Source organism: Actinomycetospora sp. 2LY8.5 (assembly GCF_057180585.1).
In genome coordinates this window covers 1-52,664 of sequence record NZ_JBXUHE010000031.1, presented here as the reverse complement: position 1 = coordinate 52,664, position 52,664 = coordinate 1, and the positions used below count along the sequence as shown (strand labels likewise).

Sequence of the window (52,664 nt, the reverse complement as noted above, 5' to 3'; positions counted from 1 at the left end):
AGCCCGGTCGTGCGCTGCGTGACCGCGCCGAGGAGGACCGGGCCCACGACGAGCGCCGCCGTCCCCACCGCGCTCACGGGCACGGCGGGGACGGCGGCGTCATGCGGTCATGATGACCGTGGGTCAGCGCCTGTGCGCAGGACGTGTGTCACTGCGGGGTGATGTCGAACGACACCGTGTCGCCTCGACGCTGGTGACCTGCACCAGGAGCGTCGTGGTCCGGCCGGCGCCGGTACCGGTACTGCGTGCTCCCCGGCGGGGCGAAGCGAACGTGAACACGGAGAGCGACGGGCAGGGGTCTTCACTGCTCCATCAGAGCCACCTCATGATCTCGCCAGAGTCCTCACCCTGTTCACAGGCGGGGAACAGGGTCGGCACCGACCCTGGAGAGCAGGACGCCGAGGGACGTCCGCCCGAGCGAGGAGGACGCCGTGAACGCCGCCGCCACCGTCGACCGCCCCGTTCCGCACGACGATCGTCCCGACGGGTGGGCCTCTCGGCAGGGCCCGCGCCGCCACCAGGCGGACGCGGCCGCGTCCTACCGGTCGGCGCCCGGGCGTCTCGCCGTCGCCGTCGCGGACGGCGTGGGCGACTCCGAGGCCGCCGGTTTCGCGGCCCGGCTGGTCGCCGACCACGCCGTGCGGGTCGCCGCGCTCGAGGGTCGCCCCGACGTCGCCCTGCTCGCCGCCCACGACCTCCTCACGAGCACCCACGACCTCGTGCCCGGCGACGCGGCGGCCGTCGTCGTCCTCGGGCCCGGTGCCGGCGACCCTCGCTGGCGTCTCGCGTGGGTCGGCGACTGCCGGGCGCTGGCCTGGGACGGCCGCACGCTGCGCTCCCTGACCGCCGACCACACCGTCGCCGCGGAGCTGCGCTCCCGCGGCCTGACCGTGCACCCGCGCCTCGAGCACGTGCTCACGGTGAGCACTCGCACGATGCGGCCGCAGGAGGTCGGCGTCGCCGTGGTCGACGACCCGGGCACGCTCCTGCTCCTCAGCGACGGCGTGCACCGCAGCGTCGCCGCGCCCGCCCTGGCCGCGGCGCTCGCCGGGGGCGGGAGCGCCACCGGGTGCGCCGAGCGGATCGTCGGGCTCGCCGAGGCGGCCGGGGCCACCGACAACGCGACGGCCCTGGTGGTCACGGGGTCAGCGCTCACGGGGTCGGCGCTCACGGGGTCGGCGCTCACGGGGTCAGCGCTCACGGGGTCAGCGGGAGCGTGAGCCGGAGGCGGGCGCCGTCTCTGCTGTCCGTGCTGTCTCGGCTGTCCGCGACCTCCAGCTCGCCGCCGTGCGCGCGGGCGAGGGCCCGAGCGATGGGTAGCCCGAGCCCGGCCCCGCCGGCATCCCGCGTGCGGGCGTCGTCGAGGCGCACGAGCCGGTCGAACACGCGCTCGCGGTCCTCGATCGGGATGCCGGACCCCTCGTCGACGACGTCGAGCACGGCGTTCCCGTCATGGGTGGAGACCTCGATCCGCACCGTGCCGTCGGCCGGACCGTGCCGACGGGCGTTCTCGAGGAGGTTGGCGAGGATCTGGGCGATCCGTGACGGGTCGGCTCGCACCGGGGTCGGTGGGCCCTCGACCCGCACGGTCAGCGCCGGCGCGAGCAGCGCCGTGCGCTCGGCTTCGGCGGCGGCGAGCTCGGCGAGGTCGACCTCGCGACGCTCCAGCGCGGCGCCGTCCTCGATGCGGGCGAGCTCGAGCATGTCGGCGACGAGCGCGCCGGCCCGCCGGGTCTCACGCACGAGCGTGGTGGCGATCCGCTCGCGGCGGGCGAGGTCGGCGTCGGGGTGGCGCACGAGCGACTCCGCCAGTGTCTGCACGCCGGTCACGGGGGTGCGCAGCTCGTGGGCGGCGTCGGACAGGAAGCGCCGGGTGCGCGCCTCGGACCGCTGGGCCTCGGTCGCTGCGTCCTCGGCGCGGACCTGCGCGGTCTCGAGGGCGTCCAGCATCGAGTCGAAGGCGGTGGCGGTGCGGCCCAGCTCGGTGTCGGTGCGCTCGGGATGCAGGCGGCGACCCCGGTCTCCGGCGGCGATGTCGTTGGCGAGTGCGGTCATGTCGTCGAGGGGTCGCAGCGCCACCCGCACCACGGCGAGCAGCGCGACCGCGACGACGCCGAGCCCGATCGCCCCGACACCGGTCATGACGACGCGCAGCCGGGCCAGCACCGCGTCGTTCTCGCCGGGCGCGACCTCGAGAAGGAGCTGCGTGCCGTCGGGGACGGCCACCGTCCGCGCGAGGTCCGCGCCGCCCGGGCGTCCGTGGCCGGGTCCCCCTCGTGGTGGGCGCCCGGGCGGGCCGGGGTCGTCGTCGGTCGGCGCCACCACCCGCCGGCCCGCGGCGCCGAGCAGGACCGCCCGGATGCCCTGCCCGTCGACGGCGTCCACGAGCGCCGTCCCGGTCGTCCCGGACGCGACGAGCAGACCCGCGCGGGCGGCGCGGTCGTCGAGGCGGCTCTGCTGGTCGCGACGCAGCTGAGCGTCGAGGGAGAGGTCGACGGCGACGCCGATGACGACCAGCGCCAGCGCCACGACGAGCAGCACGAGCGCGGTGACGCGGAACCGCAGCGAGCGCCCGGAGGTCCAGCGCTCGCGCAGGCTCGCGGTCACGCCCCGTCCCCCGGCTTCAGCGCGTAGCCCAGGCCGCGCACGGTGTGAACGATCCGGGGCCCGTGCGCCTCGAGCTTGCGGCGCAGCGCGGACACGTGGACCTCGACGAGGTTGGGGTCGTAGGCGTCGTAGCCCCAGACCTGGGTGAGGATCTGGTTCTTGGTGACGGTCCGCCCGCGCTGCTCGGCGAGGTAGCGCAGCAGGCGCAGCTCGGTGGCGGTGAGGTCGAGGACGGCGCCGGCCCGCGTGGCCGTGCCCGCCTCGTCGTCGACGACGAGGTCGCCGATCGTCATGGCCGTCGGCACCCGCCCGCGCCGCCGCAGCACGGCGCGCACCCGCGACACGAGCTCGGCGAGCAGGAACGGTTTGACGACGTAGTCGTCGGCGCCGCCGTCGAGGCCGTGCAGGCGGTCGGCGAGGGCGTCGCGTGCGGTGAGGAGCACGAGGCCGGCGTCGCTGCGGGCCCGCACCACGTCGAGCAGGGCGAAGCCGTCGCGGCCGGGCAGCATCACGTCGAGGACGACGAGGTCGGGTCGGAACCCGTCGAGCAGCTCCTCGAGCCCCGAGCCGTCGCCGCGACCGACCGCGCGGAAGCCCGCGTCGCCGAGCGCGTCGACGACCGAATCGCGGATCGCCGCCTCGTCCTCGACGACGACCACGCGCGCCGCCGTATCCCAGGTCCCGGTCACGTCGGGGATCCTGGCCCGCCGGTCCTGAACCGTCGCTGAAGACCCGGCCCGTTTCAGGAGCGGTTCAGGCGTCGTGCCCATCGTCGGTGGTCCCCGAACAGGAGTGGAGACACCGACGATGAGCGACCAGGACCCCCAGCCCGGCAGCGCCGGCACGCCGGACCAGGACCCGCCGACCCGGCCGACGTCCGAGAACCCGTCAGGGCCGCCCACCCGATGGCAGCGGACCACCCGTCCGTCAGGCTGGACCCGGCGCACCGCCGTCGTGGTGTCCGGCGTCGTCGGTGTCCTGATCGGTGTCCTGCTCTCCGGCGCGGTGCTGGCGACCACGGTCGGCGGCGGGACCCGGGGCGACGGGCCCCGGGGAGACGGGCCGCGAGGCGGTCCGGGGACGAGTGCCGAGGGGCGCGGGCCGCACGGCCCCGGTGCTCCCGGCGGGCCCAATCGGGGTGAGCGGAGCGCGTCCGGCCCGATCGTCGTGCAGGTCCAGCCCGGCGCGACGGTGCAGGTGGCGCCGGGGGCGACGGTCCAGACCGTGCCCGGGGCGACACAGCCGACCCAGCCCGGGCAGCCCGCCCAGCCCGCCCAGCCCGCCCAGCCCGCGCCGGCCCCGCCCGCGCCTGCTCAGCCCGCCCAGCCCGGCGTGCCGGGCTGACCACCCCGTCGGTGTGGCGACCGTCACTGCGGTGAGTACGATCGCTGTCGGTTGTCACGCCGACGTGTGACGATGAGCCCCATGTCCGATGCGGGGGTCCTTCTGGTGCGCCGTGCGCACGTGGATCTCCTCCGCGTCTCCTCGGCCGGGTGTCGCACGCCCCGCCGCTGACCGTCCACCTCTCGTCCGGTCGCGGGTCCGCACCCCGGCCGGGTCCTGACGTGCCCCGGAACGAGGGCGCGCGGGCCCGCGCCCCGCCACCTCCCGAGGAATCCCTGTGCGCGCGTTCCTGCTCTTCGCCCTCGCGGGCCTGATCGCCCAGCTGGTCGACGGCTCGCTGGGTATGGCCTACGGCGTCACGTCGACGTCGGTCCTGCTCGCGGTGGGCACGGCGCCTGCCATCGCCTCCGCCTCGGTCCACCTCGCCGAGGTCGGCACCACGCTGGCGTCCGGCGCCTCGCACTGGCGCTTCGGCAACGTCGACTGGCGCGTCGTCGGCATCCTCGCGCTGCCCGGCGCGATCGGCGCCGTCCTCGGCGCCTACGTCCTGGTCAACCTCACCGAGAGCGCCGAGCCCTACATGGCGCTCGTCCTGCTCCTGCTCGGCGTCTACGTGCTGCTGCGCTTCAGCTCCCGCGCGATCGCCAAGCGCGTCGTGTCGGGCCCGCGTCCCGGCGGGAAGTTCCTCGGCCCGCTCGGGCTGGTCGCCGGCTTCCTCGACGCGTCCGGTGGCGGCGGCTGGGGCCCGGTGGCCACGTCGAGCCTGCTCGCCTCGGGTCGACTCGAGCCGCGCAAGGTCGTCGGGTCGGTCGACACCTCCGAGTTCGTCGTCGCCCTCGCCGCCAGCATCGGCTTCCTGTTCGCGCTGGGGCAGGAGGAGATCGACTTCACGGTCGTGCTGGCCCTGATGATCGGCGGTGTCATCGCGGCACCGTTCGCGGCCTACATCGTCCGGCTGCTGCCCGCCCGGGTGCTGGGCACCGCCGCCGGCGGCCTGATCATCATCACCAACACGCGCACGTTCCTGAACGGGATCGACGTGTCGTCGAGCATCGTGACCCCGGTCCTCATCGTGCTGGCCGTGCTCTGGATCGCGGCCATCGTCGTCGCGGTGCGCACGGCCCGTCGCGAGCGCGCGCTCGCCGAGCCCGCGGTGGTCGAGGAGGACGGCACCCCGGCCTCCACCGGCTGACCGTTCCGACCGAAGGGCCCCATCGCTCGCGTCGATGAGCGAGGGTCACCCTTCGCCGGAACCGTGGGCGTGGAGATGCGCTTTCCCGAACTGAGCGACACCCGCCCGGCCCGTCGCCCCGCTGGGCAATCATGGGGGGCGTGCGCGCGCTGTTCGACCTCCCCGCCGCCTACCGCCCGTCCGCCGAGGACCGGGCCGCGCCGATGCCACCACTCGAGGCCGTGCTGTGCGACTTCAGCAACACGCTCTTCCGCATGATCCCCACCGACGAGTGGCTGCGTCGCCGACGACACCGGCCGCAGCCTCGACGACCCGGAGGCCGTGCTCGCCGCCCTCGACGCGGCGGCCGCCGAGCCCGAGGTGATCGCCGCGCAGGAGGGGCGCGACCTCGACGCCGACGCCCACCACCGCGCGATGCTGGCGTGGTTCTCGCGCGTGGCGTACCTGCAGGGCATCGAGGCCGCCGCCCAGGCGCGCGTCATCGCCGAGGACTCGTGGCTGCCCTACCCCGACACCGGCCCCTTCCTGCAGTCCCTGGCCGACCGCGGCGTCCCGGTCGGCGTGGTCAGCGACATCGGCTGGGACATCCGCGGCCACGCCCGGGTCGCCGGGCTCGACGGCCTCGTCGGCACCTGGGTGCTCTCCTGCGAGGAAGGGCTCGAGAAACCGGCCCCGGAGCTCTTCCGCACGGCCTGCGCGCGCCTGGGCGTCGACCCGCGCCGGACCCTGATGGTCGGCGACAATCCGCGCCGCGACGGGGGCGCCGCGGCGGCCGGGCTGCGCGCGTTCGTGCTCGCGGGCGAGCAGCGGGAGCGCGAGCGCGGCCTGGGCGACGTGCTCGCGCTGCTCAGCCCACGCGCGTGACGCCCGGCGCGACCAGCTCGCGCGCCACCCGCACCGGCTCCCGCCCGGCACGCCGCACCCAACCCCCGACCACCTGCGCGACCGACCAGCCGTCGGCGGCGAGGAGCGCGGCGATCTCCCGATCGGCGGCGCCGAGCTCCACCTCGGCCTCGGCGAGCACGCCCACGAGCCAGCGCTCGCTACGGCGCACGACCTCGTCGCCCGAGCTCCCGGCGGAGAGCACGCGACCGAGGTCGAACGGCTCGGTCTGGAACGGCCCGGACGGCACCGCATCGCGCTCGATCATGGCGTCTTCCCCTCGTCGTGACCGGGATCGACGCTAGACGGGCCCACCGACAACGCCGCTCGAGAGAACGTGCTGCCGCGCCCGCGGTGGGCGAGCGCTGACGCCGAGTGTCGGAACGCCCCACGGTGGCTCGCCCGACACGCCGGAGCGGGCTCTCAGCCTTCCTCGGCGATCCCGATCTGCCGACGCAGCTTGGCCACGTTCCACCGGTACTGGCCCGACGGCAGGGTGATCTCGGGCGTCACGAGCCCCGCCTTCACGTATCGCTGCAGCGTGCGCGGGCTGACCCCGAGGGCCTTGGCGGCCTCGGGCGTCGACACCAGATCGGACGGCGGCATACCGGTCACCCTATGTCGCCGCTGTCGTCCGAAAGACGGCAACAACGCCGGTGGCGCCACTTTCTTCGATGACTTCTCTGTCGTTGATGTCGCCGATGACGTTACAGTCGGCGACATGAGCGACACCGACGACCGAGACTTACCCGGGCCGGGCGGTCCCCGGCGCTACCGGCTGGACGCCCGGCGGTTCCGCGGGCCGCTGCACACCCCTGCCCGCAACGACCACGCGCAGCACGACTCCGACGACCTGGCGGCGTTGGTGGAGCTCGCGCGCACCCTCGTGGCCGAGGGCTTCACCGCCTGGATCTACGAGCGGGTCCGGCGGTCCGCCCCGTGGCCCGAGGCGTGGGACCTCCGCCTGGTCACCCAGCTCGATCCGGACCGATCGCGAGGCTGACGTGCACTCCCCCGCTCCGTGGAGATCACTCTGCTGATCGGGGATGACGCAGCTCTGTGGCGTCTCTGAGGGAACAGTGAGCCGCTGCGCGACGACGGCGTCGACGACGCGGTCGCGGCGTTCGTGCTGAACCACGTCGACGACCCGACGGCTGCGCTGCGCGAGCTCGCCCGCGTCACACGGCCCGGTGGGGCGATCCTCGCGACGTCACCCGCCGCCGGGACGGCGCATCGCGCCGTGCGTGACCGGATCGACGTCGTCGTCGCCGACGCCGGGTTCACGCCGCCGGGCTGGTACGCCCACCTCACAACGGTGCAGGCGCCGCTGCTCGGCGACGTGGCGGCGATGCGCGACGCCGCCGACACCGCCGGGCTGGCCGACGTCGTCGTCACCGAGCACACCGCCGACGTCGGGGTCGAGCGGGCGGAGGACCTCGTGGACTACCGCCTCGGCCAGGCCCACGTCGCCGCCTGGCTGGCGGCGCGGCCCGAGGCCGAGCGGACGGAGCTGCGACGGGCAGCGATCGCGGCGGTCGCCCCGGTGATGGAGCCCTACCGGCCGCCGGTGATCACGCTGGTCGCCCGCGTGTCCTGATCCGTCGGACGCGCGGCCCAGGCAAGCACCGCGGTCGCCGCGCAGAACGGTGTCCAGACCAGGCGCTCGCCGGGCGAGCGCGAGACCCCGTTGAGCACGGTGCCGACGGCCATGAAGGCGGCCAGGCCGGTCAGCCCGGCGGAGCGGAGCCGCGGCGACCCCGCCTCGGAGGCGACGGCGAGCGCCGAGCACGCGTAGACGGGCGCGGCGACCCCGCTGACCCGCCGCAGGTTCTGCGGGAGCCGCCCGGGGTGGACCCCGCCGTACGCGAAGCGACCCCACGGCACGCCCGCGGCCAGGCAGGTCGGGAAGACGGCCTGAGCGGCCAGAAGCGTGCCGGTGGCCGGCGCAGCGTGTCGAGCGGGGAGCAGGCGCACCCCACCAGTGTCCGCGATGTCCGGTTCAGAGTCCGAGCAGTTCCCTCGCGGAGCGCCACAGATCCTCGGTGATCACACCCGCAGGCTCCGGCCGCGCGAGGCGGGCGGCCTGGCCCGCCCACTGGTTGACGAGGTCGACACCGGCGACCTCACCGCGACGCCACGCCCCGACCAGCGCGCGCTGCACCGGGTAGCGAGCGGGCGGCGGCGCGCCGGCCTCGGTCCACGCCCGGATGTACGGGGTCGGCAGCGCGCGGCCGGGTCGCCCCGAGTAGGCCCGGGTGAGGACCGAGGTCTCGGGGGCCGCGGCGCCGAGGGCCTCCGACCATGCCGCCGCGATCCCGATCTCCGGCGAGCGCAGGAAGGCCGTGCCCACCTGCACCGCGCCGGCCCCGAGCGTCAGGGCGGCCGCGACGCCGCGACCGTCGGTGATCCCGCCGCTGGCGACCACCGGCACCGTCAGCGCGTCCGCGAGCTGCGGGACGAGCGCGAGCAGCCCGACGCCGGTGGACTCGGCGGCCACGGGGTCGAACGTCCCGCGGTGCCCGCCCGCCTCGACGCCCTGGGCGACCACCGCGTCGGCGCCGGCGTCCTGCGCGGCCAGCGCCTCGTCGAGGGTGGTCGCGCACGCGAACCAGGCGATGCCCGTCGCGTGGATGCGCTCGACCGTCGGTGGGTCGAACAGGCCCATGATCGACGAGATCACCGTCGGCGCAGCGTCGATCAGGGCGTCGACCTGCTCGGCGAACACCGGCGACGGTCCGGCGGGCCGACCGGGCGAGCCGTACCGCTCCAGGAAAGCGCGCGCGGCAGCCTCGCCGCCGTCCCCGGCCGGCGGCGCGTCGGGGATCCACAGGTTCATCTGGAACGGACCCGACGAGCCCTCGCGGAACCGCCGGACCCATTCGTCGATCTTCGCGGGGCTGTCGAGCACCGCCCCGGTCGCGCCCATTCCGCCGGCCTCCGCGACCGCCACGGCCAGCTCCGGAGGGCAGGCGCCCGCCATCGGCGCCTGGATGATCGGGACGTCGAGCCCGTAGCGCTCGCAGAACGCGGCGACCCGCCCCGACACTGCTGACACCGTCGTCATGGCCCCACCCTCCCCTGTCCCCGCCGTCGGCGGGCGGGCAGCATGATCCCCACGCCCGGACGAACCGGGGCCGGAGAGGAGTGCGTTCGATGACGAACGACGCGGTCGAGGTGACCCGTGACGACCAGGCGGCCGTGGCGGTCGTGCGGATGAACCGCCCGGACCGTCGCAACGCGCTGACCACCGAGCTCAAGGTGGCGCTGCGCGACGCCCTCGAGGAGGTCGCGCAGGACGACAGCGTGCGCGCCGTCGTCCTCGCCGCCGCCGGGCCCGCGTTCTGCGTCGGACAGGACCTCGGCGAGCACGCCGAGACGCTGCGCTCGGGCGACCCGGACGCCATGCGCACCGTGCCCGAGCACTACAACCGCATCACCTCGGCGCTCGCGACGATGCCGAAGCCGGTGATCGCGGCCATCGGCGGCACCTGCGTCGGCGCCGGCCTCGGGTTCGCGCTGGCCTGCGACCTGCGCCTGGCCGCGGCCGGCGTGCGGTTCGCCACGGCGTTCGCCGGTATCGGTTTCGGCGGCGACTCCGGGCTCTCCGCGACGCTCGCCCACGCCGTCGGCGCCTCCCGGGCCACCGATCTGCTCATGCTCGGCGATACGTTCACCGCCGAGTCGGCGCGCGACTGGGGCGTCGTGCGCGAGGTCGTCGCCGCCGAGGAGCTGGACGACAAGGCGCTCGCCCTGGCGCGCAAGCTCGCCTCGGGTCCGACCGCGGCCTACGCCGAGATCAAGACGGCGATCGCGCTGGGCACCGTCTCGTCGCTGCCGACGGTGCTCGAGCACGAAGGCGCGGCCCAGTCGCGTCTGGCCAAGACCCAGGACCACCGCAACGCGGTCGAGGCGTTCCTCGCGAAGGAGAAGCCGACCTTCACGGGTCACTGAGACCCCGCCGTCAGCGCAGCGGCGCTCTCCGACGGTGGCCGATGCCGGCGAGGTGCAGCGCGATGCCGATGGCTCCCAGCGTGAGCAGCACCGTCGGGGTGAACACGCTGATCACGAAGCCGGACACCTCGAAGATCCGCGCGGTGAGGAACACGACCGCCGCGGCGATGGCGAGCATCGTGTCGGGCCTCCTTCGGTCGGAGCCTGCAGTATCGGGCCTGGAGTGGCACCGCTCACGACCGTGACGGCAAGCGGACCCGCGTGCGGCCGAGCGGACTCGGGCACGCGCGCCCCCCGCTCAACGGGCCGGCGATCGTCTCCGTCCGGACAGCCAGGCGCTGTCTGTCCAGCTCAGGCGCCGGCGGCTTCCGCGGCGGCGAGGATCGCGTCGATCGTCGCCTTGGGGTTCGACACCATCGAGACGTGCGAGCCCGCCACCTCGGTGATCGTCGACCCCGCCCGCTCGGCCATCCGGCGCTGCGCACTCGGCGGAATGACGAGGTCCTCGGTGCCCACCACGGTCCAGCTCGGCAGCGATTTCCACGCCGTTTCCGTTCCAGGTGTCACATTCGCACTCAGCGTGATCGGACGCTGACTCTCGATGATCCGCCACCGATCGTCCTCGGGCAGATCCTGCGCGAAGGCGGTGTGCACCGTGGCGGGCTTGAGGAAGGCCTCGACATCGCCCTCGGGCGCGCCCGGATATCCCGCGAGATCGAGCACGGTGGTCGGATCGGGGACGTCGAGGGCGGAACCCGAACCGCCGAGAATCTGGAAGACCGTCTCCCCCGCGTCGGGGATGAACGCGTCCACGTAGACCAGCGCCCGCACGTCACCGGCCCCGGCGGCGGCGTTCGTGACGACGAAGCCGCCGTACGAGTGGCCCACCAGGACCACGGGACCGCTCGTGCGCTGCTTGGCGAACGAGGTGACGTACGGAGCATCGGTGGTCACCCCGCGCAACAGATTCGGCGGCGTGAGGACCGACAGCCCGCGATTCCGCAACTCGCGCGCCACGGGATTCCAGCTCGATCCGTCCGCCCACGCTCCGTGAACCAGGACAATCGTGATTTCCGGCATTTCCGACCCCCGTCGCGTGTCACCGTTCCTGCGGGTCGAGCCTATTCACGGATGCGGCCCTCCGTCTGCCGCGAATCCCGTTCCGACCGGATCACGGCGCGTAGTTTCGGCTCGAGGATCGTGCCGGTGCCCGACGTCGGCGGGGGACCCGGGCCCGTCCGGGGTGCCGTGTCCGGGGCGCCGTGTCCGGGGCGCCGTGTCCGGGGCGCCGTGTCCGGGGCGCCGTGTCCGGGGCGCGAACGGGGACTTCGGGCGCATAGAAGCAGCGAACCGCCCGTTCGCTGCGAAAACCCCGCGCTACGTCAGCTGCGATTCCCGTTCCGTCCAGAACACCGCGCGTAGTTCCCGCTTGAGAATCTTCCCCGCGCCCGACTTCGGGAGCGGTTCCACGCGAGTCTCGATCCTGCGCGGGACCTTGTAGCCCGCGATCGCCCGGCGGCAGTGGGCCACGAGCTCCTCGGCGAAGGCCTCGGCGTCCTCGGGCTGCGAGCGCAGGACGACGACGGCGTGCACCGACTCCCCGAAGCGCTCGTGCGGCACCCCGAACACGGCCACCTCGACCACCGACGGGTGCGCGAAGAGCGCGTTCTCGACCTCGGCGCTGTACACGTTCTCGCCGCCCGAGACGATCATGTCCTTGGCGCGGTCGACGAGGAACAGATGCCCGCCGTCGTCGAGCAGACCCAGGTCCCCGGACGCGAACCAGCCGTGCCGCAGCGCCGCGGCGGTCTCCTCGGGCTTGTTCCAGTAGCCGGCGGTGACGTTGGCGCCGCGGATCAGCACCTCGCCGACCGTGCCCGGCGGGAGCGGGGTGCGGTCGGTCGGGTCGACGACGATCACCTCGACACCGACCGCCGCGCGCCCGCACGAGCGCGCCTGCGGGGTGTCGAGCAGGTGCTGCTCGCCGGGCAGAAGGGTGACGATCGGCGAGGTCTCGGTCAGCCCGTAGATGTGCAGCATCTCGGCCTGAGGGAACGCGGCATGGGTGCGGCGCAGCAGCTCGACCGCGGCGGGCGACGACCCGTGCGAGAGCCAGCGCAGGCTCGTCACCGTCCGTGGCCGCGCGGCCTGCTCGACGGCGAGCGCGTCCATCATCGTCGGCACCACCAGCGTCGCGGTGACGCCGTGGCGCTCGACGAGGTCGAGGACGCCGTCGGGCGTGAACGCCGGGCACATCACCTGCATCCCGCCGGCCCAGACCGTCGAGAGCGCGGCGATCGTGCCCGCCGCGTGGAACATCGGCGCGACCACGAGCCAGCGGGTGTCCGCGGTGAACGGCCAGCAGGCCATGAAGTGGAAGGCGTTGGCGACGAGGTTGCCGTGCGTGAGCATCACGCCCTTGGCCGCGCCCGTGGTGCCGCCGGTGTAGAAGATGCCCGCGAGGTCGTGCTCACGCGGCTCGCGCAGTGGGGCGGTGGGCTCGGCGTCGGCGAGCAGCGTCTCGTACTCGGTGCTGGTGTCGATCACGCGCAGGCCGGGGTCGAGGCCGTCGAGCGCGCGGTCGGCGAACAGCACGCGCGCCCCGGCGTCGCGCAGCGCATAGCTCCGCTCGGCCGCGGTGTGGCGCACGTTGAGCGGGACGATGACGAGCCCGTGGCTGGGCAGGCCCAGGTAGAGCTCCAGGTAGCGGTGGCAGTTGGCGCCGAGCACGCCGACGCGGTCGCCGGGCCCGAGCCCGAGGCGCGTGAGCAGCCCGCCGAGGCGCGCGATGCGCTCGGCCAGCTCCGCGTAGCTGACCGTCTGCTCGCCGCACACCACCGCCGTGCGCTCGCGGGCGGTGGCGAGGGCGCGGCGCAGCGGCGTACCCATCGTGCGGGTCGCGTTGCCCGCGTCGCCCGCCGGCGCGAGGTCGTGGAGGGTCTCGGGCGTCGTCATCGAACACTCCGGGGAACACGCTGCGTGGTGGCGCAGGCGAACGATCGTTCGGTCGGCTCGACGGTAGCAGTGACCTGCCCCACGCAGCCAGGAACGAGGATGCTGCGTGCGGGGCCTCCGGCGCCAGGACCGTGTTCCGGCGAAAGGCACCCCTCGCCCGTCTATTCGACCGAAGGGGCCCTTCGATCGGAACCTCGGCGCGCCAACCCCGGCACGCGGGACCCCGGCCCGCGAGACCCCCGGCCCGCCTCTGGCCCCCGGGGGCGGTCGGGGACGTAGATTCCCCCGCGTGACCGGCACGCGTCCCCCCGCCCGCGAGGACGAGCGACCGGTGGGGGCCGCCCGGGAGCGGCGGTCCCGGCCGACGTACGACCCGTCGAGTCTCGTCGAGGTCGCCGCGCGGGTGTTCAACGAGCGCGGCTACGACGCCACGAGCATGGAGGACCTCTCCGCGGCCGCCGGCATCACGAAGTCGTCGTTCTACCACCACGTCCGCGGCAAGGAGGCGCTGCTGCGCGCGGCGCTCGAGCGCGCGCTCGACGGGCTGTTCGGCATCCTCGACGAGCCCGCCGCGTCGACGGGCAGCCCGCTGACGCGCCTGCGCCACATCGTGCGCCGCCAGGTCGAGGTGCTGGTCGCCGAGCTGCCGCACGTGACACTGCTGCTGCGCCTGCGCGGCAACACCGAGACCGAGCGCTGGGCGCTGGCGCGGCGCCGGGAGTTCGACGCCGCCATCGCCACGCTGGTGCGCGAGGCGTCGTCCGCCGGGGAGCTGCGCGCCGGCATCGACCCGGCCGTCGCCGCCCGCCTGCTCTCGGGGCTCGTGAACTCGCTCGTCGAGTGGTACCGCCCGGGCCGTGTCGACGTGTCCGAGCTCGTCGCCGAGGTCGACCGCATGGCGTTCGAAGGTCTCCTCGCCCAGCCAGCTGCGCCCGACGGCCGGCCGACGTAGGGCCGGTGCCGTCCCCGGGCGGCGGCTGAATTCGTGCTCCGCGAGAGCCACGCCGGGTCCGTGGCCGCGGCGCCGACGGTGATTGCGAATCCCGACCGAGGTCACGGGCGCGGCGCGTCACACGATCGCAACACGTTGATGAGTCGACTCTTATTGACGTGAATCGATCCAGCTCCCTAGCGTGCGGGCCGTACATCGCCGAGCCGCCATGAAGGAAACCGCATGTCCGCGTCCTCAGCCGAACCCGCCACCGTCGGAGATGCCACCGAAGGTCCGGGCCGCATCGTCCGCTTCCCTACGGGCACCGACGACATCGGTTTCGCTCTGTTCGGCGTCCAGACCCATGACGACGGCCGAACCGAATCCTTTCTCACGAGCATGCGCCAGATGTTCGCCGCCCCCGGCGGTCCCGGAAAGGTCGAACGCTGCCACCGCCACGACCCGGAAACCGGGCACAACACGATTCTCCTAGCCTACTGGTCGGAGGCGCGCGGAGCACATGAGTTTCTTGTTTCCGAGCCGTTCTCGCGGTGGTGGACGTCGCTGCCCGATAATGACCCGGGAACCGGGTACTGGCGCGAGGTGCTGACCCCGCATTCCGGTCGCTTCCACTACTTCGGGGTGGGCCCGCACCAGGTCGGAATCACCTCCATCCTGCCCTCCGAGAGCACGGACAAATTCGGCTACTGGGGTGGCTACCGGGACAGGATGATCAGCTCTCACAGCGACGACTTCACCAGTTCGCTCGTCGAACTGTCTGCCGCGCGACAGCTCCACACCCGAGGCCGCCGGGTCTCGGTCGCCGCCCCGCAGAACCTGTGTTTTGTCCGCGAGGGCGCGGACACCAGCCACATCGACGAACCGAAGGAGCAGGAGCTCTGGGACGAGCTCCTGAAGCCGGCCAGCGATAAATGGATCTCCTACCTGGCCACCAACCCGCGCACCAGCGGCTGCGCTTCGATCACCGACACCATCGAACAAGACGTCGAGACCGGAACGGAGCTGCGCAAGGCGAGCCAGTTCGCCTATTTCCTCACTCTCGGCCACCTCGAGCACGCCGCCCGCACCCAGCCGTCGCACCTCGCGTTGTACAACGCCTTCATGGGCGCGGCGACCGAGCTCGCCGACGCAGGCATCACCATGGGCCTGTTCATCTGGGCGGAAGCGCACATCCTGCAGCCCGACGAGTTCTCGGCCGAGTATGTGAACTGCCACGGCAGCACTGGACTGCTGCCGTTCTTCGCGCAGGTCGACGAACCCGTCGCCGCGACCGACTGAAATGAGACCATGACCCCCTTCGCCCACAAAGCACTGCTCTGTTCCCTCTATGACCAGGTCGTCAACGCAGGCCAGTTGCAACGGATCACCGAATTCCTGGCTCCGGACTTCGTGGGCCACATCAGCGGGGAGCGCCGCCCAGTCCGCGGCCCGACCGAGTTCGCCGGCGTCGTCGATGCCCTGCGCGGGGCGTTCACCGACCTCAACTCTTCGGTGGAAGGAGGCTGGTTGCTGTACGAGCTCGACAGCCACGTCGTGGGCAGAGGTCGCACCGTCGATCGCCTCGCGGCGCGAGTGACCTTCCGCGGGCAGCACGTCGACACCTTCCGCGGGCTCGCGCCCAGCCACGCCGAAGTGACCTGGTCGGAAGGAGTGTTCGGTCGGGTGGTCGACGGCCGCATCGCCGAGTTGGCCACCGTCGCAGACCCGCTCACCGCAGCGAGGCCACCGACATCCAAGGAGGTCGCCGGCTGACTCCGGCCGGCTCTCCTCCGAGAGGCCGGACACGGCAGTGGCGGCCCGACCTGCCGGCACCTGTCCCGCTCTGCTCGCGGGGCCGCTCGGACAGTGCGCGCCGGCAGCCGACCCCGGAGCTCCCGCCGGTAGAGGCCGTGTGAGTCGATGCGGGCCTCGCTGCGGCGCGTCGGCACCACTAGGTTCGACGACGTGCCGCTGGAGTTCTCCGAGCAGCCCGAGACCGGCCTCGTCGCGGTCACCCTGACCGACGGCGACGGCACCGTGCTGCAGACACGGGTGGTCGCGGCCGACGAGATCGGGCGCATCGCAGAGCGGGCGCGCGCGGCGGTCGAGCGCAGCGAGCGAACCGGCGAGCCGGGTCTCTACGTCACGCTCGACGAGCTCATCGACGGGACGTCAGGTCCTGCTTGAAGCCCCATCTTGTCGCCCGGTGCGTCGCGGTGAAGCCGAGGCGCTCGTAGAACCGGTGCGCGTCGGCCCGTGACGCGTCGCTCGTGAGCTGGACGAGCCCGCAACCGCGCCGCCGGGCCTCCTCGACCGCCCAACCGACCAGCAGCCCGCCGTACCCGCGACCTCGGCACCGCGCGTCGACGTGCACCGACTCGAGCTGCCCGCGCCGCGCTCCCCCGCCCGAGGCTCGGCAACACGGTGAGCTGCAGGGTGCCGGCGACGGCGCCGCCGGCCTCGTCGAGGCCGACGAGCAGGTGGGCGGGGTCGGCGTCGATCTCGGCGAACGCCGCCGCGTAGGGCGCGAGGTCGTCGACGGCGTCGCCCCGCCCCGCGCTCACGGGATCGGCGGCGACGAGCCCGACCAACGCGGGCAGGTCGTCGGCCCGCGCCCGGCGCACCGTCCACGACCCGTCGCCCAGCGTCGCGAGCACGTCCGTGCCGGCGATCATGCCCGCCGGGGAGGAGCGAGGGCGTCCCTCGCTGCGTCCCACGCACCCAGGGCGTCCCTCGCTCCGCCGAGCGAGCGCCCCGCCGAGCGAGCGCCCTGCCGAGCGAGCGCCCCGCCGAGCGGTCCACCCCGCCGAGCGCTTGCGGAGTCCGCCCCTCGTGCGCCACCATCACGACCGAACGAACATTCGGTACGGAGGTGGCCACCGATGACGGTGACCGAGGACCGGCGCGTCGACACCGCGGAACTCGAGGCGGAGTTCGACCGCACGGTCGCCGCCGAGGGCCGGATCGAGCCGCGCGACTGGATGCCCGAGGGCTACCGCAAGACGCTCATCCGCCAGATCGCCCAGCACGCGCACTCCGAGATCATCGGGATGCAGCCCGAGGGCAACTGGATCCTGCGCGCCCCCAGCCTGCGGCGGAAGGCCATCCTGCTCGCGAAGGTGCAGGACGAGGCCGGCCACGGGCTCTACCTGTACTCGGCGACCGAGACGCTCGGGGTCGACCGCGGCGAGCTCACCGAGAAGCTGATCGACTCGAAGCAGAAGTACTCGTCGATCTTCAACTACCCGACGCTGACCTTCGCCGACATCGGCGTCATCGGCTGGCTGGTCGACGGCGCCGCGATCGTCAACCAGGTGCCGCTGTGCCGCTCCAGCTACGGGCCCTACGCGCGAGCGATGGTGCGCATCTGCAAGGAGGAGTCGTTCCACCAGCGCCAGGGCTACGAGCTGCTGCGCGCGCTGATGGGCGGTACCGAGGCGCAGCGCGCGATGGTCCAGGACGCGGTCGACCGCTGGTGGTGGCCCTCACTGATGATGTTCGGCCCCGCCGACGGCGACTCGCCGAACACCCGGCAGTCGATGGCCTGGCGGATCAAGCGCCACACCAACGACGAACTGCGCCAGCGCTACGTCGACATGACCGTCCCGCAGGCCGAGGCCCTCGGCGTCACGCTCCCGGACCCGGAGCTGCGCTGGAACGACGAGCGCCGGTCGCACGACTTCGGCGACATCGACTGGGACGAGTTCGTGCAGGTCGTCAAAGGTGCGGGGCCGTGCAACGCCCAGCGCCTGGCCAACCGCCGCGCCGCCCACGAGGGCGGCCAGTGGGTGCGGGACGCGGCCGCGGCCTACGCGGCCAAGCACGCGGCGAAGGAGGCTCCGGCGGCATGAGCCGTGACACGACGCATCAGGGGGAGCACGCCGATAGGGGAGCTGGGTCGTGAGCATGGCCGACGACACCACCGCGCACGTCGAGGGCGACCCCGCCCGCGATCTCGGGCGGGGCACACCGAATGATCGGGTCGAGCTCCGCTCCGCTTCGTCTCCCAAGGCCACCTGGCCGCTCTACGAGGTCTTCGTCCGCGGCAAGCGCGGGCTCAATCACGTGCACGTCGGGTCGCTGCACGCGCCCGACGACACGATGGCCCTGCACAACGCGCGGAACCTCTACACGCGGCGCAACGAGGGCGTGAGCATCTGGGTCGTGCGCGGCGACGCGATCACCGCGTCGAGCCCGGACGAGAAGGACCCGTTCTTCGCGCCGTCGGGCGACAAGGTCTACCGCCACCCGACGTTCTACGACATCCCCGACGACGTCCCCCACCTCTGATTGCCCCGCCGATGATGCACAGCCACCACGACGACACCAACCCCGCCGAGCACGACGGCAACGTGTACGAGGCCCTCGCGACCGCCGACGACGACGGCCGCTGGGCCTTCGGCACCGGGTTCGACGCGGGCACCGCTGCGCTCACGGCGATCACCGCCCCGGTGCCCGACGGCGTCGACCGCGACGACCTCGCCGCCTACTGCCTCATGCTCGCCGACGATGCGCTCGTCGCCTCGCAGCGCCTGGCCGGCTGGACCGCGAAGGCCCCGGAGCTCGAGGAGGACGTCGCGTTGGCGAACATCGCGCTCGACCTGCTCGGACAGGCGCGCGTGTTGCTCTCGCGCGCCGGGCATCTCGGCGCTGCCGAGCCGTTCCGCGTGGGCCCCCAGGACGACGAGGACGTCCTCGCCTACTTCCGCGACGACCGTGCGTTCCGCAACGTCATGCTCGTCGAGACCGACCTCGGCGACTTCGGCCGCACGATCGCCTGGATCCTGGTCCTGTCCTCGTCGCGGCTCGCGCTGATGCAGCGTCTGACCGAGAGCCGCGACCCGGTGCTCGCCGCCGTCGCGGGCAAGGCGGTCAAGGAACTGACCTACCACCGCGATTACGCCGCCCAGTGGACGCTGCGCCTCGGCGACGGCACCGAGCTGTCGCGCGTCCGCATGCAGGCGGGCCTCGACGCGGTGTGGCCGTTCGTCGAGGAGCTGTTCCTCGCTCACGACGTCGAGCGCCGCCTCGCCGACGCGGGCGTCGCCGTCCACCCGGCCGAGCTGCGCGCCGACGTGGACGCCGTGCTCGACCAGGTCCTGCCGGCCGCGACACTGACGCGCCCCGAGCGCCCCGCGGTCGGCCTGGTCGGCGGGAGGGGCGGCCGCGACGGCGTGCACACCGAGTCGCTCGGCACCGTCCTCGCCGTCATGCAGTCGCTGGCCCGCGCGCACCCGGAGGCGACATGGTGACCGCCACAGCACGAGTCGCGGCGGAGAACGTCGTCGACCCCGAGATGCCGATGCTGACCCTCGCCGACCTCGGCGTGCTGCGCGGCGTCGAGGTCATCGAGGACGGTACGGGCAGTGTCGTCCGGGTCACCCTCACCCCGACCTACTCGGGCTGCCCCGCACTCGACGAGATGCGCGCCGACGTCCGGCGGGCGCTGCACGACGCCGGGCACGAGCGGGTCGACGTCCGCACGACCTTCAGCCCGCCGTGGTCCACCGACTGGATCTCCGACGTGGGCCGCCGCAAGCTCGCCGAGGCCGGTGTCGCCCCGCCCGACCGTCTCGGGCCGCGCCCGGCGGGCGGCCCGGTGCCGCTGACGCTGGTCGCCCCGTCACGCACGGTGGCCTGCCCGCAGTGCGGTGCGGCGGACACCGAGGAGACCTCCCGCTTCGGGCCCACCGCCTGCACCGCGCTGCGCCGCTGCCGGTCGTGCGGTGAGCCGTTCGAGCACGTCAAGGAGATCTGATGACGGCCGCTCTGACCGTGACCGTCACGACCGACACCGCGCCGGGCTTCCACCGCCTGCGCGTCGCCGACGTCGAGCGGCTCTGCGACGACGCCGTGGCGGTCAGGTTCGAGGTACCCGACCACCTCGACGACGACTACCGCTTCCGCGCCGGCCAGTACCTCACGCTGCGCCTGGCGACCGAGGACGGCGAGGAGCGCCGCTCGTACTCGATCTGCGCGCCCGAGGGTGCCGCGCCGCGCATCGGCGTGCGCCGGGTCGACGAGGGCCTGTTCTCCACCTGGCTGGTCGACCGCGTCGCCGCCGGTGACGAGCTCGAGGTCGGGCCGCCGCAGGGCCGCTTCAGCCCGGAGGTCGCGCCCGGCGAGCACCACGTGCTCGTCGCCGCGGGTTCCGGGATCACGCCGGTGCTCTCGATCGCCGCCACCGTGCTGGCCTCGTACCGCGACACGCAGGTGACGCTGCTCTACGGCAACCGCCGCAGCGACACCGTGATGTTCGGCGAGGACCTCGCCGACCTCAAGGACCGCTACGGCCCGCGCCTGCAGCTGGTGCACGTGCTCTCCCGCGAGCCCACCGCCGCCGACCTGTTCAACGGGCGTCTCGACGCGGACCGGCTACGCACGCTGGTCGGCGCGCTCGTGCCGGTCGGCGAGGTCGCGCACTGGTGGCTGTGCGGGCCACTCGGCATGGTCGAGGCCGCGACCGAGGTCATCACCGGTTTCGACGTCGAGCGCCGTCGGGTGCACCGCGAGCTCTTCTACGTCTCGACCGACGGAGAGCCCCCGCCCGAGGTGCACCGCGCCGAGGACGAGACCGTCGAGGACGAGGGCACCGGCGCCACCGTGACGGTGATCGTCAACGGGCGCTCCTCGGTGCTCACGCTGCCGCGCACCGAGCCCGTGCTCGACGCCGCCCAGCGCGCCCGCTCCGACCTACCGTTCGCCTGCAAGGGCGGCGTCTGCGGCACCTGCCGCGCGCAGGTCACCGTCGGCGAGGTGACGATGCGCCGCAACTTCGCGCTCGAGCCCGAGGAGGTCGACGCCGGGTTCGTGCTGACCTGCCAGGCCCTCCCCGTCTCCGACGACGTGACCGTCGACTACGACGTGTAGGACGCGCCAGCGGAGCGCAGCCGGACCATCGAAAGGAAGCTCGTTGATGAGCGTCTTCTCCAGCTATGTCCGCGGCGGCTGGGACGCGCCCGACGGCGCCGACGGCCGCCCGATGACCGACGCCGTCACCGGCGAGGAGATCGGCCGGCTCGCCACCGACGGCATCGACATGGCCGCCGTGGCCGCGTACGGGCGTGGGGTCGGCGGTCCCGCGCTGCGGGAGCTGTCGTTCCACCAACGCGCGTCGCTGCTCAAGGCCCTCGCCGGCTACCTGCGCGAGCACCGCGAGGAGCTGTACGCGGTCTCGGCGCGTACCGGCGCCACCACGGGCGACTCGACGTTCGACGTCGACGGCGGCATCGGCGTGCTGCAGGTCTACGCGTCGCTGGGCAAGCGCGAGCTGCCCGCGTCCGGCCCGTGGCTCGACGGCGACGTCGTGCCGCTGAGCAAGGGCGGCACGTTTCTCGCCCAGCACGTGTACACGCCGCTCCACGGCGTCGCGGTGCAGGTCAACGCCTACAACTTTCCCGTCTGGGGCCCGCTGGAGAAGCTCGCGCCCGCGTTCCTCGCCGGCGTCCCGTCGATCATCAAGCCCGCGACGCCGACCGCGTTCCTCACCGCGGAGCTGGTCCGGCTGATCGTGGAGTCGGGGCTGCTGCCCGACGGCGCGGTGCAGTTCCTCGCCGGATCCACCAGCGACCTGTTCGACCACCTCACCGAACAGGACCTCGTCTCGTTCACCGGCTCGGCCTCCACCGCGCGGCAGCTGCGCACGCACCCGGTGCTCTCGGCGCGTGCGGTGCGCTTCACCGCCGAGGCCGACTCGCTGAACTGCTCGATCCTCGGGCCGGACGCCACGCCGGGGACGCCGGAGTTCGATCTCTACGTCGGGCAGCTCGTCACCGAGATGACGGTCAAGGCCGGCCAGAAGTGCACGGCGATCCGGCGCGCGTTCGTCCCGGCGAAGCAGGCCGACGCCGTCGTCGAGGCGGTGCGGGAGAAGCTGGCCGCCGTCGTGGTCGGGAATCCGTCGGAGGACGGCGTGACCATGGGCGCGCTCGCCGGGCTCGAGCAGCGCGAGGAGGTCCGCCGCTCGCTGAAGTCGCTGACCGACGCCGCCGAGGTCGTGTTCGGCGACCCCGAGCAGGTCGAGGTCACCGGCGCCGACGCGCAGCGCGGGGCGTTCCTCTCACCGGTGCTGCTGCGCGGGTCACCCGACAGCGCCGCGGTGCACGAGGTCGAGGCGTTCGGGCCGGTCTCGACGGTGGTGCCGTACTCCTCGACCGCCGAGGTGATCGCGCTCGCCGCGCGCGGCCAGGGCTCGCTGGCGGGCTCGGTGGTCACGGCCGACCCGGAGTTCGCCCGCGAGGTCGTGCTCGGCACCGCGCCGTGGCACGGGCGCCTGCTCGTGCTCGACCGCACCGACGCGAAGGAGTCGACGGGCCACGGCTCGCCGATGCCGCAGCTCGTGCACGGCGGCCCGGGGCGGGCCGGCGGTGGCGAGGAGATGGGCGGGCTGCGCGGCGTCGCCCACCACATGCAGCGCACCGCGGTGCAGGGCAGCCCGGACATGCTCTCGGCCATCACGCAGCGATGGGTCCCGGGCAGCGCGCGCACGGTCACCGACGAGCACCCGTTCCGCAAGCACCTCGAGGACCTGCGCCCCGGCGACACCGTCGTCGGCGGCCCGCGGCGGGTGACCGAGGCCGACGTCGAGCACTTCGCCGAGTTCACCGGCGACACGTTCTACGCTCACCTCGACGCCGAGGCGGCCGCCGCGAACCCGTTCTTCGGCGAGCGCGTCGCCCACGGCTACCTCGTGGTGTCGTTCGCCGCCGGCCTGTTCGTCGACCCGGCGCCGGGCCCGGTGCTCGCGAACTTCGGTGTCGACAACCTGCGCTTCCTCACACCGGTGACGTTCGGCGACGAGCTGACGATCACGCTGACCGCCAAGCAGATCTCGCCGCGCGCGTCCGCGGACTACGGCGAGGTGCGCTGGGACGCGCAGGTCGTCAACGGCGCGGGCGAGCCGGTGGCCACGTACGACGTGCTGACGCTGGTGGCCAAGCGCGGCCAGGAGGGATCGTGACATCTGAGATCGCCGCGTCGGTCCGGCGCATGTGGGACGACGACGCGGCCTCGCGCAAGCTCGGGATGGAGCTGCACGAGGCCGCGGAGGGCCGCGCGCGCATCTCCATGCCGGTGACCGCGGAGATGGTCAACGGCCACGGCATGTGCCACGGCGGGTACCTGTTCCTGCTCGCCGACTCGACGTTCGCGTGCGCCTGCAACTCGCCCGGGCCGGTCGCCGTCGCGGCGGGGGCGGACATCGTCTTCGTCGCGTCCGCCCAGCTGGGTGACGTCCTGCAGGCCGTCGCCGAGGAGCGGGTGGCGTTCGGGCGCAGTGGTGTCTATGACGTCACCGTGACCCGCCCGCGCGACGGGCAGGTCATCGCCGAGTTCCGCGGCCGGAGCCGGATGCTGCGCAGCTAGCACGCTCCTTGTCACGCTCCGTTCGTCCGGAACGCGCCCGTTGTCGCCTTGACGACGCCACGGCTGTCGTCGATCGCCACGGTGCGTCATGCTCGGGCGCGACGGAGCCGGGGAAGGGGCGTGTCGCGTGATCGCTGACTGGCTGCAGACGATCCCGCCGCTGGCGGTGTACCTGACCGTCCTCGGCGTGGTCGGGATCGAGAGCTTCGGCGTCCCGCTGCCCGGGGAGATCGTGCTGGTCAGCGCGACGCTGATGGCCACACGCCCCGAGCTCGCCGTCTCCGCGATCTGGGTCGCCGTGGGCGCGCTCATCGGCGCGGTGGTGGGCGACTCGATCGGCTTCGCCGTCGGGCGCTGCTACGGGATCGAGCTGCTCGAGGCCGCGGGACGGCGGTTCCCCCAGCACTTCGGGCCCTCGCACGTCGCGATCGCCGAGCGTGCGTTCGAGCGCTGGGGCGTGCTCACGGTGATCGTCGGGCGCTTCGTCGCGATCCTGCGCATCCTCGCGGGCCCGCTGGCCGGCGCGCTGCGGATGCCCTACCGGAAGTTCATGCCGGCGAACGTCGTCGGCGGCGTCCTGTGGACCTTCGGCACGACCGCGCTGGTCTACGCGCTGGGGATCGCCGCGGAGACCTGGCTCCAGCGGTCCTCGTGGGCGGGGCTGGTCGTCGCGGTGCTCGTGGGGCTGATCGTCGGGTTCCTCATCAAGAAGCGTGTGATCGGGCTGCTCACCCGGCCGGAGGAGGGTGCGGCCGCGTCCTGAGCGGGTACGCCTCGGCCCCGAAACCCTCGGCCCCGAAACCCTCGCTGGGAGGTATCCCGTGGCCGACGCCCCGTTCCCCGACTTCGACCACGCCACGGTCGACACGGTCAAGCACCGCATCCGCTCGCTGTCCCGCGAGGAGGTCGCGGACCTGCTCGACCACGAGCAGGCGCACTCGTCGCGGATGCCCGTCATCGCGGTGCTGCGGACCCGGCTCGCCGAGCTCGACGCGGGCGACACACCCTCGGGCGGCGACCAGACCGAGGCCCGCGGCGGCGGGACCAGCCACGGCTCGCCCGTCTCCCCCGACGGCGCCGCCCAGCCCGGTCCGCCCGACCGCCACGGCCTGCGCCAGGTGACCTGGGGCGGCTGACCGTCGTGAGTACTTTCCGGACCTATAGGCCCGGAAAGTACTCACATAGCTACCGGGCGAAGTGGCGGCTGATGACGAGGCGCTGGATCTGGTTGGTGCCCTCGAAGATCTGCATGATCTTCGCTTCGCGCATGTAGCGCTCCACCGGGAAGTCGCGGGTGTAGCCGTAGCCGCCGAAGACCTGCACGGCGTCGGTGGTGACCTTCATGGCCGCGTCCGTCGCGACCAGCTTCGCGACGCTCGCCTGTCGGCCGTACGAACGCCCGAGGTCGCGCCGACGCGCCGCGTCGAGGTAGGTCGCGCGTGCCGAGTCGACCGCCGCGGCCATGTCCGCCAGCACGAACCCGAGCCCCTGGTGGTCGACGATCTTGCGACCGAACGTCTCCCGCTCGTTCGCGTAGTCGACGGCGGCGTCCAGGGCCGCCTGGGCGAGGCCCACCGCGCACGCCGCGATCCCCAGCCGTCCGGAGTCCAGCGCCGAGAACGCGATCTCCAGCCCCTGGCCCTCGGCCCCGATCAGCCGGTCGGCGTCGAGGACCGCGCCGTCCCAGTTCGCGGTAGTGGTCGGCACCGCGTGCAGACCCATCTTCTCCTCCGGCCTCGCCCAGGTCAGCCCCTCGGCCTGCCCGGGCGCGAGGAAGCACGAGACGCCGCGCGAGCCCTCGCCGGTCCGGGCGAACAGGGCGTAGAAGTCCGCCCGCCCGCCGTGGGTGACCCACGCCTTGGTGCCGGTGATCGCGTAGCCACCCTCGACCGGCGACGCCTTGCACCGCAGCGCCGCCGCGTCGGACCCGGCCTGCGGCTCCGACAACGAGTAGCCCCCGACCAGCCCGCCGCCGAGCATGTCGGGCAGCCATCGCTGCTGCTGCTCGACGGTGCCGAAGGTCGCCAGCGGGAAGCACGACAGCGAGTGCACGCTCGTGGCGACGGCGACCGCCGCCCAGCGGGCCGCGAGCTCCTCGAGCACCTGCAGGTACACCTCGTACGGCTGCGCGCCGCCCCCGAGCTCCTCGGGGTACGGCAGCCCGAGCAGCCCCGCCTCGCCCAGCGTCGCGAACAGGCCCTCGGGATACGTCTCCGCCCGCTCGTGCTCCTCCACCCGCGGCGCGAGCTCCTTGTCCGCGAGCTCGCGGGTCAGGTCGAGCAGGTCCTCGGCTTCCTGGGTGGGCAGCAGCCGGTCGACGGGCATCGCGGAACTCCTATCGGTACTGATAACGGTCCTAGAGTACCGATGAGAGTGGCGCTAGGGTAGAGCCCGTGTCCGCTCCGAGCCCGACGCGCCGCGGCGCCGCGCGCCACTCCGAGCTGTTCGACGCCCTCATCGACCTGCTGCTCGCCGAGGGCTTCGCCCACCTGACCCTCGACGACGTCGCCGCCCGGCTGCGCTGCTCGAAGCGCACGCTGTACGCGCTGGCCGGGTCGAAGGAGCAGCTGGTGCGCGCCGCGGTCGTGCGCTTCTTCGAGCGCGCCACCACCCGCGTCGAGGCCGCCGTCGACGCCTGCGCGGCCCCGGCCGACCGCGTCGCCGCCTACCTGCGCGCCGTCGCGGCCGAGCTCGCGCCCGCGTCGGCCCGCTTCTTCGACGACATGGCCGCGTTCCCACCGGCCGCCGAGGTCTACGCGCGCAACACCGAGGCCGCCGCCCGGCGCGTCGGCGAGCTGATCGGCGAGGGCGTCGAGGCCGGCGACTTCCGCGACGTCCCGGTGTCCTTCGCCGCCGAGACCGTCGCGACGACGATGGTGGCGATCCAGCAGCGTCGCATCGCCGGCGCCACCGGGCTCGCCGACGCCCAGGCGTACGAGGCGCTCGCAGCGTTACTGCTCCACGGCCTCACGCGGGCCTGAGCGCCCCAGCGCGCACAGGGCCCGGATCGGCGGGATCAGCGCCCGGTAGATCGGCCGTACCCACGGTCCGGGCAGGGAGCCGTGGCGCTCCTCCTCCCAGACGCGGGCGCGCGGGTGCTCCTCGATCAGCCGGTCCGTCACGGACGGGCGGGGCTCCGGACGGGCGGTGAGCAGCTCGATCCGGCTCAGGTGCTTGGTGCTGATGTAGCCGTACTGACGCGGGCTGACGAGCCGCACCGGGGCACCGTGGTCGCCGTCGAGCGGCCGACCGTCGAGGTTCTCGGCGAGCAGGACGTCGTCGTCCAACGCGTCCTCGATCGTCGCGACCGACCGGTGCCCGTCGAGCCCCCGGAAGACGACGTGGGTCACGGTCGCGTCCGGGTCGAGGGCCGGGGCGATCAGCGCACGCCAGAAGGTCGCGAACGGGACCCCCTCCCAGCGCAGGTCGACCGCTGACCACCCGGCGACGCAGTGGAGGTCGGCGGTCAGCTCGCGGCGCGGGAGCTGCGCGAGGCCGGTCAGCCGGACCGTGAACCCGGCCCGCACCGCCCCGCGGACCTCGATGGCGTGGTCCTCGGGGACCGGCGGCGGCGGGTGGTGGAGGTGGGTGCCGAAGCGCGGGAAGCCGGTGACCGGGCGCTGGCCCGGCGGCAGCCGCAGTCCGTGGTCGACGGTCGGCGCGGTGGTCATGAGGGGCTCCCCCGGTCTATACGAGGCCGTATACATCGCGGACGCTAGCAGCGTCTGTACGGTGCCGTACAGACCCGAGACCTCGGAGGAGCGTCCCCATGGCGATTGCCCGCACGCCGCGCCACCGGTGGGTCGACGCGGCGTTGCTGGCGCTGGCCGAGGGCGGGCCGGACGCGGTGCAGATCGAGTCGCTGGCGCGGTCGCTGGGCGTCAGCAAGGGCGGCTTCTACGGCTTCTTCGACGACCGGCGCGCGCTGCTGACCGAGGTGCTCGACACCTGGGAGTCCCGGAGCACCGAGCGCGTCCTCGCCCAGGTCGAGGAGGAAGGCGGCGACGCCATGCGCAAGGCCCGCCGGGCCGCCGACCTCACGTTCAGCACCGAGCTGCGCCCGATCGACCTCGCCGTCCGCGACTGGGCGCGGCGCGACGTGGGGGTCGCCGAGCGCCTGCGGCGCGTCGACAACCAGCGGATCGCCTACCTGCGCGAGCTGCTGGCCCCCGCGTGCGCCGACGAGGAGGACCTCGAGGCCCGCTGCCTCGTCGCGTTCTCGGTGGCGATCGCCGACCGGCTCATCGCCGCCGACCACGGCTCCCGGTCACGTGCCGACGTGCTCGAGGCGATCAACCGGCGGCAGCTCTTCGCGCGGGCGCCCGAGGATCCGTAGCCCCGGGCCGGTACGCGGACCGGGCGCGCGGCGGCACGGAGATCACCGATCTCGAGCAGCTGCGGCCTGGGCGCCGAGGGCCACCCGGGCTCAGGACCCGACCGGCCAGGACACGGAGCATGTCGGTTCACCTCGACGACGCGTCCGGCGCCCGCTCGAGAGGGACACTACGGCCCGGGTTCTCCGGTTCCGTTCGGAGGAATCGTCGCCGGACCTGTCGATCGGCGTCAGGCCGTTCGTGGAGGGGGTGTGCGGGCGACGGGCCCGCACACGACCCCATCGACCCGGGAGGCTCCCATGGCCCACTACCTGCTCAGCGTCATCACGCCCACCGACGGCGAGATGCCGTCCGAGGCGGAGATGCAGACGATCATGGGCAACGTCGCGACGCTGCAGAGCGACATGCAGGAGGCCGGCGTCTGGGTGTTCTCCGGCGGGCTCGAGGCCCCCGACACCGCGACGGTGCTCCGACACAGCGGCGACGACGTCCTGGTCACCGACGGCCCGTTCGTCGAGCTCAAGGAGTACGTCGGCGGCCTGACGATCATCGACGCGCCCGACCTCGACGCCGCGCTGCACTGGGGCCGGCGCTCCACGGAGGCCGTCGGCCTGCCGATCGAGGTCCGGCCGTTCCACTGGGCCCCGTGACCGAGGCGCCCTCCTCGGCGACGATCACCCGGATCGTCACCGAGCAGTACGGGCGGTGCGTGGCGACGCTGACCCGCGTCCTCGGCGACATCGACCTCGCCGAGGACGCGGTGCAGGACGCGCTCACCGTCGCGCTCACCCGCTGGCCGGCCGACGGCGTCCCGCCGAACCCCGGCGGCTGGATCGTCACCACCGCCCGCCGCCGCGCGATCGACCGCCTGCGTCGCGACGCCGTCGGCCGGGAGAAGGAGGCGCGCGCGGCCCGCGAGGAGCCGCCGACGGAGGAGGACGACGACGAGCCGCACGAGGAGGAGGCGCCGGTGGACGACGACCGCCTGCGCATGATCTTCACGTGCTGCCACCCGGCTCTCGCCCTGCCCGCCCGGGTCGCGCTGACACTGCGCCTGCTCGGCGGGCTGGAGACCCCCGAGATCGCCCGGGCCTTCCTCGTCGGAGAAGCGACGATGGCCCAGCGGATCGTGCGCGCCAAGAACAAGATCCGTGCCGCGCGCATCCCCTACCGCGTCCCGCGCGACGCCGACCTGCCCGACCGCGTCCCCGGCGTCCTCGCCGTCGTCTACCTCGTCTTCACCGAGGGCCACGCGACCGCGACCCGCGACGACCTCGCCGCCGAGGCGATCCGGCTGGGCCGGCTGCTCGCCGAGCTGATGCCCGACGAACCGGAGGTACTGGGCCTGCTCGCGCTCATGCTGCTCACCGAGGCCCGCCGACCGGCGCGGACGGCCGCGGACGGGTCGCGAGTGCTGCTCGCCGACCAGGACCGGGCCCGCTGGGACGCCGACCTCCTCGCCGAGGGCCTCGGCCTCGTCCGCCGGTGCCTGCGCCGCGACGCGCCGGGGCCCTACCAGCTCCAGGCCGCGATCAACGCGGTACACACCTCGGCGCCCGACACCGCCTCGACGGACTGGGCGCAGATCGTCGCGTTGCACGACCAGCTGCTCGCGGTCGCGCCGAGTCCGACCGTCGCGCTCAACCGGGCCGTCGCGCTCGCCGAGACCGCGGGGCCCGCGGCCGCGCTGACGATCGTCGAGGAGCTCGCCGAGCGCCTCGACCGCTACCACCTGCTGCACGCCGTGCGCGCAGACCTGCTCGCGCGGCTCGGCCGCGACGACGAGGCCCGCGACGCGCTCGACGCCGCACTCGCGCGCACCGACGACCCGGACGACCGGAGGCTGCTGGTGGCTCGACGGACGGCTCTGGGTGAACGGCCGTCCTACCGAGCGTGAGGGCAGGATGGGGGCATGAGCGCGGAGCCCCCGGAGATGCGGATCGGCGACCGCGAGCGGAAGGCGACCGACGACCGCCTCCGCGCCGCCCTCGACGACGGCGTGCTGACGCTCGCGGAGTACGACGAGCGCACCCAGCAAGCCTGGGCGGCACGCACCCAGCGCGAGCTCGACGTCCTCCTCGCCGACATCCCGGGCGGAGCGCCGACGGCCGCCCCGGCGCGCACGGCCGCCGAGAAACCGGCCGCACAGAGCCCGCGCAGGCCGTGGCACGAGCGCCTCGGCGGGGCGGTGATCCCGCTCGTCATCGCGGGAGTCGCGGTGTTCGTCGGCGGGCACGTCGTCACCGCCGACGACGGCTCGAGCATCTTCGGCAACCGCACGATCCAGGTGCAGGCGGACGACCCCGAGGTCCAGGTGGGCACGCTCTTCGGCCGCACCGAGATCGTCGTGCCGCCCGGGGCCGTCGCGCGCACCAGCGGGACGATGATCTTCGGCAGCACGGAGTGCGAGCAGGCGTGCCGGACCCCGCCGGGCGGGGCAACGCTGCCCGAGATCGTCGTCGACGCGAACGGCGCCTTCGGCAACGTCCAGGTCGTGACGGCCGCCGAGGCCGCGGCGGGCGGGCTCCGGGATGACGACGACGATGACTGACGGTCCGTCGTCAGCGCTGAACGGAGGGAGTTCCCTGCTCAGCGGGGGCACCGGACCGGCGACCCGGATCGCGGGCGCGACCTCGGTGATCGGGATCGGTCGCACCGGAGACGGCGGCGCGCCGGCCTCCGAGCGCCAGGCCGTGAGCTGCGCCGCCGAACTCGCATAGACGGTCGGTGAGGTCGGTGGACTCCGTGGTCACGGGAGTGACCGCGCCACGGGGCGGTCAGGCCTGCCCGGGGCGCTGCGGCACCGAGATGACGACGTCGTCCGCCGTCGAGTACGTGCGGTCGGGCAGGGCACGCAGGGCAGTGAGCACGCGGTCGTCGACCTCCCCACGATCGGTGGCCCAGGAGATCACCTGGGTGCGATCGGCCGGGAACGCCATGCCCTGTAGCGCCTTGCGGACCCGGAGGTCGTCGCGATCGGTCATCGGTCCTCCCGGGACGGATCTACAGCCGGAACTGGCCCAGCTCGGCGGCGAGGGCCTCGGGCGGGTCATGCAGCTCCACGCGGGCCTCGCGAGCCAGGCACCGGATGCGCAGCCGGGCGAGCACCCGGGCGAGGCCGGCGTCGCACTGGTCCAGATCCGACAGGTCGATGACGAGCTCGGTGCCGGCATGCTGCTCGATCTCGACGGCCAGGGCGCGCAGGCGCTCCCGGCCGGCGCGGTCGAACCGTCCGCGCAGCGCGAGCGCCACGCATCCCGGCCCGTACCGGCGGATGCCGACCGCGGCCCGGCGGTTGCCGGTCGCGGCGGGTTCGGCGTGGGCGACGGCGTCGGCCACCGCCCGGCGACGGCGTTCGGTGAGGTCCGCGGGCAGATCGACGTCGTCGATCAGCGAGCGCGGAGGGGTGTCGATGGTCATCGGGCCTCCCTCGGACGGCCACGGAGCGACCCGGCCCCGGCGGCGCGGGGCACGCATCCGTCGCGGCGTGAAGGTCTCAACCGACGACTGTCGTCAGAAGTTAACCCACGGCGACGAGTCACGCACAGGACGTACCCGACGGGCGTCACGGCGTCTCCCGTGTGTCGCGACCCGCGCGCAGGCCGTCGACCTCGGCCAACAGCGCGGCGAGCTCGCCGCGCAGCTGCAGGATCCGGCCGACGGACCGGTCGTCGGTGCGCTGTCGTTCGGCGTGGACGGCGTCCAGGATCGCGAAGGCACGCTCGAAGCGGGGGTCGATCGCCGCGTCGACGTGCGCACGCCAGGCGGCGGACCCGGGGCTCACGGGAGGGCTCGCCGGTCGGAGGGACGGATTCGCTCGATCATGAGGCGGCTCCGGGAACGGGCGCGCCGAGCAGGCGCGCGGCAGGGCCACTGCGCACCGCCCCGGTCTCGAGCGGTCGTGTCGGTCGGTCTCGACGGTCTCGTCGGTCTCGTCGGTCTCGTCGACGGCCCGATCGTCAGATGCGGGCCGCCGGCCCGTCGTCCTCGCGCCGCATCGCCGGACGCGGGGACGAGATGGTGGTACCCGGAGCGGTGGGGATCACATGCGTCGCGAGACCCCGCAGATGTCCCGCGAAGCCGGCGGGCGCCCGGCCCTCGGTGCGCGCGTTGGTGACGACGGGGTGCGTGCGGTCGCGCACCACGTCGGCGTCGGTCGTCGCGAGCCAGTCGACGGCGTCGAGCAGCACGGCCGCGCCCGCCGCTCGGTGGCGGACTCCGCCGCCCACACACCCCAACACGAGCCGGGTGCGGGCGCGGGGCCGTCGAGCTCGGCGAGGATCGTGGTCGCGTCGAGGTGAGCCTCGGCGAGTCGGGCGACGTCGAGGTCCTCGGTCGCGGCGACGGCGAGCACCGCGACGTTGTGGCGCGTGCGGCCCTCGCCGCGCGGTGTCGGCGTGGTCCGGAACCGGGCCACGACAGGCCGGACCGCGGCGAGTGGGGTCATGGCTCTCCTCGGCGCACACGGGCGGGTGCTGACCGCCACGGCGACGCTCACGGGGCGGAGGGCTGTACCCCGGGGGCGGAGGTCGGACGCCGGCGGGCGCCCGCGACTCGGCGGACCGGCCAGGGGCTACCCGGCGATCACCAGGCTCATCCTCGTGATGTCAGCGGCGGGCCACGCACCGCTGCCGCTGAACGTCCGCCAGGCCCCAGGCTCATCCTCGTGATGTCAGCGACGTGGCGTCGCTGACACTGAGCGTCCGAAATCTTCCGTCGATCAAGGCGGCGGGACGTCGAGAACCCGCTCGATCTGCGCCGCGACCGACACCAGGCGCGCGAAAGCGCCGGCCTCGCCGGCGATCACCCTGATCGGCGTCACCGCCCTCGGGGAGCCCGACCTCCTCGTCGAGGTCGAGGCGACCGCGGTGTGCGCGCATGTGAGCACCTCAGCCGAGGAAGCCGAGCAGGGCCCTGTTGAACTCCGGCGCGTGGGTGGCGTTGAGGCCGTGCGGGCCGCCCTCGACGAGGGCGAGCTGCGCGTCCTTCACGGCGTCGACAGTCCGCTTGCCCGACACCTCGAACGGCACGATCGCGTCCGCGTCGCCGTGGATGACCAGGGTCGGGACGTCGATCTTCGCGAGGTCGTCGCGGAAGTCGGTGTAGCTGAAGGCCTTGATGCACTCCAGCGTCCCCTTCGGCGACGCGAACTCGGCGATCGCGCGGTGGTACAGCCGCGAGGGCTCGCTGATGAGGTCGGTGCGGTCGCCGGCGGCGAAGAAGCCGGTGACGAACCCGTCGAGGAACGCGACCCGGTCGCCGGTGACGCCGTCGAGGAAGCTCTGGATCGTGGCGTCGTCGAGGCCGCCGTCGGGGTTGTCGTCGGTCTTGTAGAGGTACGGCGGGACGGCTGCGGCGAACACGGCCTGGGCGACGCGCTCGCTGCCGTAACGGCCGAGGTAGCGCGCGACCTCGCCGCCACCCATCGAGAAGCCGACGAGCGTCACGTCGCGCAGGTCGAGGTGACGTAGCAGGGCGTCGAGGTCGGCGGCGAACGTGTCGTAGTCGTAGCCGGTCCACGGCTGCGACGACGAGCCGAACCCGCGGCGGTCGTAGGTGACGACGCGGTGGCCGGCGTCGATCAGGGCCGGGACCTGCTTCTCCCAGGAGCGGCTGGACAGCGGCCATCCATGGATCAGCACGACTGGGCGCCCGGAGCCGTGGTCGGAGTAGGAGAGGTCGACCGGGCTGCCGTTCTCGTTCCCGACGGTGAGGGTCGGCATGGAGGTTCCCTTTCATCGTGCACGATGTAATCGTGTCCGATCTAATCGGTCACGTGGTCAGACGTCAACCCGCTGTCGGACTCCTCGGGCACCCTCGCAGCCATGACGACCGCGATCACCACCCCGCGGGGTCACGTCGGCTCCCACGTCCTCCGCGCGCTGGTCCGGGCCGGGGTCCGGCCGCGGGTGCTGCTGCGGGAGCCGGACGCGCTCGACCCGGCGTGGCGGGGTCAGGTCGACGCCGTGCGCTGCGACCAGGACGACGGCGACGCGGTCGTCGAGGCCACGCGCGAAGTGGAGGCCCTGTTCTGGGTCAGCCCGACGCTGCCCACCGGCGACCCCGTCGAGGCGCACGCGCGGCTCGGCTCGCACGTCGTCCGGGCGGTCGTGGAGAACGGCATCGCGCGTACCGTCTTCCAGTCCAGCGTCGGAGCCGAGAAGCGCCACGGCGCCGGCGAGATCGACGGCCTCGCCCGCGTCGAGGAGGCGCTGGACGCCACCGGAGCTCCGGTGCTGCACCTGCGGTGCGCGTACTTCTTCAGCAACCTCGAGCTCGACCTCGACGGGGTGCGGGAGGGCGTGCTGCGCACGGCGTGGCCGCTCGACGCCCCGATGCCGTGGGTCGATCCGCGCGACGTCGCCGAGGTCGCCGCCGCCCGCCTGCTCGCGCCGTGGACCACCGGCGGCGTGCAGGGGGTTCACGGGCCTCGCGACTACTCGTTCACCGAGGTCGCGGAGGTGCTGACGGCCGTGCTCGGGCGCCCGGTGCGTGTGGAGCGGGTCACCGACGACGACGTGCGCGCCGGCCTGAGGTCGGTCGGCCTGGAGGGCGTCCAGATCGAGGCGATCGTCGGCATGGCCGCCGGCCTGCGCGACGGCTTCGTCCCCGAGCAGCCACGCACCGCGCTCACGACCACGCCGAGCACCCTCGCCGGGTGGGTCGACGCCCACCTGAGGACGATGCTCTGACGCGACCGCTCCGCCCCGACCGGTCCGCCGTTCGTCGGCGCACGTCGACCATCTGCCGCGGAGATCTGTCCGCCTGATCGATCAGGTTCCTTGAGAAGGAGTCTCGCGCGCCCTGATCGCGTTCACTGGGTGTCAGACACCCCGGGCCTCGAGGCGGTCCGGGTCGATCGGAAGGGGCAGACGTGATCAAGAATCGGGAGCTGGCCCTCATCCCGGACTCCGCCCTGGGGCTCGTCGAGCCCCCGGCCACCTCGCCCGCGCCCCGTCCGCGGACGTCCACCGGCCGCCCGGCCGGGACCCCGCGCGCCGACCGGCGCCAGCCGCGTCATCCCGAGCGGGCCGCGCGCTGACGAGGATCACCTCGTCGACGTCGGGGCGCGTCGGGCGCTCCGGATCTCCCTGGGGTCGGCGCGGACGGTGATGGTGGCAGCCGTCCTGACACCGAGCGTCGGTGTGTCAGGAATCCGGGCGTGCTCCCTGATGGCTTCGTGCCGCAGGTGGCCGCCACGCTGAGGCACGCTCACTCGCAGGCGACGCCGTCGTCGTCGCGGTCGAGGGCGGCGCGGTAGCCCGCCTGCCCCCGGCTCAGCGGCGCGGCGCCCGCCGCCCGCGCGGCCGAGCAGTTCGCGTAGTAGCCACCGCCCGAGCGCGCCGCGGCCGGTTCGCGCGTCGGCGTGCGGGGGGCCGCCGGGAGCGCGGTGCGGGGGCGGTCGGCGTCCGGGGACGGGGTGGCCGTGCGGCGAGTGGTGGTCGGCGCGGTCGTGGTGGCGCCGCAGGTGCGGCCGTTGGTGTCGATCCGGCGCAGCGTCGCCTGCACGGTCGACGAGGCGTCGTTGCGCCCGCCCGTGTAGATCGCGGTGTGGTCCATGGCGACCATCGCGGCCGCGAAATCGCTGCCGCCGGCGGACACGTAGCGCAGCATGCGCCCGTACCGGTCGCGGTCGACGCCGGGCTGCGCGGCCAGCGTCACCGGAGCGGTCAGCAGGCGCGCGCGAGCAGCGTCGGTCGCGCGGCGTCCGCCGGGGGTCGCCGCCTCGCAGGAGTCGATGCCCAGCACCCGCACCTCGTCGCCCGAGGCGAGGCGGAAGGTGTCGCCGTCGATCACCTCGACGACCCGGGCCGAGGTCGAGCCACCGCCGGCCGACGAGCCGGCGACCGCGGGCGCCGCCGGACCGGTCGAGGCCGTCACCGGTAGCGACGACGAGCTCGCGACCGGGCCGGCCGGAGGCGTCACACCCGGTCCGGCCAGGTCGGTGGCGGCGACGAGACAGAACACACCGGCCGCGATGCCGGACCACACCTTGTACGCCTGGCGCACGTCGCCGTCCTCTCGACACCCGCGATGAACATCGACTTGTCGGGCCGGGGACCGCCGCCGTTACCGGACCGGACGTGGCCTGTCACGAATCGCCCGCCCGGGACGATGAGGGCGATGTGGCGGTCCTCCTGCTGATCAAGTGGCTCGCGGTCACCGCGGGGATCCTCGCCGTGCCGTTCGGCATCTGGTGGACCGTCGACCGGTCACGGCGCCGGGCGCTCACGGCGCCCGCCCCACCCGTGCTCGCCGCCCCGCTCGTGACGCCGACGATCCGACCCGCGCGCCCAGCCGCACCCCGCCGGCCCCTCGCCGCCGAGGGCGAGCCGCCGACGACGCCGATTCCCGTCTCCCGCCAGCACGACCAGCACCGCCAGCACGACCAGCACCGCCAGCACGACCAGCCGGTCCTCGATCCCGACCGCGAGGTCGTGGTGACCCGCGAGGAGGACCACCAGGACGTCCTCGCCCGGCACCACCGACCCGGCGCCGCGCCGATGCCGCTCACCGTCGAGCTGTGGTCGTCGTCGGTGACGCGCGGCAAGTACCGGGGCGACTACGCGGTGGAGGTCCGCCTCGACGGCGAGCGGGTCGGGGAGCTCACCGCGGCGATGAGCGCCCGGTACCGCCACCTCGTCGACGTCGTCGGCCCCGTACTCTGCCGAGGCGTCGTCACCCACGGACGCCGTGGCTTCCAGGTCGACCTGAAGCTGCCCGACGTCGTCTAGCTCAGGCCGGGTGGCGCAGGGTCACCGTCGTCCCGGTCGGGCCCGGTCGCACGGTGTGGGCGTCGGAGAGCTCCTCGATCAGCGCGAGGCCGCGACCCCGGTAGCCGTTGGGTTCGGACGGGGAGCGCCAGCTGCCCGAGTCCGACACGCTGATCACCACGGCACCGGATCGCCCGGGGTCGCGCTGTGCGGACAAGGTCATCGTCCCGGGCTCGTCGCGGCCGGCGTAGGCGTGCTCGGCCGCGTTCTCCAGGGCCTCGCTGACGGCGAGCGTCAGGTTGTCGACGGCGTCCGCGTCGGTGTCGCCGAGCGCCCCGCGCAACCAGCCCCGGACCGCACGGCGTAACCGTCCGACGTGCGCAGGGGTCGCCGGCACCTCGAGGTGCAGCATCTCCTCGCCCTCCCCCACCAGCACCCCCGCCTCGTCCGTGCCCGACCTCCCCTGGCCGTAGGCTGTTCCCGGTGGAGGACGAGCCCAATCCGGTCCGCCGGATCGACGACCCACGCCGGGTCGCGGCCGTCACTTCCACGGGTCTCCTCGACACCCCATCGGAAGAGGCGTTCGACCGTCTCACCCGGTTGGCCTCCGACCTCATCGGTGCCCCGATGGTGTTCGTGACGCTCGTCGACGACCAGATCTCGTACTGGAAGAGCACCACCGGCCTCGACGACGACGCCGGGCCGCGCCGGAACCGGGCGAGCGACTCGTTCTGCCAGTTCGTCGTCGCCGGCGACGCGGAGCAGGTCGTCCCCGACACCCGCGCCGATGCGCGCACGCACGACATGGCCGCGGTCGAGACGATGAACATCAAGGCCTGGGCGGGCATCCCGATCCGGGCGGCGAGCGGCGACGTGCTCGGCACCTTCTGCGCCATGGACGTCCACCCCCGCGCGTGGAGCCACCGCCAGCTGGAGATCCTGCGCACGCTCGCGCAGGCCGCCGGGGGCGAGATCGCCCTGCGGATGGCGCTGCAGGAGGCCCGCGTCGCCTCGGCGGCGGCCGAGCGCCACGCCGCCGACGCCGAGCGCCACGCCGAACGGGCCGAACGCTCCGCCGCCGAGGCCACCGAGCTCGCGGAGACGCTGCAGCAGAGCCTCCTGCCCGCGAGCAACCCGCGGATCCCGGGCATGGAGGTCGCCGCGCGCTACCGCCCCGGCGGCGGGGGCGCCGAGGTGCTGGGCGACTTCTACGACGTCTTCCCCGTGCCGGGCGGCTGGGGCGTCGTGGTCGGCGACGTGTGCGGCAAGGGACCGTGGGCCGCGCGCACCACCGCGCTCGCCCGCTCCACCGTGCGCGCCGTCGGGCACACCGAGGAGAACACCGACGCGGTGCTCGCCGCGCTCAACGACGTCCTGCACGTGTGGTTCGCCGGCCGGCACAGCTTCGTCACCGCCACCTACGCGACCATGACCGCCGCCGACGAGGGCCTGAACACGGTGGTGGTCAACGGCGGCCACCCGCCGGCGTTCCTGGTGCGCGCCGACGGCGAGGTCAGCCAGTTCGCCGACGGCGGCCGGGCTCTCGGGCTGCGCCCGGACGCCTCGGTCGGGCGCGAGGAGAAGTGCCTCAGGCCGGGCGACAGTCTCGTCTTCTACACCGACGGGGTCACCGAGTCGCGCCCGCCGGGCAGCAGCGACCAGTTCGGCGAGGACGGCATCGCCCGCGTGCTCGCGGCACTGCCGCCCGCGTCGAGCGCCGAGACGGTGGCCGAGGCGGTCAGCCGCGCCGCGCTCGACCACGCCGGCGGCCAGGTCCCCGACGACACCGCGATCGTCGTCGTCCGCAGCCCGCAGAGCGCCTTCCCGATCCCGGAGCCCGCATGACCACGTTCCGCGCCGCCGTCGAGGCCGGCGACATCGACACCGCCGTCGCCCTGCTCGCCGAGGACGTCGAGTTCTCGAGCCCCGTGGTGCACTCGCCGTACCGCGGCCGCGACGCGGTGGCGCCGATCCTGCACGCGGTGTTCACGGTCTTCGAGGGCTTCCGCTACGTGAACGAGATCGACGGCGGGGACGACCAGCTGCTCGTGTTCCGCGCGCACGTCGGCGACCGCGAGCTCGAGGGCATCGACCTGCTCCACCACGACGCGTCCGGCGCCGTCGACCGGCTGACGGTCATGATCCGACCGCTGTCGGCCCTGCAGGCGGTGGCAACGACGATGCGGGAGAAGCTGGGCGGCTGATTTCTCCCGCGGCGTCCCGAGCAGCACACTTCCCGGCGTGGACGCCGCCTACGACGCCGAGCCGTGGTCCGACTTCGCCGCCGGCATGGCCGGCTCCGCCGCCGCGCTCGCCGGCCTGCTCTTCGTCGCCGTCTCGATCAACATCCGGACGATCCTCACCGGGTCCGGGATCGCGGGACGGGCCGCGCTGTCGCTGATCCTGCTCGCGCTGCCCGTCTTCCTCTCGCTCGCCCTGCTGATCCCCGGGCAGGCGGACGTCGCGCTCGCCGTCGAGCTGCTGGTGATCTCCACGGTGACCGCCCCGTCGCTCGGGTACCTGGTCCGCCCCGCCGCGCACGCGGCCGAGCAGCCGATGGTCTCCTGGATCGGCACGAACATCGTCCCGTCCGCGGTCGCCGCCCTCGCCCCCGTGATCGCCGCGGTCGGTCTGCTCACCGAGTCGCTCGGCGGGCTCTACTGGCTCCCGGCGGCGGTCGCGTTCGCGCTCGTGGGTGGCCTGGTCAACGCGTGGGCGTTGCTCGTGGAGATCCTGCGTTAGAGACCGCCCGACCCGGTGCGAGCGATGCGGCATCGCTGGCATGTGACGCCAGGCTCGCCACATCCTCGCTGCGCGACACGCCGGAGCGCACTCGCAGCCCGGAGCGCGAGTGTCGCGACCCGGTCCCGAGGACACCGGTCGGGTCGACCCCTCATGCCTCCGCTGCGCCACTCCGCGCCCGTTCGCTCTCCGGGCGGCTCGCCTCGAATCGACGCCGGGCGGTGCTGGTAGCGGCCGGTCGGGGTGCCCTCGACCTCGCCGTCGGCCCACACCCGCTGCCCGCGCAGGAAGGTCGCGCCGTGGGCGGCCGGCGTGGTCGGCGCCCTCGTCGGCGGGGTGCTCCTCGACCGCGTCTACCCGCCGCACGCAGAGCATCGGAGCCGATTCACGATCATGGGCTGCGCCCTGTCGCTCTCCGGCGCCTCACTGATTCCCGTGTTCCTCGACCCGACCCTCACGATCGCGCTGATCTTCGTCTCGCTGGGCGTCGGCTGCGGATTCGCCACCGGCACCCGCGCGGCCGCGCCGGATGACCATTCCGGACCGGCCGTGAGCGACGATATGCGAACCGTCAGCACTCAACGACCGGACCATCGCGCCCGTCAAAGCTGAGTAATGCGCTACTCATGATGTCGCCGCCTGCAGCGCCCATTCTCGGTGTCGAACCGATCGCCACCGACACCCCGAGGCGGACACCATGACCACTCAGCAGCACTGCTTCCCCCCGCCCCCGCGGCCCAACTTCGACCGCGAGACCGGACACCCCATCGAGTACCGGCACGACGGCACTCCGTTCGACCCGACCGACACCACCCTCCCGAAGCCGGCGGGCGTGGACAGCTACGACCCGATCACCGGCCGGCCGCTGGACGTCCACGGCCGACCCATCCCGAACGAGCACAACCCGTTCGCCCAGTGGGACTTCGAGACCCGCGTCGAGGACCGCCACGGCGTCGACCCGTCCGGCCACGTCATCGCGAACCGTCCGGTGTACGACCTCAACACCGGCCTGCCGTTCCGGTACGACGACTTCGGCAACCCGCTGATCCCGCCGACGCCGACCACCAAGCCCCCGGGCGTGGACCATTACGACCAGCGGACCGGGGAGCCCCTCGACGTGTTCGGCGAGACGGTGCCCGGGGCCGTGAACCCCAACCAGCGGCCGGCCTACGACGACGCCACCGGGCTGCCGATCCACTACGACCCTCAGACCGGCGAGCCCTCGCTGCCCCGCATCGACGTCGACAAGCCCGAGGGCGTCCACCACTACGACCCGAAGACCGGCGACCCCCTCGACGAGAACGGCGACATCGTGCCGGGAGCCCGCAACCCGCACCAGAACGTCGACGACAAGACCCTCCCCGACTAGCCGCTGCTCAACTTCGACCCGGTCACCGGCGTGCCGCTCGACAGGATCGACCCGGTCACCGGTGAGCTCGAGCCGATCACGGACCTCGTACCGAACCACCCGCCGCACGTCGTCGGCTTCGACCCCATCACGGGCGAGCCGCTCGACAAGGACGGCAAGGTCGTCGAGGACTACGACAATCCGCTCGGGGAGCACGTCTTCGTCACCGACCGCGACCTGCGCGACGACGTCGACCCCCTCGGGCACGTCATGTCGCAGCGTCCGATGTACGACGAGGCGACCGGCAAGCCGATCACCTACGACGAGTTCGGACAGCCCAGCGTCCCGGCCTTCCAGCAGCCCATCGGGATTCACCCGGACATCGCCAGCTTCGACCCGGACACCGGCCGGCCCCTCGACGCCGCGGGCCAGCCGCTGCCCGACGTGAAGAACCCCTGGCAGCGTCCCGACTACGACACCACCAACGGGCTGCCGATCGACTACGACAAGAACGGCAACCCGGTCCCCGCGCCGAACGTGGTCGTGACCGTGCCTCCGGGTGTCGCGCGCTTCGACCCCGACACCGGCCAGCCGCTCGACGTCAACGGTGACCCCGTCGACATCCCGAACCCTTTCCAGCGGCCCGAGGACCGCCCGTTCACCGACGAGGGCGACGACGTCCGGACCGAGAACACCGGACAGGACGACGTCCAGACCGCCGAGGAGGGTGAGCGGGGCATCCCGGTCCTGCCCGAGGGGACCGGCCCCACGCTCGTCGACCCGCCCGTCGAGGGCCTCCCGACGACGGAGCCGGTCGGCACGGAGGGCACGGGCCTCGAGACCCCGCCGTTCGGGAGCTCGCCGTTCGAGGGTGAGGGCTCGCCGACCCCGCAGACGCAGGTCCCGACGACGTTCCCGGAGCCCTCCTCGACCACCGAGCCGGACCCGTTCGGCGGCGCGCAGACCACGGTGCCGGTCGACGGGCCCTTCGGGCCGCAGCCCACGACGCCCGAGCCGTCGTCCTCGTCGTCGCCGTTCGAGCCCGCGGACGGCTCGCCGCGTGCCGAGACCCGGGAGACTCCGGAGATCCCCGCGCAGGACAGCAGCGGGCAGGAGGACCTGGCGTCGAGCTCCTCGTCGCAGGAGTCCTCGTCGAGCTCCGACGCCGGCCACGAGGCGAGCAGCAGCTCGTCCTCGGACTCGGGCTCGGACTCCGGTGCGGAGGCGTCCGACGACGCCGTCGGCGTGAGCTGACGAGCATCGTCCGGCCGTCACGGGGCCGTCGCATCCCCACCCCGGCGGGGTGGTGCGGCGGCCCCGTCGTCGTGCGCGGGTCAGCCCAGCGCGGCGATCTTGCCTCGCAGCAGATCCCGCTCGCGCTCGTTGCCGCAGCGCGCGATCGCGAGCTCCAGGGCGTGGCGGGCCTCGTCGGCACGCCCGAGCCGGGTGAGCAGTTCGCCGCGCACGCTCGGCAGCAGGTGGGAGCCCGCGAGGACCTCGGAGCCCTCCAGCTCGTCGACGATCGTGAGCGCCGCGGCCGGCCCCTGCGCCATCGAGACCGCCACCGCGCGGTTGAGGTCGACCACCGGGGAGGGCGCGAGACGGCCGAGCGCCTCGTAGAGCGTCACGATCCGCTCCCAGTCGGTGGCCTCGACGGACGGGGCGACCGCGTGGCACGCGGCGATCGCGGCCTGCAGACCGTAGGCGCCGAGGCCCCGGCCGAGACCCTGGGCCCGGGCGAGCGCGGCCCGGCCGCGGCCGATCGCGGCGACGTCCCACCGTCGGCGGTCCTGGTGCTCGAGCAGGACGGGCTCGCCGTCGGGGCCGGTCCGCGCCGGGAAGCGCGCCGCGGTGAGCTCGAGCAGGGCGAGCAGGCCCCAGACATCAGAGGGGCCCTCGGCGTGGTCGGGCACCAGGCGGGCGAGGACCCGCGCGAGCCGCACGGCCTCGCCGGCGAGGTCGAAGCGGATGAGGTCGTCGCCCGAGCTCGCCGACGACCCCTCGGTGAAGATCAGGTAGACCACGTTGAGGACCGACCCGAGCCGCTCGGCCCGTTCGTCGGCGGGCGGCACCCCGAACGGCACCCCGGCGGCGCCGAGGGTCTTCTTCGCCCGCGTGATCCGGGCCTGGACGGTGGCCGTCGGGACGAGGAACGCCCGCGCGATCTCGTCGCTGGTCAGGCCGCCGACCACGCGGAGCGTCAGCGCCACCCGGGCCTCGCGCGACAGCACCGGGTGGCACGAGACGAAGATCAGCGCGAGGACGTCGTCGTCGATCCGGTCGGGGTCGAAGAGGAGGTCGTCGCCGGCGTCGCGGGCTGGGTCCCCGCTCACCGCCCCGCTCACCGCCCCGCTCACCGCCCCGCCCACCGCCCCGGTCGCCGCACCGCCCTCGCCCAGCCCGCGGGCGAGGGCGGCGTAGCGCTCGTCGCGCCCGGCGCGCCGCCGGAACGCGTCGATGGCGCGCCGCCGCCCGACCGTGAGCAGCCACCCGGCGGGCTCGCGCGGCACGCCGTCGCGGGGCCAGGTCACGAGGGCCTCCGCCAGTGCCTCCTGGGCGAGGTCCTCGGCGAGCGCGAAGTCGCCGGTGTAGCGCGCGAGCGCGCCGACGATGCGCGGGGACTCGATGCGCCACACGGCGGCGACGGCGTCACGCTCCGCCCCGGCGCTCAGAGCTGGCCCGTCGCCTCGCGCCACGCGCGCTCCTTCTGGATCCACGGGTTGTCCTGGGGGAACTCATCGATCGTCGAGACACGGCGGATCTCGGTCTTGAAGCCCGGGCCCGTGCCCGGCGCACGCTTGGCCCACTCGACGGCCTCCTCCCGCGAGGCCACGTTGAGCAGGTAGAAGCCACCGAAGAGCTCCTTGGTCTCCCCGTACGGGCCGTCGGTGACCACCGGCGGCTCGCAGCCGTGGTCGACCACGACCGTCTCCGCCGGGTCCTCGAGGCCCTCGGCGGCGAGCAGCACCCCGGCCCGGAGGAGCTCCTCCTGGAACCGCCCCATCAGCTCGATCATCTCGTTCATGTCCACGTCGGCCATCGCGGCGTAGGCCTCGTCGGTGGCCCGCATGATCAGCATGTACTTCATGGCTCTGTCTCCCTGACGTGTTCCGGGTCCCTCGCGGACCCTGGCACCCACAGGTCGTGCGGCGTGGCGGCGGATCGACATCGGCTCCGAGAATCTCCGGAGTCACTCGAATCATCACCGCCGCCGGGCGGGACGCGCGCGCCACGGCCGAACGCGACCGTGACCGCACGGCGTTCCTGGCGCAGGCGAGCGATCTGATGGAGGCGCCGCTGTCGGTGGAGGAGCGCCTGAGCCAGCTCGCGGATCTCGCCGTCACCGGGATCGCCGACTGGTCGGCCGTGCACCTCGTGCTCGGGTCCCGCGTCGAGAAGGCGGCCGCCGCACACCTCGATCCCGAGAAGATCGAGTTCGTCGACCGACTGGAACGCCGCTACCCCGCGTGACCCCGACGCCCGCGGCGGAGCCGTCGACGTGACCCGCACCGGCAAGGCGGTCGTCCTTCCGGAGGTCCCCGACGAGCTCCTCGTGGCGTCCGCGGTCGACCTACGACGACCCGCCGGGAGCCCGCCCTGTGCGGCGAGCTCGACAACGACACCCTCGCCGTCGTCCAGGACCAGGTGGCCGCGGCGGAGGCCGACGACCCGCCGGTGCTCCTCCTCGACTCGTCGGGGCTCGAGTACGTCGGGTCGTGCGGCGTGCGCCTGGTCCTGCTCGCCCAGCACGGCGGAGGCCGAGAACCGGCGCCTCGAGATCGGCGACGGGGCAGGAAACTAGTTCCCGATTTCCTCCACCCACGAGCGCCGAAGTGAGGTGTCGTCGGCCGCGCAGCCGTCGAGCATCCGGCGGCTGCGTGTCTGCCGTCGGCCGGGTGCCGGGCGTTCGCGCCCCGCGCCACCAAGGAGGCCATCTGTGATCGTCCTCGGTGTCATCCTCATCATCCTGGGCTACGTGCTCGGGATCTCGCTCCTCTACACGATCGGCGCGATCCTGCTCGTCGTCGGTCTCGTCCTCACCCTGCTGGGCGCCGCCGGGCGGGGGGTCGGCGGGCGCAAGACCTACTTCTGATGCTTCGCAGGTGAGTGATTCGGGTCGTCATGGCGACCCGAATCGCTCACCTGCGCGGAGCGTGTCCACGTCCCGCAGCCCCACGGCGACCACGTCGGTGCCTCACCCCGCCGTCCCGGCGGGGTGCCGCGGATCGCTAGGCGGTCAGGGCGACCAGCCAGTTGATGATCGCGGCGAGCACCGCCACCACGGAGAGGACGCCGAACCAGGTCACCCACCGCGAGATCGTCCGCAGGTGCTCCTCGAGGGTCCGCGCAGATAGCAGAGCAGGAACATCTCCTCGAACTGCGCGATCTCCCCGACGAGCTCGCCGCCGTGGGCGCGCAGCCGTTCGACGGTGTCGTGGATGTCGTCCACCGCGAACATCAGGCGGCGCAGGCCGATCGTGTTGGCCTGGCGCGTCCGGCTCGACCGTGGTCGCCGTCGGCGTCGCGAACATCGTCAGCTCGAGCGTGCTGTGGCCGTCCGGCGTCCGCACCATCGCGATCTCGACGGACGCCGTCGAGGCCGACGGCGACGACGCCGACGTGGTCCATCCGCTTCAACGCCATGTGGTCCTCCTCGTCGTTCTGTTCCCGCCTCGGGGGGACGGAGCCGACGCAGCGGTCTCGACAGAAACCGGATGCGCTGTCGCCGGGCCGAGCGCCATGGTGCAGACCGACGCCGGGGAGGAGGGACACGCGATGCTGCGGCTGCGAGCACGTCGGCACACGCGGCCCTCGATCGCGCTCGCCGTCGCCCGGGTCCTCGTCGAGGCCGGTCCGGCGACGGCCGCGCTGGTGCGCGAGCACGCCGAGCGGTACGGCGAGGTGGAGCCCACCGTGCTGCTGGCCGATCTCGCCCACTGGTACGTCGCGGTGGCGCTCGGGCCGGTGGCGGGCTCCCGGGCCGTCGCCGACCGGGTCGTCGTGGCGCTGGCGCAGGAGTTCCGTGACGGCGACGACGTGATGCGCGCGATCATCGCGACCGGCTTCCTCGACGTGCTGCCCCGGCCCGGCGAGCTCGGGCACGAGGTCGTCGCACGGCTGCCACGGCGCCTCGGCCGCGAGCTGGCCTGACCTCGTGGGGACTCAGGGGAGCAGGAAGGTGCGCGCCTGCTGGGCGACCGCGTCGGGCGCCGTCCAGAACGCGGAGTGGTCATGGTCCGGGAGCGTCAGCACGGTGACGGCCGGCAGGATCGCGGCGAGCGCGTCCGCGCCCGTGCGCAGCGCCGCGGCGGCCTCGTCGTAGGCGGCCGTGGTGACGACGACGCCCGGCGGCACCGGGAGCCCGGCAGCGGCCAGGCGGGCGAGCGAGGCACCCTTTCCGCCGAGAACGGCGAGCTCCGGGTCGGCCGAGGTCAGGGCGACGACGCGCGCGGTCATACCGACAGAGCCTCCCCGCTGGGGGCAGCGCCTCGAGAACCGGCGCGGGCAGCACGGTCTTGATCGGGCCGAGGGCCGGTCCGGCCTGCGCGGCGTGCCGGGCGGCGGGCTCGACAGCGCGCCGGTGCAGGTCGGGGTGCAAGCGGTGCCCGGTGTCGCCGGGATCGAGGACGGCGACGGTGCCGTCGGGACCCCCGCGTGTCAGGCTGAGCACGGCTACTCCTCGCAGAGATCGGTGACGTCGAGGACGTGCGTGCTGACGAGCCCGGGAGCGCCCCTGATCCCCGCTGCGTCGAGCAGCCGGCCCAGCCGGGCCGGGTCGGTGCCCCGCCACAGCAGGTGCCCGTCCGGGCGGACGAGCAGCGCGTCCTCGTCGTCCTGCTCCGGGTCGATGGCCCTGACGACCGCTCCGGGCAGGGCGGTCCGCAGGACGTCGTGGAAGCGCTGCGGGGAACCCGTGCTCCCGGTCAGCAGAACCCAGCGCGGGCCGAGCTCGTCGGTGAGGGTGCTCGCGCGTCCGCGCTCCAACAGCACCGCGCGGTCGCGGACCCGATCCCCGGGGCGTGGGGCCCGGCCGCGGCCGCCGAGCGGGCCCCGCCGGTAGCTCAGGCGCAGCTGGGAGGCGGCCCGGGTCGCCTGCCGCTGCACGGCGGGCAGGTTCAGGACCCGGACGAGGACGTGGTCGCGCAGCAGCCGGGCCAGGAAGCCTTCGGCGACCAGGGCTCGGGTGTTGGTGGTGGTGCGCCGGAGCACCTCGGCGGCCGCCGGTCGCCGTTCGGCGGTGTAGGTGTCGAGCAGGCCGGGGTCGGCCCCGCCGCCCACGACGAGCGCGAGCTTCCAGGCCAGGTTCTCGGCGTCGCCGATCCCGGTGTTCATCCCCTGCCCGCCGAACGGGGAGTGGACGTGCGCGGCATCGCCGGCGAGCAGGACCCTCCCGGACCGGTAGTCCGCGGCCAGCCGGCGGTGGATGCGGAACACCGAGGTCCAGACCGTGTCCCTGATCCTCGCGCCGGTGATCTCCGCGCGGACCGGGAGCAACTCCGACAGGGCCCCGACGACCTCGTCGCGAGACAGGTGCCGGCCGTCGTCGGGGACGTTGGCCATCAGCCGCCACAGGTTCCCGGCCTCGTCGGGCATGGGCATCGCCATCAGGATCCCGTCGCGGTGGTACCAGCCGGCGGAGTGCGCGCGGTCGGCGATGCCGTCGGCGTGCACATCGGCGAGCAGGAACCGCTCGACGACAGGCACGCCGGGGAAGGCGATGCCGGCCAGCTCCCGGACGCGGCTGTGCGCGCCGTCGCAGCCGACCACCCAGCGCGCCCGCACGGCCGTACCACTGCCGGCGTGGACGGTCACCCCGTCGCGGTCCTGCTCCAGGTGCTCGACGCCGCGACCCCACTCGACCTCGACACCCAGCTCGGCGAGCCGGTTTCGCAGCCGCTGCTCCACCGCGGCCTGGGAGACGAACAGGGCCTGGACCGTCTCCCGCTCGTCGGGGGCGAAGGTCATCGTAGTGAGGTGGCGCCCGCGCACGTGCATCCGGATACCGATCGGGGCGACGGCTCGTTCTCGCAGGTCACCGAGCGCGTCGAGCCGCGCCAGCACCTCGGCCCCCCGCGCGTGCAGGATGTTCGCCCGCGACGTACCGGCGGGCCCGTCGGCACGGTCCAGGACGCGGACCCTGGTCCCGCCTGCGGCCAGTCCGCCGGCAAGTGCGAGGCCGGTGGGCCCGGCCCCGGCGACGAGGACGTCGGTCGCAGTGTTCACGTGGGCTCCTTGCCCGACCGTGCCGGCAGCGCGGCGAGCAGGCGCCACGGTGGGCGCTGGAGGGCCTCGGGCACGCCGTGCAGCTCGAAGTCGTCGTTGTGCTCGATATCGATCAGGGCCAGCCGGCGCAGCGGCGGGACCCGACCCGCGGCGGCCAGCGCCCGGAGCTGCTCCTCGAGCGGCCCGGCCGGGGTCTCGAGGGTGCGGACCCGGACCGGTCGGGTCGGGTCGGCGAAGCTGCGCGCGACGCCCGGGGGCACGGTCACGGCCTCGCCGGGGCCCAGTACGCGGCGCCGCCGGTGTTCGCGCCCGTGCGCAGCACGGTCAGCGCCTCGCCGGTGGGTGGCCGGATGCGGTCGAGGCTCACGGTCGCACCTCTGGCCGGCGCGGCACCGGGCCGGCGCCCCAGCGCGCCAGGGCGATCTCGAGCCCGGTCGGGCTGTCGTCGGCCCAGCCGACGTAGCCGTCCGGGCGGACCAGGCGGTACGGCCCGTCCCCGGTCTCGAGCAACGCCGGCCCGTTCGCCGGCCGCGGCCGATCGCCGGGGCCGGTGAGCACGAACCGCCCACCGCGCAGTGCCTCGTACAGGCGGGTCCCGTCCCGGCCGGTGAGGTCCGGCATGCGAACGCCCACCAGGGGGTGGTCACCGGCGGCGCGGGGGTAGGAGAAGCCGATGCCGGTGAGCATCCCGCGGACCCGCCCCGCGGTGGGGGGCAGCGCGAGCACGGTGCGGGCCACCCCGTTGCGGACCGCGCGGGCCAGGGTGGAGCGCAGCAGCGCGGCCCGGATCAAACCCCCGGACAGCCGCAGCACCGCAGCGCCGACCGGGCGGCGCTCGGCGTCGTAGGTGTCGAGCAGCGCGTCGGAGGCCCGCTCGTCGAGCACCGCGGCGAGCTTCCAGCTCAGGTTCGCGGCGTCCTGCAGGCCGGTGTTCATGCCCTGCCCGCCGGCCGGGGAGTGCACGTGGGCGGCGTCGCCGGCGAGCAGTACCCGGCTCTGCCGGTAGGTGGTGGCCTGGCGTTCCTCGCTGTGGAAGCGGGAGATCCAGCGCGGATCGTGCATGCCGAGGTCGGTGCCGTACACCCGGCGGGCGACCTCGGCGATCTCGTCGAGTTCGACCGGGGCGTCATCGGGCAGCTCGGAGCCGGAGCGTCGGGCGATCACCCGGTACCAGCCGTCGCCGTAGGGGACGACGAAACAGAAGCCGTGCGCGTTGCCGTCGACGGTGAGCACGTCCGGTGGCGGGTCGGTCATCCGGACGTCGGCCAGCATCAGCGAGCGCACCACCGACTCGCCGGGGAACCCGAGCCCGAGCTGCTCGCGCACGGTGCTGTGGTGGCCGTCGGCACCCACGACGTAGGCGGCCTCGAGCTCGCCGGACGTGCCGTCGGCGGTCCACCCCACGACGACGGCATCGCCGCGGTCCCGGACGGTGTCCACCCGCACACCACGGCGGATCTCTGCTCCGGCCGACCGCGCGCGGGCCCGCAGGGCGCGCTCGACGTGGTACTGCGGCGTGACCAGCAGGAACGGGTAGCGACTGGGCAGCCCGGTGAGGTCCACCGCGACCGACCCGAACAGCCGGAACTCGTCGACGGTCGTGCCGGTGCGGACGAGGTCCTCGGCGAGCCCACGCGCGTCGAGCTGTTCCAGGGTGCGGGCGTGCACGGCGAACGCCCGGGTCAGCGGCGACTCGTCGCGCCGCATCTCCAGCACCGTGACCCCGATGCCGGCGACCGCGAGATCACCGGCGAGCAGCAGGGAGGTCGGGCCGGCCCCGACCACGACGACGCCGCTCATCGGGACGACCCGGTCGCGGCCGCCGCGGCGCGGCTGGTTCGGGCAGGGAACACGAGAACTCCCGGAGGTGCAGGGCGCATCGGTCTAACGCCAGTAAGTGTATTCATACACTTGATGTAGCTATGAGTCGAGGGCACCTCTCCCGGGAGCGCCGGCTCAGCGGGATGGGTGGGCACGTCGCCCCCTCGACGGACTGGACGAGGGCCAGTTGGCAGCGCATCCGGAGCGGCCGTCCTCCTCGTCCGCATCGGCCAGGCCGAGCAGCACCGGCGGCAACCCGACCTCGATCCCGGTCAGCACCACTTGGAACGAGTGCGGTCGACCGGCCACCCCGAGGGACAGCAGCCGCCCCAGGCCACCGAGCCAGAAGACCGCGGTCAGCCAACGGACCGGCCGCGCCGGCACCGGACGCTGCGCGGCGACCCACAGCCACGCTGCGCCGTAGCCGGCGAACAGCCCCCCGTAGAAGCGCTCCCGGCTGTCGACCGTCGGCCCCGCGGAGGACAGCCCCGGCACGGACCCGTTGCCCCACAGCAGGTGCACGACCCCGATGGGCAGGCAGGCGGCACCCATCGCCCACGCCAAGCCTCGCAGAACACGAGCCACCCCACGACCTCCTTAGTAGACACGTGTGAAGTAACTGTGGCCGGGTCGGTGAACACGTGTCAAGTAACCTGGGCGAGTGCCTCCGCGGACCCGGCTCCCGCCCGACGACCGGCGCACCCAGCTGGTCGCCATCGCGGCGCGATCGTTCGCCGCGCACCCCTACGACGAGGTACGCATGGACCGGATCGCCGCGCAGGCCGAGGTGTCTCGCGGGCTGCTGTATCGCTACTTCCCCACCAAGCGCGATCTGTTCGCCGCGGTGTACCGCCGCGCCGTGAGCGACCTGCAGGCCGAGAGCCGGTTCGACCCCGACCGCGACCTCACCGACCAGATCGGCGCCGGGCTCGACGCCCATCTCGACTACTTCGAGGCCAATCGGCACGCCGTACTGGCGGCCAACCGCACCCTCGCCGGCGACCCGGTCATCCAGACGATCATCACCGACGAGCTCGTCGAGCTGCGCGACCGGCTCATCGGGGCAGTCGGGCTCTCCGGGCACTCCCGCGACCTCGCGTCGGCCGCCGTCCTGGCCTGGCTGACGTTCATCCGCACCCTCTGCCTGGAATGGCTGACAACCGACACGATCTCCCGCGACGAACTGCGACAGATGTGCCTCCGGGCCCTGCACGGCGTCCTGGGGCCGGACCTCGACGTCGGATGACCAGGTTGTCGACGGCTCCTCGACTCTGACCCCCTGAGGTCCCGGGAAAGTTGACCCCTCCCGGGATCGTCCGGGAGGTGATCACGGTGGAGGACTGGGCGGAGATCCGTCGGTTGCATCGGGCCGAGGGGCTGCCGATCAAGGAGATCGTGCGGCGGACGGGGTTGGCGCGGAACACGGTGCGGACCGCCTTGCGCAGCGAACGGCCACCCAAGTACGAGCGGCCGGCGCGGGGATCGGTGGTCGATGCCTACGAGCCGGCGATCCGGGCATTGCTGGCGGCGTGGCCGCGGATGCCGGGCCCGGTGATCGCGGCGCGGATCGAGTGGCCGCACTCGATGGGGCCGCTGAAGAAGCGCCTGGCGCTGATCCGCCCTGAGTACGTCGGGGTCAACCCGGTCGACCGGGTCGTCTATCGGCCGGGCGAGATCACCCAGTGCGACCTGTGGTTCCCCGAGACGAAGATCCCTGTCGGTGGCGGGCAGCGCTGGATGCTGCCGGTGCTGGTGATGGTGCTGGGCTACTCGCGCTACCTGTCAGCGACGATGCTGCCCTCGCGGCAGGGCGGGGACCTGCTGGCCGGCATGTGGCAGCTCATCGGTGCGCTGGAGCGGGTGTCGAAGACCCTGGTCTGGGACCGGGAGGCCGCGATCGGGGGTACCGGCAAGCCCACCGTCGAGGCGGCCGCGTTCGCCGGGACGCTGGCGACCACGATCCGACTCGCGCCGCCGCGAGATCCGGAGTTCAAGGGGATGGTCGAGCGCAACAACGGGTTCTTCGAGACCTCGTTCCTGCCTGGGCGCACGTTCACCTCGCCGGCGGACTTCAACACCCAGCTCGCTGACTGGCTCCCGCGCGCCAACAGCAGAACCGTCCGCGCGATCGGGGGCCGCCCGATCGATCTGCTCGCCGCCGACCGGGCCGCGATGCTGGCCCTGCCGCCGCTCGCCCCGACGGTCGGGATTCGGGCGCGGGTGCGGCTGGCGCGGGACTACTACGTGCGCGTGGACACCTGCGACTACTCGGTCGACCCGCGGGTGATCGGCCGCTTCGTCGACGTCGTCGCCTCACCGAACGAGGTGGTGGTGCGTTGCGGCGGCGAGCTCGTCGCCTCGCATGTCCGCTCGTGGGCCAAGCGCGCCGTGGTCACCGACCCCGCGCACGTCGAGATCGCCAAGCTGCTGCGCCGCGAACACGCCGCCCGCCGCGACGCCGATCATCGCCAAGCCCGCCGCCACGGCGACGGGCACGCGGTGATGCTGCGCGCCCTGCCCGACTACGACGCCCTGTTCGGCATCGACACCGACACCTTCACCTCGGAGGCCTCCCCGTCATGACCACCACCAACAGCAGCCCGACGGTGTCGGGACGCCCGGAGGGCCTGTCCGCGCAGCTGGCCTACCTGACCCGCGTGCTGCGGGTCCCGACCGTCGCGGCCTGCTGGGAACAGCTCGCCGCCCAGGCCCGGGAAGCGAACTGGTCGCACGAGGAGTACCTCGCCGCGTTGCTGGCTCGTCAGGTCGCCGACCGCGAGGCCGCCGGGAACACCATGCGCATCCGCACCGCGCACTTCCCGGCGGTCAAGACCCTCGAGGAGTTCAACCTCGACCATCTGCCCTCGCTGCGCCGCGACCTGCTCGCCCATCTGGCGACCGGCACCTTCGTCGCCAAGGCCGAGAACGTGATCCTGCTGGGCCCTCCGGGGATCGGGAAGACCCACCTCGCGATCGGGCTCGGGATCAAGGCCGCCCAGACCGGCCACTCGGTCCTGTTCGACACCGCCAGCAACTGGATCAACCGGCTCGCCGCCGCCCACCACGCCGGGGCACTCGAGGCCGAGCTCAAGAAGATTCGCCGCTACCGGCTGATCATCATCGACGAGGTCGGCTGTGCGCCACGAGGCGCTGAGGAACCGTGTGGGAGGAGGAGCCCACCGCGGGCCATCGCAGTGGCCGGTTGACGCTGGAGGCAGGCCGATCCCCGGGTCTGGGGGTGAGGCCGGGAGCAGCC

The 52,664-nt window shown here is 73.7% G+C and carries 68 protein-coding genes (1 of these 68 running past the window's edge); 40 read left to right on the top strand and 28 right to left on the bottom strand.

What is annotated here, in order from left to right; genetic code table 11:
• Positions 1 to 83, bottom strand: the start of a protein-coding gene (locus AC2A1K_RS26125) for a TSUP family transporter (protein WP_483899262.1). The gene continues 652 nt to the left of window position 1, outside the view; 83 of the gene's 735 nt are visible here — the first part of the coding sequence; the start codon lies at positions 81 to 83; the stop codon falls past the left edge of the window.
• Between the two features lie 348 nt (positions 84 to 431).
• On the opposite strand from AC2A1K_RS26125, the gene AC2A1K_RS26120 reads away from it, so the two are divergent.
• Complete coding sequence (locus tag AC2A1K_RS26120; protein WP_483899261.1) at positions 432 to 1,220, top strand: PP2C family protein-serine/threonine phosphatase; 789 nt, start codon at positions 432 to 434, stop codon at positions 1,218 to 1,220.
• On the opposite strand, the gene AC2A1K_RS26115 is transcribed toward AC2A1K_RS26120, so the two are convergent.
• Together AC2A1K_RS26115 and AC2A1K_RS26110 are read right to left on the bottom strand one after the other, a co-directional pair.
• On the bottom strand, positions 1,198 to 2,607 hold the full coding sequence (locus tag AC2A1K_RS26115) for a sensor histidine kinase (RefSeq protein WP_483899260.1): 1,410 nt from the start codon (positions 2,605 to 2,607) through the stop codon (positions 1,198 to 1,200). The genes AC2A1K_RS26120 and AC2A1K_RS26115 overlap by 23 nt on opposite strands.
• Positions 2,604 to 3,296: a response regulator transcription factor gene (locus tag AC2A1K_RS26110; protein ID WP_483899259.1), complete on the bottom strand. Its 693-nt coding sequence runs from the start codon at positions 3,294 to 3,296 to the stop codon at positions 2,604 to 2,606. The genes AC2A1K_RS26115 and AC2A1K_RS26110 overlap by 4 nt, the downstream gene beginning before the upstream one ends.
• A gap of 118 nt (positions 3,297 to 3,414) precedes the next feature.
• On the opposite strand from AC2A1K_RS26110, the gene AC2A1K_RS26105 reads away from it, so the two are divergent.
• The 3 genes from AC2A1K_RS26105 (at position 3,415) to AC2A1K_RS26095 (ending at position 6,007) form a co-directional block, all read left to right on the top strand.
• Positions 3,415 to 3,951 carry a hypothetical protein gene (locus tag AC2A1K_RS26105; RefSeq protein WP_483899258.1) on the top strand — a complete coding sequence of 179 codons (537 nt, stop codon included), beginning with the start codon at positions 3,415 to 3,417 and terminating at the stop codon, positions 3,949 to 3,951.
• A gap of 277 nt (positions 3,952 to 4,228) precedes the next feature.
• Positions 4,229 to 5,143, top strand: a complete 915-nt coding sequence (locus AC2A1K_RS26100; protein WP_483899257.1) for a sulfite exporter TauE/SafE family protein — start codon at positions 4,229 to 4,231, stop codon at positions 5,141 to 5,143.
• A gap of 321 nt (positions 5,144 to 5,464) precedes the next feature.
• Positions 5,465 to 6,007 carry an HAD family hydrolase gene (locus AC2A1K_RS26095; RefSeq protein WP_483899256.1) on the top strand — a complete coding sequence of 181 codons (543 nt, stop codon included), beginning with the start codon at positions 5,465 to 5,467 and terminating at the stop codon, positions 6,005 to 6,007.
• On the opposite strand, the gene AC2A1K_RS26090 is transcribed toward AC2A1K_RS26095, so the two are convergent.
• Both AC2A1K_RS26090 and AC2A1K_RS26085 read right to left on the bottom strand, forming a co-directional pair.
• Positions 5,991 to 6,293 (bottom strand): hypothetical protein, encoded by a 303-nt coding sequence (locus tag AC2A1K_RS26090; protein ID WP_483899255.1) that lies wholly within the window; start codon positions 6,291 to 6,293, stop codon positions 5,991 to 5,993. The genes AC2A1K_RS26095 and AC2A1K_RS26090 overlap by 17 nt on opposite strands.
• A 155-nt stretch (positions 6,294 to 6,448) precedes the next feature.
• Entirely contained in the window at positions 6,449 to 6,631 is a 183-nt protein-coding gene (locus AC2A1K_RS26085) for a MerR family DNA-binding transcriptional regulator (RefSeq protein WP_483899254.1), read from the bottom strand.
• Positions 6,632 to 6,746: 115 nt separating this feature from the next.
• Between AC2A1K_RS26085 and AC2A1K_RS26080 the strand changes: the two genes are divergently transcribed.
• Both AC2A1K_RS26080 and AC2A1K_RS26075 read left to right on the top strand, forming a co-directional pair.
• A complete protein-coding gene (locus AC2A1K_RS26080; protein ID WP_483899253.1) occupies positions 6,747 to 7,028 on the top strand; it encodes a hypothetical protein in 282 nt (93 codons plus the stop codon).
• An 84-nt stretch (positions 7,029 to 7,112) separates the two neighbouring features.
• On the top strand, positions 7,113 to 7,622 hold the full coding sequence (locus AC2A1K_RS26075; protein WP_483899295.1) for a class I SAM-dependent methyltransferase: 510 nt from the start codon (positions 7,113 to 7,115) through the stop codon (positions 7,620 to 7,622).
• On the opposite strand, the gene AC2A1K_RS26070 is transcribed toward AC2A1K_RS26075, so the two are convergent.
• Positions 7,580 to 7,999, bottom strand: a complete 420-nt coding sequence (locus tag AC2A1K_RS26070; protein WP_483899252.1) for a hypothetical protein — start codon at positions 7,997 to 7,999, stop codon at positions 7,580 to 7,582. The two genes, AC2A1K_RS26075 and AC2A1K_RS26070, sit on opposite strands and share 43 nt — an antisense overlap.
• A 25-nt stretch (positions 8,000 to 8,024) precedes the next feature.
• Entirely contained in the window at positions 8,025 to 9,089 is a 1,065-nt protein-coding gene (locus tag AC2A1K_RS26065; RefSeq protein ID WP_483899251.1) for an NAD(P)H-dependent flavin oxidoreductase, read from the bottom strand.
• A gap of 89 nt (positions 9,090 to 9,178) precedes the next feature.
• Here AC2A1K_RS26065 and AC2A1K_RS26060 point away from each other — a divergent pair, with 89 nt between their 5' ends.
• The gene (locus AC2A1K_RS26060) at positions 9,179 to 9,976 is read left to right on the top strand and encodes an enoyl-CoA hydratase/isomerase family protein (protein WP_483899250.1); all 798 of its coding nucleotides are present in this window, start codon (positions 9,179 to 9,181) and stop codon (positions 9,974 to 9,976) included.
• A 10-nt stretch (positions 9,977 to 9,986) separates the two neighbouring features.
• On the opposite strand, the gene AC2A1K_RS26055 is transcribed toward AC2A1K_RS26060, so the two are convergent.
• From AC2A1K_RS26055 to AC2A1K_RS26045, 3 genes are all read right to left on the bottom strand, one after another.
• Positions 9,987 to 10,154, bottom strand: a complete 168-nt coding sequence (locus AC2A1K_RS26055) for a hypothetical protein (RefSeq protein WP_483899249.1) — start codon at positions 10,152 to 10,154, stop codon at positions 9,987 to 9,989.
• Between the two features lie 173 nt (positions 10,155 to 10,327).
• Positions 10,328 to 11,056 carry an alpha/beta hydrolase gene (locus tag AC2A1K_RS26050; RefSeq protein WP_483899248.1) on the bottom strand — a complete coding sequence of 243 codons (729 nt, stop codon included), beginning with the start codon at positions 11,054 to 11,056 and terminating at the stop codon, positions 10,328 to 10,330.
• A gap of 297 nt (positions 11,057 to 11,353) precedes the next feature.
• Positions 11,354 to 12,931 carry an AMP-binding protein gene (locus tag AC2A1K_RS26045; protein WP_483899247.1) on the bottom strand — a complete coding sequence of 526 codons (1,578 nt, stop codon included), beginning with the start codon at positions 12,929 to 12,931 and terminating at the stop codon, positions 11,354 to 11,356.
• Positions 12,932 to 13,220: 289 nt separating this feature from the next.
• Here AC2A1K_RS26045 and AC2A1K_RS26040 point away from each other — a divergent pair, with 289 nt between their 5' ends.
• The 4 genes from AC2A1K_RS26040 to AC2A1K_RS26025 all read left to right on the top strand — a co-directional run bounded on the left by AC2A1K_RS26040 (position 13,221) and on the right by AC2A1K_RS26025 (position 16,049).
• Positions 13,221 to 13,883: a TetR/AcrR family transcriptional regulator gene (locus tag AC2A1K_RS26040; protein WP_483899246.1), complete on the top strand. Its 663-nt coding sequence runs from the start codon at positions 13,221 to 13,223 to the stop codon at positions 13,881 to 13,883.
• Positions 13,884 to 14,105: 222 nt separating this feature from the next.
• The gene (locus tag AC2A1K_RS26035; RefSeq protein ID WP_483899245.1) at positions 14,106 to 15,161 is read left to right on the top strand and encodes a phenylacetaldoxime dehydratase family protein; all 1,056 of its coding nucleotides are present in this window, start codon (positions 14,106 to 14,108) and stop codon (positions 15,159 to 15,161) included.
• 9 nt (positions 15,162 to 15,170) lie between these two features.
• Positions 15,171 to 15,635, top strand: a complete 465-nt coding sequence (locus AC2A1K_RS26030) for an ester cyclase (RefSeq protein WP_483899244.1) — start codon at positions 15,171 to 15,173, stop codon at positions 15,633 to 15,635.
• 147 nt (positions 15,636 to 15,782) lie between these two features.
• Positions 15,783 to 16,049: a hypothetical protein gene (locus AC2A1K_RS26025; RefSeq protein WP_483899243.1), complete on the top strand. Its 267-nt coding sequence runs from the start codon at positions 15,783 to 15,785 to the stop codon at positions 16,047 to 16,049.
• Here AC2A1K_RS26025 and AC2A1K_RS26020 read toward each other — a convergent pair.
• Entirely contained in the window at positions 16,021 to 16,236 is a 216-nt protein-coding gene (locus tag AC2A1K_RS26020) for a GNAT family N-acetyltransferase (protein WP_483899242.1), read from the bottom strand. The genes AC2A1K_RS26025 and AC2A1K_RS26020 overlap by 29 nt on opposite strands.
• A 508-nt stretch (positions 16,237 to 16,744) precedes the next feature.
• On the opposite strand from AC2A1K_RS26020, the gene paaA reads away from it, so the two are divergent.
• The 9 genes from paaA to AC2A1K_RS25975 all read left to right on the top strand — a co-directional run bounded on the left by paaA (position 16,745) and on the right by AC2A1K_RS25975 (position 24,361).
• Positions 16,745 to 17,713 (top strand): 1,2-phenylacetyl-CoA epoxidase subunit PaaA, encoded by a 969-nt coding sequence (gene paaA, locus AC2A1K_RS26015; RefSeq protein ID WP_483899241.1) that lies wholly within the window; start codon positions 16,745 to 16,747, stop codon positions 17,711 to 17,713.
• A 49-nt stretch (positions 17,714 to 17,762) separates the two neighbouring features.
• Positions 17,763 to 18,152, top strand: coding sequence for a 1,2-phenylacetyl-CoA epoxidase subunit PaaB (paaB, locus tag AC2A1K_RS26010; RefSeq protein WP_483899240.1), 390 nt, complete (start codon positions 17,763 to 17,765; stop codon positions 18,150 to 18,152).
• A gap of 11 nt (positions 18,153 to 18,163) precedes the next feature.
• On the top strand, positions 18,164 to 19,114 hold the full coding sequence (gene paaC, locus AC2A1K_RS26005; RefSeq protein WP_483899239.1) for a 1,2-phenylacetyl-CoA epoxidase subunit PaaC: 951 nt from the start codon (positions 18,164 to 18,166) through the stop codon (positions 19,112 to 19,114).
• Positions 19,108 to 19,620: a 1,2-phenylacetyl-CoA epoxidase subunit PaaD gene (paaD, locus tag AC2A1K_RS26000; RefSeq protein WP_483899238.1), complete on the top strand. Its 513-nt coding sequence runs from the start codon at positions 19,108 to 19,110 to the stop codon at positions 19,618 to 19,620. The genes paaC and paaD overlap by 7 nt, the downstream gene beginning before the upstream one ends.
• Positions 19,620 to 20,732 (top strand): 1,2-phenylacetyl-CoA epoxidase subunit PaaE, encoded by a 1,113-nt coding sequence (paaE, locus tag AC2A1K_RS25995; protein ID WP_483899237.1) that lies wholly within the window; start codon positions 19,620 to 19,622, stop codon positions 20,730 to 20,732. Before paaD ends, paaE begins: the two co-directional genes overlap by 1 nt.
• A gap of 46 nt (positions 20,733 to 20,778) precedes the next feature.
• Positions 20,779 to 22,821 carry a phenylacetic acid degradation bifunctional protein PaaZ gene (gene paaZ / locus AC2A1K_RS25990; RefSeq protein ID WP_483899236.1) on the top strand — a complete coding sequence of 681 codons (2,043 nt, stop codon included), beginning with the start codon at positions 20,779 to 20,781 and terminating at the stop codon, positions 22,819 to 22,821.
• A gap of 29 nt (positions 22,822 to 22,850) precedes the next feature.
• Entirely contained in the window at positions 22,851 to 23,225 is a 375-nt protein-coding gene (gene paaI / locus AC2A1K_RS25985; RefSeq protein WP_483899294.1) for a hydroxyphenylacetyl-CoA thioesterase PaaI, read from the top strand.
• A 127-nt stretch (positions 23,226 to 23,352) separates the two neighbouring features.
• Positions 23,353 to 23,988, top strand: a complete 636-nt coding sequence (locus AC2A1K_RS25980; protein ID WP_483899235.1) for a DedA family protein — start codon at positions 23,353 to 23,355, stop codon at positions 23,986 to 23,988.
• A gap of 58 nt (positions 23,989 to 24,046) precedes the next feature.
• The gene (locus tag AC2A1K_RS25975) at positions 24,047 to 24,361 is read left to right on the top strand and encodes a DUF8129 domain-containing protein (protein ID WP_483899234.1); all 315 of its coding nucleotides are present in this window, start codon (positions 24,047 to 24,049) and stop codon (positions 24,359 to 24,361) included.
• Between the two features lie 49 nt (positions 24,362 to 24,410).
• On the opposite strand, the gene AC2A1K_RS25970 is transcribed toward AC2A1K_RS25975, so the two are convergent.
• Positions 24,411 to 25,550, bottom strand: coding sequence for an acyl-CoA dehydrogenase family protein (locus tag AC2A1K_RS25970; protein WP_483899233.1), 1,140 nt, complete (start codon positions 25,548 to 25,550; stop codon positions 24,411 to 24,413).
• Between the two features lie 68 nt (positions 25,551 to 25,618).
• On the opposite strand from AC2A1K_RS25970, the gene AC2A1K_RS25965 reads away from it, so the two are divergent.
• Positions 25,619 to 26,206: a TetR/AcrR family transcriptional regulator gene (locus tag AC2A1K_RS25965; protein ID WP_483899232.1), complete on the top strand. Its 588-nt coding sequence runs from the start codon at positions 25,619 to 25,621 to the stop codon at positions 26,204 to 26,206.
• On the opposite strand, the gene AC2A1K_RS25960 is transcribed toward AC2A1K_RS25965, so the two are convergent.
• Complete coding sequence (locus tag AC2A1K_RS25960; protein WP_483899231.1) at positions 26,177 to 26,896, bottom strand: molybdopterin-dependent oxidoreductase; 720 nt, start codon at positions 26,894 to 26,896, stop codon at positions 26,177 to 26,179. The two genes, AC2A1K_RS25965 and AC2A1K_RS25960, sit on opposite strands and share 30 nt — an antisense overlap.
• Before the next feature lie 98 nt (positions 26,897 to 26,994).
• Here AC2A1K_RS25960 and AC2A1K_RS25955 point away from each other — a divergent pair, with 98 nt between their 5' ends.
• From AC2A1K_RS25955 to AC2A1K_RS25940, 4 genes are all read left to right on the top strand, one after another.
• Positions 26,995 to 27,561: a TetR/AcrR family transcriptional regulator gene (locus tag AC2A1K_RS25955; RefSeq protein WP_483899230.1), complete on the top strand. Its 567-nt coding sequence runs from the start codon at positions 26,995 to 26,997 to the stop codon at positions 27,559 to 27,561.
• Between the two features lie 297 nt (positions 27,562 to 27,858).
• Entirely contained in the window at positions 27,859 to 28,209 is a 351-nt protein-coding gene (locus tag AC2A1K_RS25950; protein WP_483899229.1) for a YciI family protein, read from the top strand.
• On the top strand, positions 28,206 to 29,456 hold the full coding sequence (locus AC2A1K_RS25945) for an RNA polymerase sigma factor (protein ID WP_483899228.1): 1,251 nt from the start codon (positions 28,206 to 28,208) through the stop codon (positions 29,454 to 29,456). Before AC2A1K_RS25950 ends, AC2A1K_RS25945 begins: the two co-directional genes overlap by 4 nt.
• Before the next feature lie 15 nt (positions 29,457 to 29,471).
• Positions 29,472 to 30,110 (top strand): DUF1707 SHOCT-like domain-containing protein, encoded by a 639-nt coding sequence (locus AC2A1K_RS25940; RefSeq protein WP_483899227.1) that lies wholly within the window; start codon positions 29,472 to 29,474, stop codon positions 30,108 to 30,110.
• A 226-nt stretch (positions 30,111 to 30,336) separates the two neighbouring features.
• Here AC2A1K_RS25940 and AC2A1K_RS25935 read toward each other — a convergent pair whose 3' ends face one another.
• The 5 genes from AC2A1K_RS25935 to AC2A1K_RS25915 form a co-directional block, all read right to left on the bottom strand.
• Entirely contained in the window at positions 30,337 to 30,543 is a 207-nt protein-coding gene (locus tag AC2A1K_RS25935; protein ID WP_483899226.1) for a DUF2795 domain-containing protein, read from the bottom strand.
• Between the two features lie 19 nt (positions 30,544 to 30,562).
• Positions 30,563 to 30,979, bottom strand: coding sequence for an STAS domain-containing protein (locus AC2A1K_RS25930; RefSeq protein ID WP_483899225.1), 417 nt, complete (start codon positions 30,977 to 30,979; stop codon positions 30,563 to 30,565).
• A gap of 145 nt (positions 30,980 to 31,124) precedes the next feature.
• Complete coding sequence (locus AC2A1K_RS25925; protein WP_483899224.1) at positions 31,125 to 31,343, bottom strand: hypothetical protein; 219 nt, start codon at positions 31,341 to 31,343, stop codon at positions 31,125 to 31,127.
• Between the two features lie 175 nt (positions 31,344 to 31,518).
• Entirely contained in the window at positions 31,519 to 31,788 is a 270-nt protein-coding gene (locus AC2A1K_RS25920) for a hypothetical protein (protein ID WP_483899223.1), read from the bottom strand.
• Between the two features lie 660 nt (positions 31,789 to 32,448).
• Entirely contained in the window at positions 32,449 to 33,282 is an 834-nt protein-coding gene (locus AC2A1K_RS25915) for an alpha/beta fold hydrolase (RefSeq protein WP_483899222.1), read from the bottom strand.
• 102 nt (positions 33,283 to 33,384) lie between these two features.
• Here AC2A1K_RS25915 and AC2A1K_RS25910 point away from each other — a divergent pair, with 102 nt between their 5' ends.
• Both AC2A1K_RS25910 and AC2A1K_RS25905 read left to right on the top strand, forming a co-directional pair.
• Positions 33,385 to 34,251 carry an NmrA family NAD(P)-binding protein gene (locus tag AC2A1K_RS25910; protein ID WP_483899221.1) on the top strand — a complete coding sequence of 289 codons (867 nt, stop codon included), beginning with the start codon at positions 33,385 to 33,387 and terminating at the stop codon, positions 34,249 to 34,251.
• A gap of 182 nt (positions 34,252 to 34,433) precedes the next feature.
• On the top strand, positions 34,434 to 34,601 hold the full coding sequence (locus AC2A1K_RS25905) for a hypothetical protein (RefSeq protein ID WP_483899220.1): 168 nt from the start codon (positions 34,434 to 34,436) through the stop codon (positions 34,599 to 34,601).
• 170 nt (positions 34,602 to 34,771) lie between these two features.
• Here the strand turns inward: AC2A1K_RS25905 and AC2A1K_RS25900 are convergent, their stop codons facing one another.
• Entirely contained in the window at positions 34,772 to 35,569 is a 798-nt protein-coding gene (locus AC2A1K_RS25900) for an excalibur calcium-binding domain-containing protein (RefSeq protein WP_483899219.1), read from the bottom strand.
• Between the two features lie 116 nt (positions 35,570 to 35,685).
• On the opposite strand from AC2A1K_RS25900, the gene AC2A1K_RS25895 reads away from it, so the two are divergent.
• Entirely contained in the window at positions 35,686 to 36,294 is a 609-nt protein-coding gene (locus AC2A1K_RS25895; protein ID WP_483899218.1) for a hypothetical protein, read from the top strand.
• 1 nt (position 36,295) lies between these two features.
• On the opposite strand, the gene AC2A1K_RS25890 is transcribed toward AC2A1K_RS25895, so the two are convergent.
• A complete protein-coding gene (locus AC2A1K_RS25890) occupies positions 36,296 to 36,709 on the bottom strand; it encodes an ATP-binding protein (protein WP_483899217.1) in 414 nt (137 codons plus the stop codon).
• Positions 36,710 to 36,756: 47 nt separating this feature from the next.
• Here AC2A1K_RS25890 and AC2A1K_RS25885 point away from each other — a divergent pair, with 47 nt between their 5' ends.
• From AC2A1K_RS25885 to AC2A1K_RS25860, 6 genes are all read left to right on the top strand, one after another.
• Positions 36,757 to 38,118 carry a PP2C family protein-serine/threonine phosphatase gene (locus AC2A1K_RS25885; protein WP_483899216.1) on the top strand — a complete coding sequence of 454 codons (1,362 nt, stop codon included), beginning with the start codon at positions 36,757 to 36,759 and terminating at the stop codon, positions 38,116 to 38,118.
• Positions 38,115 to 38,477, top strand: a complete 363-nt coding sequence (locus tag AC2A1K_RS25880) for a nuclear transport factor 2 family protein (protein ID WP_483899215.1) — start codon at positions 38,115 to 38,117, stop codon at positions 38,475 to 38,477. The genes AC2A1K_RS25885 and AC2A1K_RS25880 overlap by 4 nt, the downstream gene beginning before the upstream one ends.
• Before the next feature lie 37 nt (positions 38,478 to 38,514).
• Positions 38,515 to 39,015 carry a hypothetical protein gene (locus tag AC2A1K_RS25875; protein WP_483899214.1) on the top strand — a complete coding sequence of 167 codons (501 nt, stop codon included), beginning with the start codon at positions 38,515 to 38,517 and terminating at the stop codon, positions 39,013 to 39,015.
• Positions 39,016 to 39,327: 312 nt separating this feature from the next.
• Positions 39,328 to 39,627: a hypothetical protein gene (locus AC2A1K_RS25870; protein WP_483899213.1), complete on the top strand. Its 300-nt coding sequence runs from the start codon at positions 39,328 to 39,330 to the stop codon at positions 39,625 to 39,627.
• 85 nt (positions 39,628 to 39,712) lie between these two features.
• On the top strand, positions 39,713 to 40,384 hold the full coding sequence (locus AC2A1K_RS25865) for a hypothetical protein (protein WP_483899212.1): 672 nt from the start codon (positions 39,713 to 39,715) through the stop codon (positions 40,382 to 40,384).
• A gap of 30 nt (positions 40,385 to 40,414) precedes the next feature.
• Positions 40,415 to 41,617, top strand: a complete 1,203-nt coding sequence (locus AC2A1K_RS25860; protein ID WP_483899211.1) for a hypothetical protein — start codon at positions 40,415 to 40,417, stop codon at positions 41,615 to 41,617.
• A gap of 80 nt (positions 41,618 to 41,697) precedes the next feature.
• Here AC2A1K_RS25860 and AC2A1K_RS25855 read toward each other — a convergent pair whose 3' ends face one another.
• The gene (locus AC2A1K_RS25855; protein ID WP_483899210.1) at positions 41,698 to 43,059 is read right to left on the bottom strand and encodes an RNA polymerase sigma factor; all 1,362 of its coding nucleotides are present in this window, start codon (positions 43,057 to 43,059) and stop codon (positions 41,698 to 41,700) included.
• Positions 43,032 to 43,451, bottom strand: coding sequence for a YciI family protein (locus tag AC2A1K_RS25850; RefSeq protein ID WP_483899209.1), 420 nt, complete (start codon positions 43,449 to 43,451; stop codon positions 43,032 to 43,034). Before AC2A1K_RS25850 ends, AC2A1K_RS25855 begins: the two co-directional genes overlap by 28 nt.
• Before the next feature lie 197 nt (positions 43,452 to 43,648).
• Between AC2A1K_RS25850 and AC2A1K_RS25845 the strand changes: the two genes are divergently transcribed.
• Positions 43,649 to 43,834 (top strand): hypothetical protein, encoded by a 186-nt coding sequence (locus AC2A1K_RS25845; protein ID WP_483899208.1) that lies wholly within the window; start codon positions 43,649 to 43,651, stop codon positions 43,832 to 43,834.
• Positions 43,835 to 44,300: 466 nt separating this feature from the next.
• Entirely contained in the window at positions 44,301 to 44,456 is a 156-nt protein-coding gene (locus tag AC2A1K_RS25840) for a DUF6131 family protein (RefSeq protein ID WP_483899207.1), read from the top strand.
• 210 nt (positions 44,457 to 44,666) lie between these two features.
• Here AC2A1K_RS25840 and AC2A1K_RS25835 read toward each other — a convergent pair whose 3' ends face one another.
• Positions 44,667 to 44,822, bottom strand: a complete 156-nt coding sequence (locus tag AC2A1K_RS25835; protein ID WP_483899206.1) for a hypothetical protein — start codon at positions 44,820 to 44,822, stop codon at positions 44,667 to 44,669.
• 281 nt (positions 44,823 to 45,103) lie between these two features.
• Between AC2A1K_RS25835 and AC2A1K_RS25830 the strand changes: the two genes are divergently transcribed.
• Entirely contained in the window at positions 45,104 to 45,514 is a 411-nt protein-coding gene (locus tag AC2A1K_RS25830; RefSeq protein WP_483899205.1) for a hypothetical protein, read from the top strand.
• A gap of 12 nt (positions 45,515 to 45,526) precedes the next feature.
• Here the strand turns inward: AC2A1K_RS25830 and AC2A1K_RS25825 are convergent, their stop codons facing one another.
• The 5 genes from AC2A1K_RS25825 to AC2A1K_RS25805 form a co-directional block, all read right to left on the bottom strand.
• Complete coding sequence (locus AC2A1K_RS25825; RefSeq protein ID WP_483899204.1) at positions 45,527 to 45,820, bottom strand: PEP/pyruvate-binding domain-containing protein; 294 nt, start codon at positions 45,818 to 45,820, stop codon at positions 45,527 to 45,529.
• 216 nt (positions 45,821 to 46,036) lie between these two features.
• A complete protein-coding gene (locus AC2A1K_RS25820; RefSeq protein WP_483899203.1) occupies positions 46,037 to 47,587 on the bottom strand; it encodes an FAD-dependent monooxygenase in 1,551 nt (516 codons plus the stop codon).
• Positions 47,584 to 47,853, bottom strand: a complete 270-nt coding sequence (locus AC2A1K_RS25815) for a hypothetical protein (RefSeq protein ID WP_483899202.1) — start codon at positions 47,851 to 47,853, stop codon at positions 47,584 to 47,586. Before AC2A1K_RS25815 ends, AC2A1K_RS25820 begins: the two co-directional genes overlap by 4 nt.
• 97 nt (positions 47,854 to 47,950) lie before the next feature.
• A complete protein-coding gene (locus AC2A1K_RS25810; protein WP_483899201.1) occupies positions 47,951 to 49,387 on the bottom strand; it encodes an FAD-dependent oxidoreductase in 1,437 nt (478 codons plus the stop codon).
• Between the two features lie 156 nt (positions 49,388 to 49,543).
• Entirely contained in the window at positions 49,544 to 49,993 is a 450-nt protein-coding gene (locus AC2A1K_RS25805; protein ID WP_483899200.1) for a DUF4345 domain-containing protein, read from the bottom strand.
• Positions 49,994 to 50,069: 76 nt separating this feature from the next.
• Here AC2A1K_RS25805 and AC2A1K_RS25800 point away from each other — a divergent pair, with 76 nt between their 5' ends.
• From AC2A1K_RS25800 to AC2A1K_RS25790, 3 genes are all read left to right on the top strand, one after another.
• A complete protein-coding gene (locus tag AC2A1K_RS25800; protein ID WP_483899199.1) occupies positions 50,070 to 50,654 on the top strand; it encodes a TetR/AcrR family transcriptional regulator in 585 nt (194 codons plus the stop codon).
• 77 nt (positions 50,655 to 50,731) lie between these two features.
• Positions 50,732 to 51,991: an IS21 family transposase gene (gene istA, locus AC2A1K_RS25795; RefSeq protein ID WP_483899198.1), complete on the top strand. Its 1,260-nt coding sequence runs from the start codon at positions 50,732 to 50,734 to the stop codon at positions 51,989 to 51,991.
• Positions 51,988 to 52,614, top strand: a complete 627-nt coding sequence (locus AC2A1K_RS25790) for an ATP-binding protein (RefSeq protein ID WP_483899197.1) — start codon at positions 51,988 to 51,990, stop codon at positions 52,612 to 52,614. The genes istA and AC2A1K_RS25790 overlap by 4 nt, the downstream gene beginning before the upstream one ends.
• Positions 52,615 to 52,664 lie beyond the last annotated feature (50 nt).

Bases quoted from the DNA above. Each gene is read 5' to 3' on its own strand.
- AC2A1K_RS26105 (WP_483899258.1), top strand. From the start codon at position 3,415: ATGAGCGACCAGGACCCCCAGCCCGGCAGCGCCGGCACGCCGGACCAG.
- AC2A1K_RS26090 (WP_483899255.1), bottom strand. From the start codon at position 6,293: ATGATCGAGCGCGATGCGGTGCCGTCCGGGCCGTTCCAGACCGAGCCG.
- AC2A1K_RS26085 (WP_483899254.1), bottom strand. From the start codon at position 6,631: ATGCCGCCGTCCGATCTGGTGTCGACGCCCGAGGCCGCCAAGGCCCTC.
- AC2A1K_RS26080 (WP_483899253.1), top strand. From the start codon at position 6,747: ATGAGCGACACCGACGACCGAGACTTACCCGGGCCGGGCGGTCCCCGG.
- AC2A1K_RS26065 (WP_483899251.1), bottom strand. From the start codon at position 9,089: ATGACGACGGTGTCAGCAGTGTCGGGGCGGGTCGCCGCGTTCTGCGAG.
- AC2A1K_RS26060 (WP_483899250.1), top strand. From the start codon at position 9,179: ATGACGAACGACGCGGTCGAGGTGACCCGTGACGACCAGGCGGCCGTG.
- AC2A1K_RS26055 (WP_483899249.1), bottom strand. From the start codon at position 10,154: ATGCTCGCCATCGCCGCGGCGGTCGTGTTCCTCACCGCGCGGATCTTC.
- AC2A1K_RS26050 (WP_483899248.1), bottom strand. From the start codon at position 11,056: ATGCCGGAAATCACGATTGTCCTGGTTCACGGAGCGTGGGCGGACGGA.
- AC2A1K_RS26045 (WP_483899247.1), bottom strand. From the start codon at position 12,931: ATGACGACGCCCGAGACCCTCCACGACCTCGCGCCGGCGGGCGACGCG.
- AC2A1K_RS26035 (WP_483899245.1), top strand. From the start codon at position 14,106: ATGTCCGCGTCCTCAGCCGAACCCGCCACCGTCGGAGATGCCACCGAA.
- AC2A1K_RS26030 (WP_483899244.1), top strand. From the start codon at position 15,171: ATGACCCCCTTCGCCCACAAAGCACTGCTCTGTTCCCTCTATGACCAG.
- AC2A1K_RS26025 (WP_483899243.1), top strand. From the start codon at position 15,783: ATGCGGGCCTCGCTGCGGCGCGTCGGCACCACTAGGTTCGACGACGTG.
- paaA (WP_483899241.1), top strand. From the start codon at position 16,745: ATGACGGTGACCGAGGACCGGCGCGTCGACACCGCGGAACTCGAGGCG.
- paaC (WP_483899239.1), top strand. From the start codon at position 18,164: ATGATGCACAGCCACCACGACGACACCAACCCCGCCGAGCACGACGGC.
- paaD (WP_483899238.1), top strand. From the start codon at position 19,108: ATGGTGACCGCCACAGCACGAGTCGCGGCGGAGAACGTCGTCGACCCC.
- paaE (WP_483899237.1), top strand. From the start codon at position 19,620: ATGACGGCCGCTCTGACCGTGACCGTCACGACCGACACCGCGCCGGGC.
- paaZ (WP_483899236.1), top strand. From the start codon at position 20,779: ATGAGCGTCTTCTCCAGCTATGTCCGCGGCGGCTGGGACGCGCCCGAC.
- paaI (WP_483899294.1), top strand. From the start codon at position 22,851: ATGTGGGACGACGACGCGGCCTCGCGCAAGCTCGGGATGGAGCTGCAC.
- AC2A1K_RS25970 (WP_483899233.1), bottom strand. From the start codon at position 25,550: ATGCCCGTCGACCGGCTGCTGCCCACCCAGGAAGCCGAGGACCTGCTC.
- AC2A1K_RS25960 (WP_483899231.1), bottom strand. From the start codon at position 26,896: ATGACCACCGCGCCGACCGTCGACCACGGACTGCGGCTGCCGCCGGGC.
- AC2A1K_RS25955 (WP_483899230.1), top strand. From the start codon at position 26,995: ATGGCGATTGCCCGCACGCCGCGCCACCGGTGGGTCGACGCGGCGTTG.
- AC2A1K_RS25950 (WP_483899229.1), top strand. From the start codon at position 27,859: ATGGCCCACTACCTGCTCAGCGTCATCACGCCCACCGACGGCGAGATG.
- AC2A1K_RS25940 (WP_483899227.1), top strand. From the start codon at position 29,472: ATGAGCGCGGAGCCCCCGGAGATGCGGATCGGCGACCGCGAGCGGAAG.
- AC2A1K_RS25935 (WP_483899226.1), bottom strand. From the start codon at position 30,543: ATGACCGATCGCGACGACCTCCGGGTCCGCAAGGCGCTACAGGGCATG.
- AC2A1K_RS25930 (WP_483899225.1), bottom strand. From the start codon at position 30,979: ATGACCATCGACACCCCTCCGCGCTCGCTGATCGACGACGTCGATCTG.
- AC2A1K_RS25915 (WP_483899222.1), bottom strand. From the start codon at position 33,282: ATGCCGACCCTCACCGTCGGGAACGAGAACGGCAGCCCGGTCGACCTC.
- AC2A1K_RS25910 (WP_483899221.1), top strand. From the start codon at position 33,385: ATGACGACCGCGATCACCACCCCGCGGGGTCACGTCGGCTCCCACGTC.
- AC2A1K_RS25880 (WP_483899215.1), top strand. From the start codon at position 38,115: ATGACCACGTTCCGCGCCGCCGTCGAGGCCGGCGACATCGACACCGCC.
- AC2A1K_RS25865 (WP_483899212.1), top strand. From the start codon at position 39,713: ATGACCACTCAGCAGCACTGCTTCCCCCCGCCCCCGCGGCCCAACTTC.
- AC2A1K_RS25850 (WP_483899209.1), bottom strand. From the start codon at position 43,451: ATGAAGTACATGCTGATCATGCGGGCCACCGACGAGGCCTACGCCGCG.
- AC2A1K_RS25845 (WP_483899208.1), top strand. From the start codon at position 43,649: ATGGAGGCGCCGCTGTCGGTGGAGGAGCGCCTGAGCCAGCTCGCGGAT.
- AC2A1K_RS25835 (WP_483899206.1), bottom strand. From the start codon at position 44,822: ATGTTCGCGGTGGACGACATCCACGACACCGTCGAACGGCTGCGCGCC.
- AC2A1K_RS25830 (WP_483899205.1), top strand. From the start codon at position 45,104: ATGGTGCAGACCGACGCCGGGGAGGAGGGACACGCGATGCTGCGGCTG.
- AC2A1K_RS25825 (WP_483899204.1), bottom strand. From the start codon at position 45,820: ATGACCGCGCGCGTCGTCGCCCTGACCTCGGCCGACCCGGAGCTCGCC.
- AC2A1K_RS25810 (WP_483899201.1), bottom strand. From the start codon at position 49,387: ATGAGCGGCGTCGTCGTGGTCGGGGCCGGCCCGACCTCCCTGCTGCTC.
- AC2A1K_RS25790 (WP_483899197.1), top strand. From the start codon at position 51,988: ATGACCACCACCAACAGCAGCCCGACGGTGTCGGGACGCCCGGAGGGC.